This is a genomic window from Heliobacterium mobile, from assembly GCF_009720735.1.
Taxonomy (GTDB): domain Bacteria; phylum Bacillota; class Desulfitobacteriia; order Heliobacteriales; family Heliobacteriaceae; genus Heliobacterium; species Heliobacterium mobile.
This window is the reverse complement of record NZ_WNKU01000015.1, coordinates 1-57,671: the sequence shown is the minus strand read 5'-3', so window position 1 is coordinate 57,671 and position 57,671 is coordinate 1. Positions and strand designations below refer to the sequence as shown.

General features: G+C 44.4%; 70 protein-coding genes. 59 read left to right on the top strand and 11 right to left on the bottom strand.

The features are described from left to right. Positions 1–104: 104 nt before the first annotated feature. Positions 105–350, bottom strand: coding sequence for a hypothetical protein (locus GJ688_RS12815; protein ID WP_155476947.1), 246 nt, complete (start codon positions 348–350; stop codon positions 105–107). 171 nt (positions 351–521) lie between these two features. Here GJ688_RS12815 and terL point away from each other — a divergent pair, with 171 nt between their 5' ends. Beyond that, positions 522–2,195, top strand: a complete 1,674-nt coding sequence (gene terL / locus GJ688_RS12810; RefSeq protein ID WP_235910965.1) for a phage terminase large subunit — start codon at positions 522–524, stop codon at positions 2,193–2,195. Here the strand turns inward: terL and GJ688_RS12805 are convergent. Then, positions 2,190–2,798 (bottom strand): pentapeptide repeat-containing protein, encoded by a 609-nt coding sequence (locus GJ688_RS12805; RefSeq protein WP_155476945.1) that lies wholly within the window; start codon positions 2,796–2,798, stop codon positions 2,190–2,192. The genes terL and GJ688_RS12805 overlap by 6 nt on opposite strands. Positions 2,799–2,907: 109 nt before the next feature. Here GJ688_RS12805 and GJ688_RS12800 point away from each other — a divergent pair, with 109 nt between their 5' ends. From GJ688_RS12800 to GJ688_RS12665, 28 genes are all read left to right on the top strand, one after another. Then, positions 2,908–4,365, top strand: coding sequence for a phage portal protein (locus GJ688_RS12800; protein ID WP_235910964.1), 1,458 nt, complete (start codon positions 2,908–2,910; stop codon positions 4,363–4,365). Beyond that, a complete protein-coding gene (locus GJ688_RS12795; protein WP_155476944.1) occupies positions 4,362–5,252 on the top strand; it encodes a phage minor capsid protein in 891 nt (296 codons plus the stop codon). The genes GJ688_RS12800 and GJ688_RS12795 overlap by 4 nt, the downstream gene beginning before the upstream one ends. 292 nt (positions 5,253–5,544) lie before the next feature. Next, a complete protein-coding gene (locus tag GJ688_RS12790) occupies positions 5,545–6,090 on the top strand; it encodes a hypothetical protein (RefSeq protein WP_155476943.1) in 546 nt (181 codons plus the stop codon). Between the two features lie 61 nt (positions 6,091–6,151). Then, positions 6,152–7,057: a major capsid protein gene (locus tag GJ688_RS12785; RefSeq protein WP_155476942.1), complete on the top strand. Its 906-nt coding sequence runs from the start codon at positions 6,152–6,154 to the stop codon at positions 7,055–7,057. 60 nt (positions 7,058–7,117) lie between these two features. Beyond that, on the top strand, positions 7,118–7,312 hold the full coding sequence (locus GJ688_RS12780) for a hypothetical protein (protein WP_155476941.1): 195 nt from the start codon (positions 7,118–7,120) through the stop codon (positions 7,310–7,312). Between the two features lie 8 nt (positions 7,313–7,320). Further along, on the top strand, positions 7,321–7,668 hold the full coding sequence (locus GJ688_RS12775; RefSeq protein ID WP_155476940.1) for a hypothetical protein: 348 nt from the start codon (positions 7,321–7,323) through the stop codon (positions 7,666–7,668). Beyond that, positions 7,665–7,976, top strand: a complete 312-nt coding sequence (locus GJ688_RS12770; RefSeq protein WP_155476939.1) for a hypothetical protein — start codon at positions 7,665–7,667, stop codon at positions 7,974–7,976. The genes GJ688_RS12775 and GJ688_RS12770 overlap by 4 nt, the downstream gene beginning before the upstream one ends. Then, entirely contained in the window at positions 7,976–8,401 is a 426-nt protein-coding gene (locus GJ688_RS12765; protein WP_155476938.1) for a hypothetical protein, read from the top strand. The genes GJ688_RS12770 and GJ688_RS12765 overlap by 1 nt, the downstream gene beginning before the upstream one ends. Before the next feature lie 10 nt (positions 8,402–8,411). Further along, positions 8,412–8,774 carry a minor capsid protein gene (locus GJ688_RS12760; protein WP_235910966.1) on the top strand — a complete coding sequence of 121 codons (363 nt, stop codon included), beginning with the start codon at positions 8,412–8,414 and terminating at the stop codon, positions 8,772–8,774. Between the two features lie 4 nt (positions 8,775–8,778). Continuing rightward, entirely contained in the window at positions 8,779–9,198 is a 420-nt protein-coding gene (locus tag GJ688_RS12755) for a phage tail tube protein (protein ID WP_155476936.1), read from the top strand. A gap of 12 nt (positions 9,199–9,210) precedes the next feature. After that, positions 9,211–9,531, top strand: a complete 321-nt coding sequence (locus GJ688_RS12750) for a hypothetical protein (RefSeq protein WP_155476935.1) — start codon at positions 9,211–9,213, stop codon at positions 9,529–9,531. 50 nt (positions 9,532–9,581) lie between these two features. After that, positions 9,582–9,857, top strand: coding sequence for a hypothetical protein (locus GJ688_RS12745; protein WP_235910963.1), 276 nt, complete (start codon positions 9,582–9,584; stop codon positions 9,855–9,857). Then, positions 9,841–11,952 carry a tape measure protein gene (locus GJ688_RS12740; RefSeq protein WP_155476933.1) on the top strand — a complete coding sequence of 704 codons (2,112 nt, stop codon included), beginning with the start codon at positions 9,841–9,843 and terminating at the stop codon, positions 11,950–11,952. Before GJ688_RS12745 ends, GJ688_RS12740 begins: the two co-directional genes overlap by 17 nt. Further along, positions 11,952–14,555, top strand: a complete 2,604-nt coding sequence (locus GJ688_RS12735) for a hypothetical protein (protein ID WP_155476932.1) — start codon at positions 11,952–11,954, stop codon at positions 14,553–14,555. Before GJ688_RS12740 ends, GJ688_RS12735 begins: the two co-directional genes overlap by 1 nt. A 68-nt stretch (positions 14,556–14,623) precedes the next feature. After that, positions 14,624–14,971 (top strand): hypothetical protein, encoded by a 348-nt coding sequence (locus GJ688_RS12730; protein ID WP_155476931.1) that lies wholly within the window; start codon positions 14,624–14,626, stop codon positions 14,969–14,971. 65 nt (positions 14,972–15,036) lie between these two features. After that, complete coding sequence (locus GJ688_RS12725; protein ID WP_155476930.1) at positions 15,037–15,717, top strand: hypothetical protein; 681 nt, start codon at positions 15,037–15,039, stop codon at positions 15,715–15,717. A gap of 10 nt (positions 15,718–15,727) precedes the next feature. Beyond that, positions 15,728–16,351, top strand: coding sequence for a hypothetical protein (locus GJ688_RS12720; RefSeq protein WP_155476929.1), 624 nt, complete (start codon positions 15,728–15,730; stop codon positions 16,349–16,351). Between the two features lie 10 nt (positions 16,352–16,361). After that, entirely contained in the window at positions 16,362–16,745 is a 384-nt protein-coding gene (locus GJ688_RS12715; RefSeq protein WP_155476928.1) for a hypothetical protein, read from the top strand. Between the two features lie 2 nt (positions 16,746–16,747). Continuing rightward, on the top strand, positions 16,748–16,918 hold the full coding sequence (locus tag GJ688_RS12710) for a hypothetical protein (protein ID WP_155476927.1): 171 nt from the start codon (positions 16,748–16,750) through the stop codon (positions 16,916–16,918). 48 nt (positions 16,919–16,966) lie between these two features. After that, positions 16,967–17,209 carry a BhlA/UviB family holin-like peptide gene (locus GJ688_RS12705; RefSeq protein WP_155476926.1) on the top strand — a complete coding sequence of 81 codons (243 nt, stop codon included), beginning with the start codon at positions 16,967–16,969 and terminating at the stop codon, positions 17,207–17,209. A 1-nt stretch (position 17,210) separates the two neighbouring features. Further along, positions 17,211–17,846, top strand: a complete 636-nt coding sequence (locus GJ688_RS12700; RefSeq protein WP_155476925.1) for a peptidoglycan recognition protein family protein — start codon at positions 17,211–17,213, stop codon at positions 17,844–17,846. A gap of 45 nt (positions 17,847–17,891) precedes the next feature. Next, a complete protein-coding gene (locus GJ688_RS12695) occupies positions 17,892–18,125 on the top strand; it encodes a phage holin family protein (RefSeq protein WP_155476924.1) in 234 nt (77 codons plus the stop codon). A 153-nt stretch (positions 18,126–18,278) separates the two neighbouring features. After that, positions 18,279–19,244: a helix-turn-helix domain-containing protein gene (locus tag GJ688_RS12690; protein WP_155476923.1), complete on the top strand. Its 966-nt coding sequence runs from the start codon at positions 18,279–18,281 to the stop codon at positions 19,242–19,244. Further along, positions 19,241–20,014, top strand: coding sequence for an ATP-binding protein (locus GJ688_RS12685; RefSeq protein ID WP_155476922.1), 774 nt, complete (start codon positions 19,241–19,243; stop codon positions 20,012–20,014). Before GJ688_RS12690 ends, GJ688_RS12685 begins: the two co-directional genes overlap by 4 nt. Next, positions 20,014–21,273 carry a DnaB-like helicase C-terminal domain-containing protein gene (locus tag GJ688_RS12680; protein ID WP_155476921.1) on the top strand — a complete coding sequence of 420 codons (1,260 nt, stop codon included), beginning with the start codon at positions 20,014–20,016 and terminating at the stop codon, positions 21,271–21,273. Before GJ688_RS12685 ends, GJ688_RS12680 begins: the two co-directional genes overlap by 1 nt. A gap of 31 nt (positions 21,274–21,304) precedes the next feature. After that, positions 21,305–22,066 (top strand): BRO family protein, encoded by a 762-nt coding sequence (locus tag GJ688_RS12675; protein WP_170291946.1) that lies wholly within the window; start codon positions 21,305–21,307, stop codon positions 22,064–22,066. A 98-nt stretch (positions 22,067–22,164) separates the two neighbouring features. Continuing rightward, positions 22,165–22,968: an ORF6N domain-containing protein gene (locus tag GJ688_RS12670; protein WP_155476919.1), complete on the top strand. Its 804-nt coding sequence runs from the start codon at positions 22,165–22,167 to the stop codon at positions 22,966–22,968. Continuing rightward, positions 22,968–23,942, top strand: a complete 975-nt coding sequence (locus GJ688_RS12665; RefSeq protein ID WP_155476918.1) for a toprim domain-containing protein — start codon at positions 22,968–22,970, stop codon at positions 23,940–23,942. The genes GJ688_RS12670 and GJ688_RS12665 overlap by 1 nt, the downstream gene beginning before the upstream one ends. On the opposite strand, the gene GJ688_RS12660 is transcribed toward GJ688_RS12665, so the two are convergent. Both GJ688_RS12660 and GJ688_RS12655 read right to left on the bottom strand, forming a co-directional pair. Beyond that, positions 23,913–24,296: a hypothetical protein gene (locus tag GJ688_RS12660; protein ID WP_155476917.1), complete on the bottom strand. Its 384-nt coding sequence runs from the start codon at positions 24,294–24,296 to the stop codon at positions 23,913–23,915. The two genes, GJ688_RS12665 and GJ688_RS12660, sit on opposite strands and share 30 nt — an antisense overlap. Next, entirely contained in the window at positions 24,289–24,741 is a 453-nt protein-coding gene (locus GJ688_RS12655) for a helix-turn-helix domain-containing protein (RefSeq protein WP_155476916.1), read from the bottom strand. Before GJ688_RS12655 ends, GJ688_RS12660 begins: the two co-directional genes overlap by 8 nt. Before the next feature lie 407 nt (positions 24,742–25,148). Between GJ688_RS12655 and GJ688_RS12650 the strand changes: the two genes are divergently transcribed. The 9 genes from GJ688_RS12650 (at position 25,149) to GJ688_RS12610 (ending at position 33,857) form a co-directional block, all read left to right on the top strand. Further along, positions 25,149–25,760 carry a sigma-70 RNA polymerase sigma factor region 4 domain-containing protein gene (locus tag GJ688_RS12650; RefSeq protein ID WP_155476915.1) on the top strand — a complete coding sequence of 204 codons (612 nt, stop codon included), beginning with the start codon at positions 25,149–25,151 and terminating at the stop codon, positions 25,758–25,760. 76 nt (positions 25,761–25,836) lie between these two features. Next, the gene (locus GJ688_RS12645; protein WP_170291945.1) at positions 25,837–26,520 is read left to right on the top strand and encodes a hypothetical protein; all 684 of its coding nucleotides are present in this window, start codon (positions 25,837–25,839) and stop codon (positions 26,518–26,520) included. A gap of 18 nt (positions 26,521–26,538) precedes the next feature. After that, entirely contained in the window at positions 26,539–28,830 is a 2,292-nt protein-coding gene (locus tag GJ688_RS12640) for a DNA polymerase (RefSeq protein ID WP_235910962.1), read from the top strand. Then, positions 28,809–29,744: a hypothetical protein gene (locus GJ688_RS12635; RefSeq protein WP_235910961.1), complete on the top strand. Its 936-nt coding sequence runs from the start codon at positions 28,809–28,811 to the stop codon at positions 29,742–29,744. Before GJ688_RS12640 ends, GJ688_RS12635 begins: the two co-directional genes overlap by 22 nt. Next, positions 29,745–30,077, top strand: coding sequence for a PDDEXK family nuclease (locus tag GJ688_RS12630; RefSeq protein ID WP_155476914.1), 333 nt, complete (start codon positions 29,745–29,747; stop codon positions 30,075–30,077). After that, positions 30,077–30,529, top strand: a complete 453-nt coding sequence (locus GJ688_RS12625) for a 4Fe-4S single cluster domain-containing protein (RefSeq protein WP_155476913.1) — start codon at positions 30,077–30,079, stop codon at positions 30,527–30,529. Before GJ688_RS12630 ends, GJ688_RS12625 begins: the two co-directional genes overlap by 1 nt. Next, positions 30,526–32,436 (top strand): anaerobic ribonucleoside-triphosphate reductase, encoded by a 1,911-nt coding sequence (locus tag GJ688_RS12620; RefSeq protein ID WP_155476912.1) that lies wholly within the window; start codon positions 30,526–30,528, stop codon positions 32,434–32,436. Before GJ688_RS12625 ends, GJ688_RS12620 begins: the two co-directional genes overlap by 4 nt. 10 nt (positions 32,437–32,446) lie before the next feature. Continuing rightward, a complete protein-coding gene (gene dut, locus GJ688_RS12615; RefSeq protein WP_155476911.1) occupies positions 32,447–32,950 on the top strand; it encodes a dUTP diphosphatase in 504 nt (167 codons plus the stop codon). Continuing rightward, positions 32,943–33,857 (top strand): hypothetical protein, encoded by a 915-nt coding sequence (locus tag GJ688_RS12610; protein WP_155476910.1) that lies wholly within the window; start codon positions 32,943–32,945, stop codon positions 33,855–33,857. The genes dut and GJ688_RS12610 overlap by 8 nt, the downstream gene beginning before the upstream one ends. On the opposite strand, the gene GJ688_RS20300 is transcribed toward GJ688_RS12610, so the two are convergent. Beyond that, the gene (locus GJ688_RS20300; protein ID WP_170291944.1) at positions 33,858–34,100 is read right to left on the bottom strand and encodes a hypothetical protein; all 243 of its coding nucleotides are present in this window, start codon (positions 34,098–34,100) and stop codon (positions 33,858–33,860) included. A gap of 77 nt (positions 34,101–34,177) precedes the next feature. Here GJ688_RS20300 and GJ688_RS12605 point away from each other — a divergent pair, with 77 nt between their 5' ends. The 13 genes from GJ688_RS12605 to GJ688_RS12545 all read left to right on the top strand — a co-directional run bounded on the left by GJ688_RS12605 (position 34,178) and on the right by GJ688_RS12545 (position 45,045). Continuing rightward, positions 34,178–35,335, top strand: a complete 1,158-nt coding sequence (locus tag GJ688_RS12605) for a DNA-methyltransferase (protein WP_155476909.1) — start codon at positions 34,178–34,180, stop codon at positions 35,333–35,335. Then, positions 35,335–35,550: a hypothetical protein gene (locus GJ688_RS12600; protein ID WP_155476908.1), complete on the top strand. Its 216-nt coding sequence runs from the start codon at positions 35,335–35,337 to the stop codon at positions 35,548–35,550. Before GJ688_RS12605 ends, GJ688_RS12600 begins: the two co-directional genes overlap by 1 nt. Next, complete coding sequence (locus GJ688_RS12595; protein WP_155476907.1) at positions 35,550–36,086, top strand: AAA family ATPase; 537 nt, start codon at positions 35,550–35,552, stop codon at positions 36,084–36,086. Before GJ688_RS12600 ends, GJ688_RS12595 begins: the two co-directional genes overlap by 1 nt. Before the next feature lie 39 nt (positions 36,087–36,125). Then, on the top strand, positions 36,126–36,440 hold the full coding sequence (locus GJ688_RS12590) for a sigma factor-like helix-turn-helix DNA-binding protein (RefSeq protein ID WP_235910960.1): 315 nt from the start codon (positions 36,126–36,128) through the stop codon (positions 36,438–36,440). Then, positions 36,440–36,808: a hypothetical protein gene (locus GJ688_RS12585; protein WP_207708810.1), complete on the top strand. Its 369-nt coding sequence runs from the start codon at positions 36,440–36,442 to the stop codon at positions 36,806–36,808. Before GJ688_RS12590 ends, GJ688_RS12585 begins: the two co-directional genes overlap by 1 nt. Before the next feature lie 159 nt (positions 36,809–36,967). Next, positions 36,968–37,237: a hypothetical protein gene (locus GJ688_RS12580; protein WP_155476905.1), complete on the top strand. Its 270-nt coding sequence runs from the start codon at positions 36,968–36,970 to the stop codon at positions 37,235–37,237. 161 nt (positions 37,238–37,398) lie between these two features. After that, positions 37,399–37,686: a Dabb family protein gene (locus tag GJ688_RS12575; RefSeq protein WP_155476904.1), complete on the top strand. Its 288-nt coding sequence runs from the start codon at positions 37,399–37,401 to the stop codon at positions 37,684–37,686. Between the two features lie 102 nt (positions 37,687–37,788). Next, a complete protein-coding gene (locus GJ688_RS12570; RefSeq protein ID WP_155476903.1) occupies positions 37,789–37,950 on the top strand; it encodes a hypothetical protein in 162 nt (53 codons plus the stop codon). Between the two features lie 309 nt (positions 37,951–38,259). Next, positions 38,260–38,583, top strand: a complete 324-nt coding sequence (locus GJ688_RS12565; protein WP_155476902.1) for a DUF4405 domain-containing protein — start codon at positions 38,260–38,262, stop codon at positions 38,581–38,583. Between the two features lie 647 nt (positions 38,584–39,230). Beyond that, positions 39,231–40,028: a copper amine oxidase N-terminal domain-containing protein gene (locus GJ688_RS12560; protein ID WP_155476901.1), complete on the top strand. Its 798-nt coding sequence runs from the start codon at positions 39,231–39,233 to the stop codon at positions 40,026–40,028. 28 nt (positions 40,029–40,056) lie between these two features. Beyond that, positions 40,057–42,324, top strand: a complete 2,268-nt coding sequence (locus tag GJ688_RS12555) for a VWA domain-containing protein (RefSeq protein WP_155476900.1) — start codon at positions 40,057–40,059, stop codon at positions 42,322–42,324. Between the two features lie 213 nt (positions 42,325–42,537). Beyond that, positions 42,538–43,722 carry a tyrosine-type recombinase/integrase gene (locus GJ688_RS12550; RefSeq protein ID WP_155476899.1) on the top strand — a complete coding sequence of 395 codons (1,185 nt, stop codon included), beginning with the start codon at positions 42,538–42,540 and terminating at the stop codon, positions 43,720–43,722. A gap of 183 nt (positions 43,723–43,905) precedes the next feature. Next, positions 43,906–45,045 (top strand): hypothetical protein, encoded by a 1,140-nt coding sequence (locus GJ688_RS12545; RefSeq protein WP_155476898.1) that lies wholly within the window; start codon positions 43,906–43,908, stop codon positions 45,043–45,045. Between the two features lie 611 nt (positions 45,046–45,656). On the opposite strand, the gene GJ688_RS21580 is transcribed toward GJ688_RS12545, so the two are convergent. Then, positions 45,657–46,058, bottom strand: a complete 402-nt coding sequence (locus GJ688_RS21580; RefSeq protein WP_155476897.1) for a YmaF family protein — start codon at positions 46,056–46,058, stop codon at positions 45,657–45,659. Between the two features lie 4 nt (positions 46,059–46,062). Beyond that, positions 46,063–47,529, bottom strand: a complete 1,467-nt coding sequence (locus GJ688_RS12535; protein ID WP_155476896.1) for an ATP-binding protein — start codon at positions 47,527–47,529, stop codon at positions 46,063–46,065. Between the two features lie 820 nt (positions 47,530–48,349). Here GJ688_RS12535 and GJ688_RS12530 point away from each other — a divergent pair. Further along, positions 48,350–48,913, top strand: coding sequence for a CBO0543 family protein (locus GJ688_RS12530; RefSeq protein ID WP_235910959.1), 564 nt, complete (start codon positions 48,350–48,352; stop codon positions 48,911–48,913). 464 nt (positions 48,914–49,377) lie between these two features. On the opposite strand, the gene GJ688_RS12525 is transcribed toward GJ688_RS12530, so the two are convergent. The 3 genes from GJ688_RS12525 to GJ688_RS12515 all read right to left on the bottom strand — a co-directional run bounded on the left by GJ688_RS12525 (position 49,378) and on the right by GJ688_RS12515 (position 50,554). Further along, the gene (locus tag GJ688_RS12525) at positions 49,378–49,698 is read right to left on the bottom strand and encodes a spore coat protein (RefSeq protein WP_155476895.1); all 321 of its coding nucleotides are present in this window, start codon (positions 49,696–49,698) and stop codon (positions 49,378–49,380) included. A 1-nt stretch (position 49,699) separates the two neighbouring features. Beyond that, entirely contained in the window at positions 49,700–49,921 is a 222-nt protein-coding gene (locus tag GJ688_RS12520) for a hypothetical protein (RefSeq protein ID WP_155476894.1), read from the bottom strand. Between the two features lie 336 nt (positions 49,922–50,257). Then, positions 50,258–50,554 (bottom strand): zinc-ribbon domain containing protein, encoded by a 297-nt coding sequence (locus GJ688_RS12515; protein WP_155476893.1) that lies wholly within the window; start codon positions 50,552–50,554, stop codon positions 50,258–50,260. Between the two features lie 1,156 nt (positions 50,555–51,710). Between GJ688_RS12515 and GJ688_RS12505 the strand changes: the two genes are divergently transcribed. Continuing rightward, a complete protein-coding gene (locus GJ688_RS12505; RefSeq protein ID WP_328597366.1) occupies positions 51,711–53,063 on the top strand; it encodes a glycosyltransferase family 2 protein in 1,353 nt (450 codons plus the stop codon). Positions 53,064–53,399: 336 nt separating this feature from the next. Here the strand turns inward: GJ688_RS12505 and GJ688_RS12500 are convergent, their stop codons facing one another. Next, a complete protein-coding gene (locus GJ688_RS12500; RefSeq protein WP_170291942.1) occupies positions 53,400–54,287 on the bottom strand; it encodes a class I SAM-dependent methyltransferase in 888 nt (295 codons plus the stop codon). Between the two features lie 375 nt (positions 54,288–54,662). Here GJ688_RS12500 and GJ688_RS12495 point away from each other — a divergent pair, with 375 nt between their 5' ends. The 6 genes from GJ688_RS12495 to tnpA all read left to right on the top strand — a co-directional run bounded on the left by GJ688_RS12495 (position 54,663) and on the right by tnpA (position 57,607). Beyond that, positions 54,663–54,893, top strand: a complete 231-nt coding sequence (locus GJ688_RS12495; RefSeq protein ID WP_155476890.1) for a hypothetical protein — start codon at positions 54,663–54,665, stop codon at positions 54,891–54,893. Positions 54,894–55,100: 207 nt separating this feature from the next. Continuing rightward, positions 55,101–55,733: an accessory gene regulator ArgB-like protein gene (locus tag GJ688_RS12490; protein ID WP_155476889.1), complete on the top strand. Its 633-nt coding sequence runs from the start codon at positions 55,101–55,103 to the stop codon at positions 55,731–55,733. Between the two features lie 39 nt (positions 55,734–55,772). Continuing rightward, entirely contained in the window at positions 55,773–55,901 is a 129-nt protein-coding gene (locus GJ688_RS21575; protein ID WP_155476888.1) for a cyclic lactone autoinducer peptide, read from the top strand. Between the two features lie 11 nt (positions 55,902–55,912). Further along, entirely contained in the window at positions 55,913–56,368 is a 456-nt protein-coding gene (locus GJ688_RS12480) for a hypothetical protein (protein WP_155476887.1), read from the top strand. Continuing rightward, the gene (locus GJ688_RS12475) at positions 56,346–57,296 is read left to right on the top strand and encodes a sensor histidine kinase (protein ID WP_155476886.1); all 951 of its coding nucleotides are present in this window, start codon (positions 56,346–56,348) and stop codon (positions 57,294–57,296) included. Before GJ688_RS12480 ends, GJ688_RS12475 begins: the two co-directional genes overlap by 23 nt. Positions 57,297–57,487: 191 nt before the next feature. Then, positions 57,488–57,607 (top strand): IS66 family insertion sequence element accessory protein TnpA, encoded by a 120-nt coding sequence (tnpA, locus tag GJ688_RS21570; protein WP_407928955.1) that lies wholly within the window; start codon positions 57,488–57,490, stop codon positions 57,605–57,607. Positions 57,608–57,671: the final 64 nt, after the last annotated feature.

The window sequence follows — 57,671 nt, the reverse complement described above, 5'->3', positions numbered from 1 at the left end:
CACGTTGGTACGTGTGGTGAGAGATTATGTAAATGGGGTAATTATGCTTGATCCAAGTTCTGTTCGAACGTGTGGCAACGTGCAGGGCGACAGTGGCAAAAGAGCTAATTGTTGAGTTGAGATAGAACCTCTTCCATATCGTCAAGGCACAGTTGGACGAAGTTTTGGTCGGGCAGAATGTTTATTCGGCAAACTCCCTGATAAGACAGGATCTCATCCACAACGATCAAATGAGCAATCAACATTTCTTTCCAATAAGCTTTGATTTGCTGGTTATCGTTTGTAACCAGAACATAATCCAGGTTTTCCAAATGAGGGGAAAAATAAATCTCCCATTTTCCTAGTTTCATCAAATACACCTCAGTTGATATGATGGATGATAATCCCATGATATCAACAATCTGTCGATATGACGATATATTTGACAATAGCCTTCGATAAATCGAAAAAGTATTTTTCTTAACATCTCTGGAGGTGAACAAACCATAAACGTCCTTAATCGTATGGAACGCCAGTTAAGGTTGGAACTCTTAGAACGGCGAGTCCAATTGTTCGATGAGGTCCGAGCCAAGCAAGAACTAAGCCCAGCTATGCAAACCGAGTATATCGCGGACATGAAGGAACTCTACCGTCTTCGCCGGATTGATCGTGCCGAGTTTGATGTCCTGTTCTTCATGTACGAGTATTTTTCTGATGATAAAAACCCAGAGAATGAGCAGAACCTCATTCCGTCAGGTGTCCATATTGATGACGCCCCTCGATTTCACCGAGAACTCTGCGATCTCCTTCGCGTAGTATCCATCGACAACCCCATTGCACGTATCGCTTGGGCTGCACCCCGTGGTCACGCCAAATCGGCTTATTTGTCTAATGGATTTCCCATCCATGAGATCGTCTATGACAAACGGAAATACATCCTCATTATTTCTGAAACGGATTCGATGGCCAAAAAGTTCATCGAATGGATATCTCTGCAGCTCAAGTTTAACAAGAAATTGCGCGAGGACTTTGGTGAGCTCTTGTCTGATCGAAAAACCATGAATGAGCGGGATAACCAGGAAGCGTTCCTTACGCGAACAGGGGTACTGGTTGAAGCAGCATCCATGGGAAAACAACTGCGGGGAAAGCGAAATGGCTCTTATCGACCGGATCTCGTCATCCTCGACGATCTCGAATCGGCCAAGAATACTAACACGCCTGAACTGCGGGATAAGAACTTGCATTGGTTCAACTCGGTTGTTATGCCCATCGGAGACCCGGCAAAGACAGCGTTTATCTACATGGGCACGATCGTTCACGCTCGAGGATTGCTGACCACGGTGCTTCAGCGATCAGACTTCGAATCCCGCACGTACTCAGCCATCGTATCCCCACCGGAGCGGGGCGACCTATGGGAGCAGTTCGAATCTACCTGTCGGAATCCCGAAAATGAAACCCGGCTGGATGATGCGATTGCCTTTTATCAAACAAATCAAGAGGATATGGATAAAGGCGTCGAGGTCTTATGGCCGGGACGCTTTTCTTATTCCCGACTCATGATTGAAAAGGTCAACATCGGCTCCCGGGCCTTTGGTTCGGAGTACCTAAACAATCCCATCGATGAAGAGACCCAGATATTCAAGCCGTCCATGTTTACGTTCTTCGACTACCCAGAACTGCGAGATAAAATGGGCCGACCGGTGCCGTTGGACTATTTCGGAGCATGGGATATCGCGATGGGTAAGAACAATCGCTCCGACTTTAATGCCATTGTTATCATTGGACGCGATCGTAGAACCGGAATCCTGTACGTTGTCGAGACCTGGGCGAGAAAGTGTCCTGCCCATGAAGCGTTAATTGAGGTCATAAACAAAATTGGCAAGTATCGGCCACGGATTTTCGCCATCGAGACCGTACAAGCCCAGTTCGACCTGTTCCGGCAAGCTCGGGAACGGATGGCAAAGGAAGGTATCTACACGACCAAGCTGAAAGCGGTGACCAGTAAGACCAAGAAGGAAGAACGGATTGAATCGCTGGAGCCGATTGTGGAGCAGGGGATTCTCCGGTTCATGAGGCACCAGCGAATCCTGCTGGAACAGCTAGAACAGTTCCCCAACCATGACCACGACGATCTCCCTGATGCCTTACAGATGGCGGTGGAACTGTGCGGGGGTGGAAGGCGACGGACTTTCCACAAAAAACCGGAAGGTCTATAACTCTACGATAGCACCGAACGCACTTGCAACCTCGATAGCCTGCCCGATATCTAAGAGTACCCCTCGGAGGTCTATATTTCGATAATCAACACCACTTGTCTTGGCACCGCGTAAATTAGCCCCCGATAGCTTTGCCTGAGCGAATACAGCGTTTGTCATATCTGCATCACGAAAATCGGCATTGGTTAGATTACATCCAAAAAAATCAGTTTCAACGAGTCGAGTTTGACGAAAATTGATCCCCTTAAGGTTTTGGCGACTTAAATCTGTGTAAGACCAGTCTCCACCATGAATATTAATTCCGATCATTTTAGCGGATTCAAAGGAAGATCCAGTCATCTTACAGTCTCGAAAGGTTGATGTAAACAGATTTGTGCCTGTAAAACGACAGTTTGAAAAAGCGGATTGCTCGTGTGATGAACTATTTAAGCTAGATTGGGTGAAATCACACTCTACAAACGAGCACCCAATGGTTGAGATGTCGTCCATTTTCCCGTTTACAAACGAACAACGAATAAAACGGATTCCCTTTAGCTTTTTACCAATAATCTCGATATTACGTAAGTTGGCCCCAGTGTAGTCTGTGTCATTAATAATTTCCATATTTACTCTCCTACTACAACATTTTGCTAATAATTATAGCATATAGGTTGTATCTTAGCGGTTCACCTCACCATATAGAGTGAAGTCGATAAAGTGGAGGTATAAATTATTGCTGTTCGCCATCGGTAGTTACTACCCGGCACTGGCTCATCGTGATCGGATTCGGCGATATCGAGAAAACAAAAAGCTCTTTTTGGGTAAGCATTACGATGTATTCCAGCGAGTTCAGAACAAACTTACCCGCAGGCAAAACGAACTGCTCTATATCTCCACCAACCTTCCCGGCGTGATTTGTAAGAAATCCGCCGATTTTTTGTTTGGTGAGCAACCCACATTCTCTGCTGGTAAAAACGATAACTCTAACGAGCAACTGGCGATCGAACGGTTGGTCGAGGGGAACTACCTTCACATCTTGAATTACGAAAGTGCCTTATCCAACGCCTACCGAGGCGATTCATTTTATAAAATCCGCTATGGTCAAGAGTTTGGCGGGATGGTGGGGAAGGAGAGCGATCCTTTCCGAGTCATCATTGAAGCCCAAAATCCCGAGTATGTGTTCCCCGAAACGGCTCCAGGCGACGCCAATCGCATCATCGCCTATCACATCGCCTACCCGGTGCTTGTGAAGCGTGGTGATGCCGAGGATTGGTTGTTAAACGCCGAATCCCACTATCCCGGTCGCATAGTTTACGCCAAGTTCAAGTTAGACCCGATTGTGGTGACCGTGGATAACGAAATCAATGAGTGGTGCATCGATGCAGAGCTTCTTGGCGAACGAAAAGAAGTTCAGACTGGCGTGCCGTTCCCGCTGGTGGTTCACGTGCCGAATTACGCTACCGACGATGCATGGGAAGGCATCGACGACCTCAGCGAAAACAAGCCGCTGTTCGATGAAATCAACCACCGGCTCTCGCAAATTGCTTCCATCCTCGATAAGCACGCTGACCCAGCCATGGCGGTCCCGGCAGGTACTCTGGGGGAGGATGAACAAGGCAACCCCATATTCCGGGTGGGTGTCGATAAAGTCTTTGAGGTGATGGGGAAGGACGAAGTAATCCCGCAGTACATCACTTGGGATGGCCAGCTACAAGCCGCTTTTATGGAATTGGACAAGCTGGTGAAGTTGTTGCTCATCAACGCTGAGATCCCCGAGATCGCCCTGGGCTCTGGTGATGCGGGAACGAGCGGGGCATCAGGATTAGCTATCAAATGGCGGCTCAACTCGATTTTGGCGAAGGTGAACCGCAAGCGGCAGTATTATAACAAAGCCCTGAAGCGGGTGTTGTTGATCGCTCAACTCCTCGAAATTGCCTGTAAAGGGCCGCAGGGTTATGAAGTGACGGTACCCAAAGTGAAGTTCAAAGACGGTCTGCCGGATGACGAAACCGAGATGGCCAACATCATGTCCATTCGAACGGGCGGGAAGGCAACCATCTCTCAGAAATCGGCCCTAATGTGGCTTGATGATTTAACGGAAGAACAAGCTGAGGTCGAGTTGAAACGGATGCAGGACGAGGAAGACGTTGCTGATCCGTCTATCTTTCAGCAACCCGGTGACAGTGAATGAAGCCGATTCCAAAACCCGTCTACGAGCGGGATGTAAAGCGGCTTATCGGATATTACCAGAAGGCTTTCACCGAAATTGCCGGTCGGTTAAAGTCCATTCCGTCGGGTGGGTTAGAAAAATCCTATGCTGAATCACTGCTATCGCAAATCATGGTCATTCTGCGAGATTTGGATGTCTCTACGAAGACGTGGTGCGAACAGGTTATTAAACAGGCGTTCACAGAAGCACAGGCGCAAACCATCCTATCTTTGGGCGATGCGACCTCATTATCCGAGGCGGCATCGTCCATCTCTTTTTCCATGCTAGCCCGAGAGCGGACAGAGGAGTTAATTAACGACACCTACACGGACTTGCTCATGGCCACGCAAAACACGGAAAGAAAGATTAAGCAGCTTGTAAGAAACGCCGTCAGCGAGACGCTACGAGTGAAAGCGGTAGAGCAGATGGGTCGAAAGACGATGAAAAAAGCCATCGTAGGCGACCTGACCCACAAAGGACTATCAGCTAAATTGGATAGCGAAGCATGGGTCGGTATTGTAGACCGATCTGGTCGGAAATGGAATCTGTCAACGTACACCGAGATGGTGGTCCGAACAAAACTTACACAGGCACATATTGAAGGAACTCGGGTGGAGACGATGGAACGCGGCGTGGACTTGGCGGTAATATCGTCTCACAACGCTAAAGACGCCTGCCGGTCATTTGAGGGGATGGTGATTTCCCTTCATGGGTTAACACCGGGATACCTCACATATGACCAAGTTCGTGGAACCGGTAAGATATTTCACCCCAATTGTCAGCACCATGTGAGCCCAGTTCGGGATATTCAACTGCTTCCCAAGCAACTACGAGACAAGCACAAAGAAAAAATGAAGGCTTTTCGGTAAGAAATAAGCCACCCCTAACGGAGTGGCGGGGGGGCAGCTAACACTTTCGACACCGGCCAAACAGAAAATGACCGACAATGAGGCCTATGATGATCAAAGGAAACGGATACAAACGGCACATCTTACGTCGGCGTTGGTGAAATCTTCGAAATGCGAGCATAGAACCACCTCCGGGATTAGAATACCCGAATTTTTACACGACCTACGGGTGTTATGTCGTTAAACTAGCCGCCCAATCAACCCCACGTGGACGTGACCGCGATATCAAGCGTAGGGCAAGGAGGATATGATTTTGACCGAAGAAACTCAGGTTCAAGAGACGCAACAGCCAACAGCCCCTGAAGCGAAGCCGGAACCTACGCCACCAGAGCATCTTATCCCCAAAACCCGGTTCGATGAAATCAACACCAAATATAAAGACGTTCAGGCCCAACTGGAAGAACTTCTGGCTGAGAGGGACCAGCGGGCGAAACAAGCGAAAGAACAGCAGGGCAAGTTTGAAGAGCTATACAAGACCACTGCTGATGAGCTAACCAAAACCAAAGACGGTTTCAAAACTGTGAATGGCCGGGTTCAACAGCTAGAATCGGTTATTAATGGACTGTTAGAAGCTAAGTTAGAAGGCATTCCGAAGGACTTTCATGACCTCGTTCCCGGCAACCTCACACCAGAAGCAAAGCTGGAATGGTTGACGGCTGCCGAAAAGAAAGGCCTATTTGGTACCAAACAAGAACAGCCTGTCGGTCAAGCGACCAATCCAACCCAAGCCAAGACCACAGACCTTAATCAGCTTAGTTCCATCCAACTACTTAAAATGGGCTATGCTCAACGAGCGTAATCCCTCTGCGGATTGCGCCTTTTCTTTGATCAAATACAACACATAGGGAGGAATTACTTCTTTGGCACTTACAATGACTGAAGCCGCGAAGCTATCAACCGACGTATTACAAAAAGGCGTGATTCAAACGTTTGCTCGATCTTCTCCGATTCTGGAACTCTTGCCGTTCATGGAGATTTCGGGAAACTCGTACAAGTACAATCAGGAGCAGACCTTACCGGGTATCGCTTTCCGTTCGGTCAACGAAGGTTACGTTGAATCGGCCGGTGTGGTCAATCAGCTTTCCGAAGGCTTGTATATCCTTGGCGGCGACGTGGACATTGATAAATTCCTCGTTCAGACCCGAGGCAACGTCAACGACATTCGCTCCATCCATACAGACCTGAAAGCGAAAGCTCTCGCCTTGGAATTTACCAGAGCCTTCTTCAAAGGGGATGCGGCGCAACCGAGCCAATTTGATGGATTGCAAAAGCGATTGAATGGCAAACAGATTATCGACGGTGAGGATAAACCCTTCGATTCAGATAAACTGGATGAACTCATCGATGCGGTAGAGGGTGAACCCGATATTCTTCTTTGCTCCAAAGCGATGCGTCGGGAAATCAAAAAATCGCTTAAAGAATCCACTCACTATATTGAGAGCGGCGAGGACTCCTTCGGGCGTCAAGTGAGCACCTATGCGGGCATCCCCATTCGTGTCATTGAGACGGATGGGGCCGGTCAAGAGATCCTTGGTTTTAATGAGTTGGATAAGGCCGGAGCAGCATCAGATACCGGTTCCATTTATGCGATCAAGTTTGGTACCGAACAGTATGTCTCCGGTCTCCGTAACGGTGGTGTATCAGTACGTGACCTTGGAGAAATTGATAGTAAACCCGTGTTCCGTACTCGGATTGAGTTTTATTGTGGTATGGCTGTGTTTCATCCACGGGCCGCAGCACGTCTCCGGTACATCAAAAAGTCCTAATTATAGTTGACGTGGTGGAGCATTCTGCCACGTCTATACTTTTTTTGAGGAGGGGCTACCTTGGCGAAATATAGAATTAATACCCCGAATGCGATTTACAATGGTGTTACCGAGGGTGTGTTGTTTCAAAACGGCGAGGCGATTATTGAAGATGAGAGACTCAAAAATCTTTTAGCGAAAGACTACGGATATACGGTTGAGGAAATCAAGGAAGAAACCGTTGAAGATAAGAAGCCCAAAACCCCCATAAAGTAGGTGAGTAAGTGGCAGACCTAAATCGAGCCAACACCTATTTTACCAACAATGTGCTTCATAACGAGGAATGGATGACAATAGAAGATTCGATTCGGCAGCGAGCATTGAACAACGCTGAAACCCAGCTATACCGGGTATTCCGCAACTATCGTCCCGATACACGACCACTTCCCGAAGAAGCGGTGTTCGAGCAGGCTCTTTGGTTGTTGCGAATGGATGAAACAGTTCGCAAATCTGAACAAGGTGTGAAGGCTGTATCTGTTAGTGGTCTTAGCATTTCAATGGAAGGTGTTCGTCGGATTTCCCCAGAGGTCATCGCCATCCTTGGTTGCCGGATAGGGAGGTATGCCGATTGATTCCCATGAAGCAGACCGTCACCATCCGTAAGGCAGGGGATTTAGATATCTGGGGAAAGCCTTTATACGGGGAGCCGACAGTGTACCCTTGCCGAATCGACGCATCCAATAAGCGAGTACAGCAAGTAAACGGGCAGGAAGCGATCGCCACAGCGACCATCTTGATTAAATCTCTGATACCAGTGGGCCTCAGTGATCAGATCGAGTGGTCCGATGAGCTCACTCAAATGTACTGTAAGCCTCCGCTAACCATCACCGTTATCCGGAATTTTTCCGGTAAACCGCTGTTTACTCAAGTGGTGGTCTGATGAAGATTCAAGTCAAGATTCACGACCATGTTCTGAAACGCATGAAGAAAGATATCTGCAATCAGTTAAAGCAAGCGGTTCATGACTGTGTAGATAACCTCGTTCGGACTTCATCCGAAACGGCACCTCATGATAAAGGCATTTTAGAAAAGTCTTTTGCTATGGAAGCGACCTCAAACTCCGGTACAGTAACGGCAACCGTCGGTTACTGCATCAAAGAACGCGGCTTTAATTACGCCTTGGCGATGCATGAGTTGAGTTACCGCCTCGGCCCAAAGTCTCTAGCCAAACCCGGTGGGTACGGAATGAGCGGCAAGCGTTATCCTGTAGGCAATAAGTTTCTAACCCGACCGTTAGAAGGAGAAGCCCAAACATACAAACAGCATATCGAACGGGAACTTCAAAAAGTATTGAAGGGGGCGTGATGCGGTGCAAATGGCAGAACTTATTGCCGTTTTTCAGCAGACCGTCCCCTTCAAGTATTTTGCTAACTCCTTCCCGGTGGGGGCCGATAATTGTGCATCTGTCCGATTGACGGGAGGCGGAGAAACCAGCATAAAGGCTAATCTTAGCCGACCTACCATGCAGATATTGATTCGCGCCAGCGATCCGGTGACGGCCGAAGCGAAGGCGACCGAGATTTATCGGACCTTTAACGGTAAACGAAACTTCGACGTGGGAACCACCCACGTCATTTTTTGTACAGTACAGCAATCGAGTCCACTGTTTTTGGGCTTTGATGAAAACAATCGATCCATCTATTCAATAAACTTCTCACTGATCACAGAGGAGGCCTGATATTTTGGCAAAAATCGCAGGCGTAGACGTATTGCTCTATGTCCAAACGAGCGGGACGGATGCTTCCCCGACCTACACCGTTGTTGGTGGGCAAAGCGGGGCCACATTGAATCGCTCGGCCAACCTAATTGAAACCACATCCAAGGACGCCTATGGATGGGCGGAGAATGTGGCCGGGGTTTTATCTTGGTCCATCGAATGTGACGGATTTATGCTGGGTAGCGATACTGCGTTAGATCATTTGGATGAAGTATTTAATAGCCGGTCGACGCTCAAAGCGGAAATCCGACTTCCCTCGGGCAAGAAGTACACCGGAAGTTGCATCATCACCGACTTCCCCTATGAGTTCCCACAGGACGACGCGGCCACCTATAAACTCACTTTGACCGGAACCGGTGCATTGACTGTCACCACAGGAAGCTAATGGAGGTAACGAATGGCAAACAAGCAACGCGGGTTTGTCGATATTGAACTGGATCGGCCCCGAAAACTCCGATATACATTGAACGCTCTCGCAGAAATCGAAGATAAGTTGGGCGTATCCGTGACGGAACTTAGCGAAACGGGTCTTGGCATCAAGTCAATACGTACCTTTTTGTGGGCTGGCCTCATCCATGAGGATACCAACCTCAACGAAAAAGATGTTGGTTCTTGGGTGGATTTTGAGAACATTGAATATGTCCAACGAAAGATAGCCGAAGCCTTCGAAGTCGCTACCCGAAAAAACGACTCACGCGAGCCGACTGGGACCAACTAAAAGAGGTCGCCTTCGGCTCGCTTCGTTTATTGCCGGAACAGTTCTGGGCATTGACGTTAGCCGAACTTCTCGACATCGTTGAAGCCCGTTTTAGTTACGAGAAGCAACGCCAAGAAGCGGATTATCACCGGACCGCTTGGCTCGCCTGCCACATCATGAACGCATCGGGCAACCTCAAACGGCCAGTCACGCCGGATAAGTTACTCGGTAAATCACCGGACAACAAGCGAGTTGAGCGTAAAGAACAACTTAAAGCCTTGAACGACCTGAAAAACAAATTCCAATCGAAGGACAGGAGGGAGGAAAGCAATGTCCACACTCTCTAGTGTCCTTGTTAAGTTCACTGCAGACATCTCCGATTTCAACCTAAAGATCCAGTCCGCTATGGGGCAAGTTCAAAAAACCGGTAAGCAGATGCAAAAAGAAGGCTTCACGATGGGTGGAGCCTTCACGTCATTAAAAAATATGGCCCTACCGGCCCTCGGAGCAATTACCACGGCTCTCGGCGGGTTGGGTCTGGGAAAAGGACTTTCCTTTAACGCTGACATGGAGCAAGCGGCTATCTCCTTCGAGACGTTGCTCGGTTCGGCAGAGAAGGCCCAAGCGATGATCAAAGACCTTCAGCAATTCGGAGCCAGTACGCCTTTTGAATTTCCCGGCCTTCAGAAATCGGCTAAACTCATGCTGGCAATGGGTTTCAGTGCGGAAAGCGTAAGGCCCAACCTCCGGGCCATCGGAGATGCCGTGTCGGCGATCGGTGGGGGAGAAGAAGTGCTCAATGGTGTGACCATGGCTCTTGGACAGATGGCCACCAAAGGCAAAGTATCGGCAGAGGAAATGAACCAACTGGCCGAGCGAGGAATCCCAGCATGGGATCTCATGGCGGAAAAGCTAGGTATGAGCAAACAGCAACTCATGGAGTTATCCTCGCAAGGCAAGGTGATGGCCGACCAAGCTGTCCCGGCATTGATTGAAGCGATGGGAACGAAGTTCTCCGGTGCTATGCAGAAGCAAAGCCAGACCTTTACCGGGATGTTGAGCACCTTGAAAGACAATACCAACATGCTCTTGGGCCAAGTGCTTCAGCCGGTATCGGAGCGATTGAAAGCTCTGATGCCAATTGCCATTGAGTTTGTAGATAAGCTATCCACTGGCTTCAAAACCGATGGTTTGAAAGGGGCAATTGAAGCCGCTTTTCCTCCAACGGTGGCAATCATCTTGAACGGCATTATCACTGGCGTATCCACGCTGTTCTCTCTTCTTCAAAACAACTGGAGCAACATCGGTCCCATCCTCGCCGGTATCGCTACCGGATTTGCGGCCTTTTCTGCCATTCAAGGCATCGTGGCCGGGGTATCTGCTGCCATGGCAACGTTCGCAACGATCACGGCGGCATTGGCTACCCCCGTGGGGATAGCAGCAGCGGCCATCGGAGCGTTAGTGGTGACCGGAATTTATCTGTATGAAAATTGGGAAGAAATCACCCAACGACTGACAGATTGTTGGAATGGAATAAAGTCGATCGCCTCCTACATCTGGGAAGCAATATCGAGTGTAATCGATAACGTCTGCGCGGATATCGAAAACACTGTTGCATTTCTGATTGGCGGCAATTTGAGTGATATCTGGGATCAAGCCATGCAGGGGCTGGATATCAGCACCAATGGAGTAATGAACAGTATAGGAGACCGATTTGCGCAAACGATGGACTCCATATCGAACAAGGCGGAAACGGCTTGGACAGCGGTCAGACAAGTATGGGATGGGACGTTTACCCGGATTGAAACATTGACCGGAGACTCGCTGGCGTGGATGAAAGACACCTTCACTTCAGACACAGAAATCTTACGAAATATCTGGGATGCCGCTTCGAAAAATCTCAATGTACTCACGCAAGAGATGTGGAAGCTAATTCTTCAGTATTTCAAAGACGCCCCGATATTGCTGGCGGCATCCATGAAAGTCATCTACGATGTGCTCCATCAAAAGTGGGTGGACATGAAAAACGACGCCTATTCTATGGGAATAAATTTAGTACGGGGTTTCGTCGAGGGGATGCGATCGTTGGGCAGTTGGCTTTATAGCAGTGTATCGAGCCTGTTTACCGGTGCGGTCAACGCAGCGAAACGAGCCTTAGACATCCATTCACCCTCCCGGGTCATGATGCAACTGGGTGAATACACTGCCCAGGGGTTTGCCATCGGGATGGACAACCAAGAAATGAATGTACAAAAATCAGCAACCGGTTTAGCCAATAACGCAATCAGCGCCGTTTCCGGGTATCGACCCACAGTATCCACCCCTGAAATTATGGGGGTGGGTGCCGGTCACACTTTTAATATCAGCATCCAAGGCAGTAATGCCCAAGAAATCTGGGAACAGTTTGAACGCCAACTGGCCCGGCGAGGGGTGAAGTGGTAATGACCGAGCAGATTCTCATCGCCGGGGTTAACCGAATTCATAATGTCCTTCTGGAAGACCTAACGATAGAGCAGGTGCTCACCCATATGGTGGATACCTGCTCGTTTTGCATCAAAAACCAACCTCCCGGCGAAGGCGATGAAGTCATTATCGAAGTCGATGGCACCCGTTTTTTCGGTGGCATCGTGGATTCCGTGCGCCTGAAACGATCGGCGGGGACACTAAACATTTGGCAAGTGGGTTGCCAGGACTACACTTACCAGCTAAACCGCCGGTTGGTTGTAGAGACCTATGAAAACAGAACAGCGGATTGGATCGTGAAGGACATTCTCCTCAAGTACGGACAGGAGATGTTTACTTCCACAAATATTCAAGCTGGTGCTCCGACTGTAGAATACATCTGCTTCGACTACCTGCTACCTTCAGAATGTATCAAGAAATTAGCCGACTATTGCGGTTGGGAATGGTACGTCGATTATTACCGGGATGTCTGGTTTTTCGATCCCATTGCGGGAACCCAGCAGGCTCCAGTAACGATTACCTCTGAGACCGAAATTCGTAATCTTGCACACCGCTTGGATACACAGGGACTTCGAAACCGTGTCTACATTAAAGGCGGAACCATGCTTTCCGACCCATTTACCTATGAAGTGAAATCTGACGGTAACTCTCGAATTTGGACACTCCCTCATAAACCGCACAATCTTTCGCTGGCGATATCCGGTTCGCCGGTGATCGTGGGTATTGAAAACGTTACCGAGGAAGCCACGGTGGGCTACCTCATGAACTATCAAGATAAGTATGTGAAATCCTCTTCCCAAACAGCGACACCTGCAGACGGTGCCACACTGACTTTCACTTATCAGTACGACATCAATGTAATTTCTATGGTCGACGATTTTGAATCTCAAGCGGCCATCGCCTCTGTTCAAGGAGGCGACGGAGTGTATGAGCATGTCATCCACGACACCAGCTTAACCACGATTGAGGCGGCGGAAGCCGCAGGGATGGCTGACCTTCGCAATAATGCGAATCCTCGCATCCGGGGTTCCTTTGAAACAGAAATCCCCGGTTGGGTGCCCGGTCAACTGTTGGCCATTGATCTCCCGAACCGGGGAATCCAAAATGCTTTTCTGGTGCAGAAAGTTTCGATTTCACCGCTTACGCCTACGGTCTGGACATTTCAGGTCGAATATGGCGGACGCCTGATAGGGATTCCAGATTTTTTGCAAGCAATAGTCAGTGCACAGCAAACTCAAACTTCAACAGAAACCCAACTACTGAACAAGTTTATTTATGACCAAGATTTGTTCAAAGTCACCGATGAATTGGTCGTTAACCAAGTAGAGTTACCGTTTAAGACCGAAAAGAGTGTATCTGGAATCTTTGACCCCAATCGTACTGACCTCATTTATCGTGTAGATTCCACGGTAGAATTTCAGCAAGGACAGCTAGCTGGAGTAACGGCGTCAAACGGTTCATTGACGCTAACATCTCAGCAACCCGGAAACCGTGTGATTACGCTAGATTTATCTAGACTCGGAGCCGCAGACCAGACAAAAATCTCTTGGGATGCTATGGCTGGCTCCCTTGTGGATGAACCGTTCAACGCCATGAACCCCCGTTGGGTAAACCTGTACGCCAGTACACCGGGACTTACCACGTTCATTCTGAATGAACCTACGGCCACGGATGGAAGATGCCTGCGGGTATCGGGTGGGATGGGGTGGTTTTACTGGAACGGTTTAATTCCCTATCAACCAGATCGTCTGTATGTGATCAAAGCCCGATTCCGCCAAACGGTAGACCCAACGGTTGGTGGGCCGAACTGTTATCTCGGAGTAGAAGGCGTTGCGGCAGATGGGGTGACCCTGGTGAATACGGTCAGCAGTAATAATCATTCCAGCCAGTATTATTACGGAGCCAGCGGAACTGCGTTGACGGCTACCGGCGGTTGGCAAACGTTCATTGGATATATCCGAGGGTACAGTTCCACTATCAACAATACGCCAACGTCAAATCCCAACAGTCCCGGCCCCATGCAAAACAATGTCGCCTATATTCGGCCTATGTTCATCGTAAATTACGCGGACGGCAACGGGACGGCTGATATCGACTACGTGGTGCTTGAATATCCGGGTGATGTCACTGTGGAAACAAATCTGTCTCAGAACGGGGGAGCCACATGGACGGGTTGGCAACCGACAGTCAACGGCGGTAGTATTTCCGGTATCACGCAGGGATTAAATCTTAGTAACGCAAAACTGCAAGTCCGCCAATCCTTGTCTACAGATATTCAAGGACTACCTCGTCTGGACAATTTTAACCTTACTGTCGAAGGAGCGAGAGAGCCGATTTCCACTATCGGGTCTCTTTTTCATGTGTTGCCAATAGATGCAGGTCCATTACCGAGAGTGCAGATTTCAACCAGTACAGACGGAATTACATTCTCACCGTGGACAACGATTCAACCAGGAGTAACCGTAGAGGTCCCTTATCCCGGCTATGTAAAGCTAAAAAGCAGGGCCAGAATTCAGTATTTCAACTCAAAAATGCCGTACGACGAAACCGGCGTTGTATGTGATGGGGTGGTAGTATCGTAAATATTCCAGGTCTACACATCAAGGGCGAATGGTTTTTCGAGTACCAAGATGGAGTAATCGTCGGCCCTTTGAACAACTTCATTACCGAAGCAGGCTTACGTCTTATTGCAGACAGTATTCAATCCCTGCCCAGCCCTTTTTTAGTTATTGGGGATGACAATGACCCTGGCGAAACCATCACAGAAGTCCTGCGAAAGCCAGTGTCGTCCATTAGCCGTACTGGGAATCAGGTTCGCTTTCGGACACAGTTTTTACAACAGGAAGCGGTAGGGGATCACCGGAAAATCGCCGTCTTTACCGGTGCCACAGATACACCTGGCACCGGAACCATGCTCAATCTGCTGGTCAAGCCATGGTCAAAAACGGCCAATACTCTTCTTACCGTAGAGGCTCGAATTACGGTGAGTGCAAGATAAAGGGGGGATATCTTCTGCCTATTCAGGCCTTCAAAGGCGGGACTTCGATTATAGATGAAGCGACCATGAACAGTCTGGTCAGCCTACAGCCATTTACGTTGATTTATGACGGAACTCAAATCGACGGCTTTACCGGAAGCGGAATCTCTGAGATGGACTGTTCCGGCTATGATCGGGCATTTTACTTTACCGCATTAGGGGTAACAGAAATATCTCGCGTTGAATTTGAACTGGTCGGCAACGGTACAGGAGCCGATGTGGTGATAGAACTCCGTTCCGGATTGGTCAGCGATGGCAGTACGGAAGGGGAATTGCTTTATCAGATGGTTCTGCCGAAAGAGTTTCTGCCGAAAACAAAGGCTTTTGTAAGCATTCCTTTTGATGCAACAGGACTCGTCAACGGTGCTCGTTATTGGCTGTTAGTCCGAGGGGCGGGAGATGCGACGAACCATTTCCATCTGATTGGAGAGACTGCATCCAATGCCAACTACCCTTGCTATTATCGTACCGGTTCAGTGGGAAGTTGGACATTAGGGCCATCAGGACACTTCAAGGTGTTCTCCGGTGAATTGGGGGAACTCAGGCATGGAATGTATGGAGCTGGGTTCACGACCATCGAATACAACGCTGAGATACTATCCAAGGTCTATCGGTATCTCCCGCCATCGGGAACTGCCCAAGGCGGGATTCGAGATATCCTCGTTTATGACTGGAACGGAGAGTATCTGAAAAGGGGGAGGATGTAGCCTGTTTGGATTGAATGAAACCTTGCTTTCTTTCCTGCGTCGGCAGGTGGGGCTTCGAACCGATGCGTCGAGCGGTACGGGCAGCGTCCACGCCAAGGTAGGCAATTTGACAGACCTTTCGGCAAGTAATTTTTCAGCATTAACCGCAAATGTGAACAGAACCCCTTGGGCAGCGGGAAAGACCGTTTATTCGGTCAATGGTTCGAATTCGTCCACTTCAAGTGTAACCGATCAAGACCTTTTTCTGATTACAGGGCCAATTCTTATTCTCGCGGGCTATGTTGATATGGGTGCAAGCAGTCAATATGTTCGATACAAATTAAACACAGATGCCGTAACTGTTTTCAATCTAGATGGTTCGACATTAAACGGAAGTGGCGGGGTATCTACGTGGAAAGCATCGGGAGGAAATAACTTGAGTACCAGTCACAGGTATTATCCCATGTTCTTTCCCAACCCGTACCAATACTCTTATAATTCAGGAAATGCGTCGTATTTTTCAACGACCATCTCCGCCTATTCCATTTTTACATTTCCCCCTTTGTATTACTGCGAAAATCAATGCCGTTTTTCGTATACATCCAATGGCACGGCCCCAAATACCAAGTGGTCCATTTTTTATATAAGAGTTTAGGGGGGCTATTGTGTACTCTCAGGATTATATCATTGAGGACATATACGTTTATAAAGTGGAAAAGGATAGAGATTCTATATTCTCCAAATCTTTTGTAGGAATGACCGTTAAAATTGTTGTAACCGGGGCTAAGACCGATCTAAATATGGGTGAGGTTTTACCCATTCAAGTTGAATATAGGGACTGGCAAGACAACCCGCTGCCGGATATCGTGACCCCGGTCTTTGTGACGGTGAAACATTCCGGCGACGAACCCGCGACCCTAACCCTAACCCCTACCGACGGAAAGGCCGAATTCGATTTTATCAGCAATGCAAAAGGTGCATTTTCAATAAACTTTGCTTCCGTGGAACTTGGCTGTGATTCTGCGGTTTTCAATGTGGAGGTGAAATAATAATGGCGAAGCCAATACTGGCGATTCCAAAATCCAAAGGGGAAGAAAAGGCAGAACGTGTAAAAGCCAAGATCGCCGATTACTCCTCCCGCAAGGCAAAAGGGGAGAAGCCGAACCTCGATACCTTAGCGGAAAAGTTGGACTTAATTATTGATATGCTCTTCAAAGACTAAGACGCAAAAAGCGTCTTTTATTAGTTTCCGAGTGAAAGGAGGTGAACTATGGATGGGCTATTAACGGAGGCCTTATCGCAAGGCCTGTGGGCCTCATTGTTTGTCTCCTTATATCTATACCAGCTACAAGAAAGCCGTCGATTGCAGGCGGAGGCCCGAGGTCGTGAAGATCGGCTTACGGACTTTCTCAAAGACATCTCGAAGCAGTTTGAAATCTTGGCAAAGCAGTACGAACGACTCAGCGACGACGTGCAAATCATCAAATCAGAAATACGAGAAAGGGGCAACTAATATGGTAAATATCATTCAAGACATCGTACCTCAAGGAGCGAAAAATCGTCCTGGCTATCCCTTGACCCCGACATTTATCACCGTTCACAACACAGGCAACGGCAGTGCAGGAGCCGACGCTGCTGGTCATGCCGCGTTCATCAAGTCTCCCGGAGCCGGGACGACCAGTTGGCACTTCTCTGTCGATGACCATCAAATTATCCAACACATCCCGACCAACGAGAACGCTTGGCACGCTGGTGATGGAGGGAATGGTCCTGGCAACCGAACCAGTCTTGGGGTAGAGATTTGTGAAAATAGCGATGGCAATTTGGCTCAAGCGGAAGCCAACGCGATTGACCTGATTATCGACCTCATGAAACAGTACAACATCCCGCTAACGAACGTAGTTCCCCACAAACACTGGACGGGAAAAGATTGCCCTCATCTCATCCTGCCACGATGGGACGCCTTTATTGCCTCAATCGCCAAACGGCAACAGGAAAGGTTGCTTGAAGCAAAGTTGGCTACCATTCCTGATTGGGCAAGAGATTCCCTAAAGAAATTGATGAACAAAAACGTGGTAGACGATCCCACTGGGGATACCACCTTCTACCGGGTGATCGTCATTTTGGATCGCCTTGGACTAATCGCCTAACCCTGACCTCCCCTATAACAATCCATAACGAAGGGAGGTGAGCAGATGTTTGAATCCGGAATTGTTGTAGCAGTTTTGATTGCCATAGGACAGTTTGCCAAAACGTACATTGACAGCAAGTACATCCCATTGGTCACGCTTGTACTTGGCATCCTCGCTGGCATCATGTACGTCCCCGCTGATACCATCCAGACAGGTATTCTAAACGGCATTATCGTCGGTTTATCGGCCAACGGATTGTTCGATGCAACAAAAATTCTTCATGAAAAAACGGAATAAACCCTTATGCCCACTAGCTTTACGGCTGGTGGGTATTTTTTTGTCGTTATTTCCCAAGTAACAACAGATGAAAAAAAGCGACATTGATAAGTAGAGGGGGTCATTACGTTGGGCTAAACAAACTACAACACTCAACACCAAGGAAGTGATCGCATGAGCAATATTCAGGTCGGCCTTTTTCTGAAATTACATTTAGACATGATAAACAAAGGGATGCTTACTGCATTGGGGCCGAGACGGTTCACCACGCTGGTTGTATTGGCTTCCTTTATGAATGAAGAGGGTGAATGTTACCCCACTCAAGCGCAAGTGGCAAAAAAGCTAGGGGTATTACCGAGAACAGCCTTCGATTATATCCACGACTTACTTGATTTTCGCTGGAATGGTAAACCCATCGTAGAGCGACAAAAAGAATACATCCCAGGAAAAGGGATACAGGAACGATCGATTTACCGGATTCTTCCGCTATCCCAAGTAACGATGTTTAACGGAAGTGTGGAACCAATTCAGGCTAAGGACAGCACCGATTGTTCAGATGAACAAGTAAGCGATTGTCCAAACGATCAATTACCCGATTGTCCAAACGATCAACTACATGATTGTCCAAATGATCAACCATACACTTGTTCAAACGATCAACTATATACTTGTCCAAACTTGCGATGTAACAAGAAACCAATAAACAAGAACCAGTTAACAAGAACAGATACAGGGCAGCAGGCAGAGATGACCGTGGAGAAAGAGACAACGGAACCCTCTGGCCCCAAGGACGTGATTGAATCCTTCTGCCATAAATACCGTGAGCGATACAACGTGAACTATTCCGTGAACTGGGGAAGGGATGTGCCTCATGCGAAAAAGCTATTGGCTGATTTTACGGTCCCACAGATCCAAACCATCTTGGATACCGTGTTCGAGCGTTTTGATACCACATGGAAAACAGACAAGTATCCACGACCCTCCCTCGGTCAATTGGCGACGTGGCTGGGCAATAAAGCCCTTGCCCTACCCCAAGAAGAGGATAAGAGATCAGACCCTATCGTAAAAGAATTTGGAGGCCGCGACCCTTATCAGATGCTTCAGGAAGTTGCAAATATGGGAAGGAGGAAGGCTGGATGACATTAGACTCCATCTGTTTACTGGCTCACAAATGTAAGAAGGCGGGGGAACCAGAGCGATGCGACAACCACTGCTACGCCTTCCTAAAACTCCACGGTGAGAACGGGGAAGGGGGACTATGGAGCGTTACAGATATTCCAAAGGCGTACAGGCAATCAATGATGCGCACGCTTCCCTTTGAAAAGGACAACCCGTTAGCCTTTGAATTCGTGGCTAGATACTGTAGCAATATCATCGAAAACGTAAACACCGGCCAAGGATATTATTTCTACTCCATTCCCGAACCGGCAGTAAATCCAAAAGGAACAGGAACCGGAAAAACCACCGCAGCCACAGCCATTCTAAACGAGTACCTCGTGGCTCGCGTCATTCTTCATGTCACCCGGAAAAAACTGATCACTGAATTACCGGCTCTCCTTATCAACGCTTCGAAATATCAAAATGCGTTCAACGCCCAGTTCCGGGGCCATCGAACGCTTCAAGAGGAAGCCAGCCAAAAGTATTACCTGCTAAAAGACCAAATGATGACCGTAGCTCTCTTGGCCATCGATGATATCGGCATCAGAGAGGCCACAGAAGCCTTCAAAAATGAGTTCTATGAGGTCATCGATACGAGAGCCGTAGAGCAATTAGCAACCATTTATACCTCGAACGAGCCGATTGAACGGATCGGCCAACTGCTCGACGACCGAATCGCCAGCCGTATCGAAGGATCCACATTTCCAGTTTCATTCAAAGGAGAAGACAAGCGCAGGGGAGGGCGTAGGTAATGTTGGAATCGCAACTGCTCTCCAAGGTGCTTGATGAAAAGAATTTCGCTGTACTCTACCGTTATCAAATCGACATCACTGACTTCCCCACTCTCTGTGAAGCGTATGTCTTTATCCGCGAGTATGTACGGGAGAACCAGACCACGCCGGATTACCGGACAGTCGTAGCCCAGTTTGAAACCTTTGATTACCAACCCGAAGTGGCCGATACGTTCAAATACCTATGCACTCGCTTGAAGGCGCAATCAGCCAAGCGACGAGCCTTTGAACTTCTGCAAAATCAGGCCGTGAAGAAATTCAGTGAGCTGCCCGGCGATAAGTTTGTTCAATGGTTAAAAACCGAAACGGAACGGATTGAGACCACTACGCTCGTTCGCTTTGACGTTGGAACAAACTTCGCGACAAACGGCGATGAACGAAAGCAATGGTATGAGTCTGCGAAGGAACAGCGATCAAGGACGTATCTCCCTACGCCTTATCCATCATTAACGGAGGCCCTTGGCGGTGGCTTTGAGGTTAGCGATTACGTCCTACTAATGGCCTTTACGAACCGGGGAAAGTCTTGGATTGCCTCTCATATGGGCCTAACGGCTTGGGAGAACGGCTTTGGCGTCCTACATTACTCACCGGAGCTATCCAAAAAGCAACAAACCCTGCGGTTGGATACGTTAATGGGGAATTTCGATAATGTGAAGTTGCGCCGGGGTTCGCTAACGAATGAGGCTCAATATCTCAACTATCTGAGTGCTTTTAACGCAGAAACGGGATTGGCTCCCTATGTGATCAAAACCATGGAGGACCTACCGGCTGGTCTATCGCTAGAAGTCATTGAAGCCGACCTCCATGTGTATCAAAACATCAAAATGGTGATTATCGATGGATTCAACCTTATGAATCATGGAAAGGGACGAATGAGGGATTCGATGTCATTTACATCTCGACGACTTCGGCAGATATTTGGTCGATATCAGGTAGTCGGACTGGTGGTTCATCAAACACCGGGGGCCGCCGAAAAGGAGAAGCGACAGGAAGATGAGGCGGGTAGACGGCTGGTAAAACCACCACGGCTAACGGACTATTCCGAGACCGTCGCTGTCATTCAGGACGCCGCGACAGCCCTCACGTTCGACGCATCTGATGGGATAGGTATGATATCCATAGAGAAGGCACGCGAGCCCAACGTGGGGCAAGTGATCGAATTGACATGCAATTTTAATGAAGGCCGGATTCGGGAAACGGATATTACCGACCAATTCTAAAATCAATCAAAAATTAGGAGGATGTTTTGCAATGACTAACTTACAAAAGGTATTCAACTATGAAGGCAATCAAGTACGGACAGTGATGATTGATGGTCAACCATGGTTTGTGGCGAAGGACGTCTGTGAGGTACTCGGAATTAGCAAATCTCGTGATGCCATCGGTCGGCTGGATAAAGAAGATACATGTCCAGTAATACTGGACACGTCTCGAGGCCCGCGAGAACTGACCACGATTAATGAACCTGGCCTATACTCCCTAATACTAACCAGTCGCAAACCGGAAGCTAAGGAGTTCAAACATTGGGTGATCCATGAGGTGTTGCCGAGTATCCGGCAAACTGGTTCATACTCCGTTAATCAAAAAGAACATCCCACTTTTGAAGGCCGAATCCTACCTCAAAACTATATGGAAGCGTTGGATGCACTTGTCCAGACAGAAAAAATGCGTCTCGAACTTGTCGCCAAGGTTGAGGCCGATGCTCCGAAAGTAGAAGCGTTTGATACCTTTATTGAATCCCATGGATGGCAAACCATGTCGGAAGTGGCCAAGTCCATGGATGAAGGTCGCAACCTTACCTATGAGGCACTACGCAGTGAAGGCATTTTAATCAAGAGTGGGATGGATAAAAATCTACCGCTTCAAAAATATATCGAGAGCGACCATTTCTCCGTGAAAGAATATAGCTTCTTCGCCAATGGATTGTGGCATACCAAAAGTCGCACATTGGTTTCTCCGAAAGGTGTAGAGTTCATTCGGCAAATCCTTCAAAAAAGAAAGGGGGCTGCCTAAAAAGAACCGCGTTCCTAATATGGTCATGTAATCGAATTGACATGAACTTTTCATAAAGTCGTCGCCGAACAAATTACTAATTAAAGGAGAAGAAAAGAATGACGAATCTACGGGTTATTGAACATCAAGGGCAACGGGTTTTAACTACATCTCAACTAGCTGAAGCGTATGAAACTGAAACAATAAAAATTAATCAGAACTTTTCGCGCAATAAACTCAGATATAAAGAAGGTAAGCACTACTTCATTCTGAAGGGCGCGGACTTAAAACAGTTTAAGAACGAGTTCGATTTAAACGAAGTCGTTGGGACCAGAGCTAGCTCCCTATACCTTTGGACCGAAAAAGGAGCCTTTATGCACGCCAAGTCCATCGAAACCGACCGAGCTTGGGAGGCATATGAGATGTTAGTTGACGAGTATTACTGTCTGAAGGAGAAAGCTTCATCGAAAATACGAGTGGAAGATGTTCTTTCCATGACGGTAGACCGCCTTATATTAAATGAAAAAACGGTTAGTCATGCTCTATCTATCGCGACAGAAACAAGAACGGAACTTGAACAACTAAAGGAAGAATTTCAATTGTTCAAAAAAAGCCGTTGGAATTCAGGGACACCGAAATTCATATCGGATAGTGAATACTTTGCTGACCAGGAACTACGGGAGGCCTTATCTAAGAAAATATACTTGTTCTCGCAAAAGTCCGGTATCCCAGTTAAAAAGGTGTGGTGTGTGGACTTTGATAGGGAGTTTTACAGACAATACAAGATTAATCCGAGTGAAGGAAAGGAATTTGGGTTGACTCGACCAAAGTATCTCAGTTCAATTGGTTATTTATCCGTTGCCATCGAGGTCGTGGATGAAATGATAGCTGCCCTTGGTATGTCCGAACCACAGGCGGCGTAATGGTCACAATTCGGGGCCACGAAATAGACGTGGACATCACCAGAGAACTTCAATTGTATGACTGGCAACGGCCACGGTTGAGGGGGGATAAGTTCCTCGCCTGTTCCCCCTTTCGTTCCGAACGCCATCCCTCTTTTGCGGTCCATCTTCATACTGGAGTTTGGATTGATAGCGGAAGTGATGATGAGGAATGGAAAAAGGGCGGATTCTCGAAGCTCCTGTCCTGGTTGCGGAATGAAACGATTTTTGAAACGGAAAGTTACCTGCTAGAAGAGTATGGTATTCATGTAAAGGACATTGATTCCGTTCAGTTATCCTTTCGTCTTCCCGTAGAGGAATCCCAGTTGCCCCCCTTATCCATGGAACGATTAATAGAATACCGATATCGTCACCCATACCTTTTAGAACAACGAGGTATTCAGGAGCGGTATCAACGAGCCTTTCAGATTGGCTATGACCGAAAGAATAGGGCCATTACGTTTCCTTGGTTTGACCGGGAGGGGGCGTTAGCGACCATTAAGTTCCGCAGCGTGACCCACAAATGGTTCTGGTATGTATCGGATGGGCAACCCGTGAAAAATCACGTCTATGGGATGAATCTCATCTACCAGAGAGGAGCATCTCGGGCATATATCGTCGAGAGCGAAATCGACGCGATCACCCTATGGCAGATAGGACAACCAGCTATCGCACTCGGAGGAGCCCATCTGTCGCCGCGCCAGCGAGAACTGATTCTCCAATCGCCCATTCAAGAGCTTATAATTGCTACCGATAACGACCGTGCCGGGAAAAGGATTGCCGAAAGTATTATCCGGCAGTTGGGGGGATATGTCTGCCTTAAAACACTCCGACTGCCGGACGATGTAAAAGACGTCAATGAGTTATCAAGGGATAATCTAAAGAGGATAGCTCATTCTGTAAGAGAGATTGATTGGCTTAGTTGGTTATATAGCGGACATCAAAAACCGAATTAACCGATCAAAAATGTAGAATGCATACAGTAGAGAAATGGTTGCGATTGCCAAGGCAGACCCCATTATCCACGCTGATCGTCTCCGGTTTCTGGGGACACTGACTTCCTTTGGGTTTAGCTTAAACTGGATAAACCGAAAAATAAGCTCAAATACTTCCCCAGCAGTTTCTGGATTCGTAAACATGACTTCCTTCCCGTTACCTACCGGCATCTTGCTTAATGTATTTTCGCTTTGCTCTCGATTTAACCGAATTTGGAGGAAAAACCAACAACCGATGGCCCATGTAATGATGGCTATGGCCAAACCCAATGCTTTGATCGCCAAGACAATTTCAATTGTAGTTGGTTTAATCATCATCGCTACCTCTTCTATGATCATAAGGCTCCTCGCCGATTTCCCGAAGATAGGTAAGATATACATTAAAAAACTCGTCATACATGGCCTGCTTTTTATCTTCGGGAATTCGTGGATCCCTAGAAATTGTTGCGAGTGTTTTTTGTATTCCTGGATTTTTCTCTAATACCGTTGTCGCCGTAGCAGAAACTTTACCAAAACGGTTAAATAAATCTTCGGTGTCAAGTTTGTAAAAATCAGCCAATTCCATAATTAATTTGTCACTTGGCATTTTAAATCCCCGCTCCAACCCAGACAAATACGCAGCAGATACGCCGATTTTTTCACTAAGCTGAGTTAATGTAATTCCTTTTTTTTCCCGAATATCTCGGAGATATTCACCGGCATCTGCCTGTCGATGTAGTTGATCAGCCTGTTCACGGGCAGTTTGTTTCCTTTCGGCCATGGTTTATCCTCTCTGATGTATCCCATTTAGGCCCAAAATTACATTTCCCACAACAAAGAGACTCTATGTGCAATTTGGATTCCAGCGTTTTACATCTATTCGCCCTGTACGAATAGTGGTATCGTAAGGGTGTCGCTATTTTAACCAACTAGTTCAACGAAAATGCCGACAACGTAAAGTTAAAAATGGGATCAAAAAAACGGTTGCCGAGGTTTCACTGGATTCGTTCCATGTCCCTCGCCACCGTTTTTATTTTCCCCTTGATCACCAAACTTGCCCACGGATTTAATTGGTAATCATTGATTTGGCGTTTCGATGTCACAAACGGTGAAAAAAAGCGACATTGATAATTAGAGGGGTAATACATCCTCTCGAACACTAAACAGGAATGAGAAAGGACGCTGAAATTGATTTACCAGGAATTAGACCAAAAAGCCAACCAATTAGCCACGAAGGTTGCAAAGGAGGGTGATGAAGAAGCACTTAACGAACTCTTCGAGTTAATGAAATCCATTGTGACGAAAGAAGCCCGTAAACGAAACATTAGTACTAAAGGCTTCTTAGAGTATGAGGAACTTGTGAGCCTCTTCAATGAAACGGTTTGGGAAGCGGCGCTTCAGTACAATGGGGACTCGAATTTTACCACGTTCTTCCGATTTAAGTTAAACCGAAAATCAATAAAACTCTACAGACATTACAACGGCAAGAAACAAATAAGTCCCGAATTGAAGTTATCCTTAGATTATGTAGATAGTGAGACCGGAGATTTACTAAGCGAAATGCTTAAAGATACAGAGATATTTGAAGAACAAGTGATGACAAAAAAAATGCTCGATGAGTTCTGCAAAACTCACGAGCATGATGGTTGGATAATTCGAATGTTAGAATACGGATTTAAACCTGACGAAATCTCAAAAATGCTTGGCGCACCATCGTATGATGGGAAATCCCGTCAGGCGATGAGCCGACTAAAGAAAAAACTAATCAAATTCCTTGCTCAAGAAGAGCAAGTTGCCTAAACAATGTTCAGTTGCAATTATAACCGAATTTGTCCGTCGATAGTAATAACAATGTTTAACTAGGGAGGAATTGTTTGTGTCTATTGTCACTGCAAGAGGTAAAGCGGCAAAAGAATCCATGACGAAGAAATCTTTTAATATCGACTTTAAGAAAGTCTATATCCGGTTAAAAGACGGTGATTCTGTTCGGGTTCGATTGCTGTCTCCTGAAGATTATGTGGAATACCTGGCACACGGTTCCTACCAACACGGCATATACACGCAACCTTGTATTGAACCGGCAGATCACAAATGTGCTCATTGCGATGCATCCAAAACAGGGCTAGAAGAATACCAGGGACTCAGAGCTCGCAAACGGTACCTTTTTGCGATGGCCGATATCGATGAAGGGAGCATTCGTGTGTTCGACGGCACTCGTGGACAATCGCAAAACATCATTGAGTCCATTGAACAGTATAAGGAAGACTTACACGACTTGGCTTTTGTCTTCAAACGAACCGGCACGAAAGTGGATACCAGTTTTACGCTCAATCCCATCATTAAATTGAAACCAGAGGATCGTGAGAAATTCCGGCGTTTTGATGAGATGACTGTGGAAGAAGACTTCTACGATACGGTGCTCCAGCCTCGAACCCGGAAACAGCAGATCGATGAGTTAGAGAAGGCTGGGTTTCCGGTGGACAAGTATTTTAGCGACGAGGTTACGGAAGATGGGGTAAAACCCATCGAAGCGGATGATACACCGGAAAACGTATTTTAAGTCAAAGGAGCAAATCTGTTGAAAACAATAAGAGGTGATGAGGCCGAACTGAACATGGGATTACCAAAGCCCATTGAAGCGGATGCTTCGGATCGAATTCGTGAGGCTCAGTTACGAAAGGAGATGGCGAAGCGAGAGCCCACTTGGGAAGAAGTGTGGTTCTCCGGATGGATCAGCCATACAGGAACTACGAAGAAAGCAATTTTCCAAACGAACCTTTCGAACCTTGACAAGGAACGCCTAAAGTCGATCAAGTCTGCCATTGATGCCGATGAAATCGGCGTTGGCGTAGAAAGCCTTAAGAAGTTTACCAAGGCCCATGCCATGCGGTTATGGCGCGACTTGCAAGACCAGCGAAAGGAATCGGTCCTTAAAGACATGGTCGCCAAGACACCAGAAAACTATCGGCTGGTGCAAACGGAATCGCAGTTGGAGCAGTTGATCGTCGATTTGAAAGAAGAACCTATTATAGCATTCGATACGGAAACAACGGGTTTGGACGTGTACAACGATACAATCGTTGGCATGTCCCTAACCCTGCCCCGAGCGGATTATCACGTCTATATCCCGGTAGCCCACAAAACCGGGAAGCAGTTGAAACGCTCGGTAGTATTGAAGGCACTTTCCGCGATGCTCACCAATTCGAATATTGGTAAGGTGCTTCACAACGCGAAGTATGATATGCACATGTTGCTTCGCCACGGAGTTCGGATGCGAGGATTGGCCCACGACACACGGGTGGCAATGGCTCTGCTGAATGAAAACGAACCGTCCTATGCCCTGAAGAATCTAGCCACCAAATACGGAAAACATTTTGGATTTGAAGATACCAGCCACACATTTGAAGACCTCTTTGGGAAAACCTGCTTTGATGAAGTCCCGCTGGATGTGGCCCTTGTCTATGCCGCCAAGGACACGCACCTCACGTGGAGGCTCTATGAATGGCAGCGGCAGCACCTTCAGCGACTAGGTAAGCTGGATCAACTATATCAGGAACTGGAGAATCCGCTAATCGAGGTCTGTGTCGATATGGAACAGTGCGGGTTCCTTATTGACCAGAACTACGCCCGGCAGTACGGCGAGGAACTGCGAAGTGAGATTTATCAATTAGAACAATCCCTGACCGACCACTTCGGCAATATCAACTGCAACTCACCCATCCAGTTGTCCCGGAAGCTGTACGATGAACTGAAGTTGCCTGAGGTCAATGCCCGGTCCACCGATGTGAAAACGCTAAAAGCCTTAAAGGACAAGCATCCCGGAATTGAGTACCTGTTGAAGTACCGGGAACTCACAAAACTCCTAAGTACCTATGTTGAAGCGTTGCCGGAACGAATTAAGTCCGATGGGCGGATTCATGGCTCTTTTAATCAGGTGGCCACCGTGACTGGCCGGTTCTCTAGCAACGAACCGAACCTGCAAAACCTGCCGACCAATGCAAGGAAGCTGATAATCGCTCCACCGGGTAAGCTGCTCATTGGTAGTGACTTTTCCCAAATCGAACCACGGGTGCTGGCGCATATCAGCGGCGACAAGCATCTTCAAGAGCCATATTTGAACGGTCAGGATTTGTACTCTACACTGGCCAGCCGGGTATTCAAGAAGCCCATCGAGGAGTGCGGCGATGGGTCAAAGTACCGGAAGATGATGAAGGTTGGGCTCTTGGCTTGTATGTATGGAACAAGTATGTTCACGCTCGCAAGTCAGTTAACCATTACAGTCGAAGAGGCCCATGAATTTATCGGTGATTTCTATAAGACCTACCCACAAGTCCATTCCTTCATTAAAGATACTCATGAGTTGGTCAAGGAAAATGAGTATGTGGAGACTCTGTATGGACGAAAACGAAGATTTCCCGGTCATCGCCAGAAAGCGAAGGTCTACGATTCTTTGGTAAAACAAATCTGTGAGATTCTCGGAGTGGAAGAACTGCCGCTGAATGTATGGCGCAACAAAGATATCCCTCGTAACCTCAAACGGAAATTCTATGAAGTCAAAGGCGATGTGGAATCAGCCCGACGGCAGAGCGTGAATGCCATCATTCAGGGAACGGCCGCTGATGTAATGAAGCGGGCGATGCTCAACCTGTATCAATATTGTAGTCGCCGGGGCTGGGCTCTTTGCGGCACGGTTCACGATGAAGCATTGATGATGGTGGATGATACCGTTACCGAGTGTGATGTGAAGGAAATAGAGGCGTGTATGACATCGGCGGCTTCACTGGATGTACCGTTAAAAGTCGATACCGAAATTATGCAACGATGGGGCGAAGGGGTAAAGAAAGGGGAGTGGTTTGCATCGGCAGCTTAATTAATCGGGTTGGAGCAAAGGAACTCCGGCAGGAAGTTTTATCTGACGCCAACGATCGCGGCCAAGAGTTAACCAAAGCGATCCTTAGACACTTCGATGCAATTCATTCCATTGAGGAACCGAACGATAACGAGATCGAAAAGTATCTGCTCATGGATGAGTTGGATGGTTTGAACAGCGATACGAGCAAGTTAGGGTTCAAAAAAGGAGTTATTACTTTCTCGCCTTCTTCGGCCTACAAATGTGAACGGGAACTTTATTTCAAGGTTAAGAAGGTGGAAGCCTCTTTTGTTGACCGCTTTCCCTATCAACGACGATGGTCCCGTAACGGCTCGGCGGTTCACCGGGCCATGCAGCGAGATTTACTGTATGCCGAGAACTATCTGGATGCACCGAAGTTTACGGTGGTGCGGACGAAAACGACCAACCGACCAGCATGGGAAAAGAACATTCGGCAGGTTCGGCAGTATGATTACAACGGCCAACGATTTCAGCTATACGGCATGATGGATGGTGTCCTTCAATATCAACCGGATGGCAGCAAGATTGGGCTGGAGTTTAAGACCAAGTCCACCACTCTTGGAGTTATCGGCGAGTACAAGATGAAGGATGCTCAAGCGGATCACAAAGAGCAGTGCGTAGCTTACTCACTATTATTCGGCCTCGACGAGTTTCTCATTGTCTATGAATCACTAGCGAAAGACAGCTGGACTAAAGGAGCCCAAGCCAAACCGGACATGCGAGCCTTTTATATGAAGGTAACCGATAAAGATCGTAATCGACTGCTGGATAAGTTCGCAGATGTGGCCGGTATGTGCTACGCCAATGAACTGCCTCGGGCCATGGTGGAGAAATGTTTCTTCTGCCTATATAAACCGCATTGCCATCAGGTAAAGGAACAGGTGGCAGCGTAAATGGGGCGCACGAATTATCAGCGGGGATATGAGATTGAGCGAAAAATTGTTCATGAGTTGACCGACCGAGGGTTCCTAGTTGTTCGATCAGCCGGTTCTCATTCCAAGGTGGATGTGCTCGGTATCAGCCGAAGACGTATCTTGGCCGTACAGTCCAAACGAACCAAGCGGTTCTCTATGGCGGCATATCGAAAAGAGATTACCGATATCCAAGCAACCATTAAAGAGCACAACATTGATGAAGTAATTGACTTTGAGTTCTGGGTGTGGGTGGACAGGCAGGGATTTCGTAAATGGAAGGTCACTGTTGATAGCGTATCGGAGGTGGCGTGATGGCCACAGTTCGGATTGCTGGATTCAACGACCTGAATACATCCGATGCCGACGGTATCGCCTTCAGCATCTTTTTTCAAGGATGCCGACGGAGGTGTCTTGGTTGCCACAATCCTGAACTGCAGTCTTTTGACGGTGGGGAAGAGACTGATACCGACGAGATTATTCAACGAATCCGAGCGAACCAACGATTCTATGATGCAGTGGTCTTTGTTGGCGGAGAGCCGATGGATCAGCCTGATGCGTTGAAGGTATTGTTGGCGGCAGTCAAATCCATCGGATTGAGCACATGGCTGTACACCGGATATAACATCTTCTCGATTTCCGACGACATTATCGACCTATGCGATGTCATCATCGCCGGAGAATACCGTCAGGACTTACACACTGGCGGATTCCCGGCCAGTTCCAACCAAGTTGTACTTGACCAACGGAAGGAGAAGGTAGCTTGAAGATATCGCTTACTTTTGAACCGGGATTCGATACGCTCTATCAGAAGTTCGCCGAAGATCCCGTGGGACTGAAGATGTTGGAACTGGAAGGAATCAGCCCGAACAAGGTCGATGTCGGACAGATGTCCCATGATTACTTCACTAAACGACTGGCCGATGCCAGCGTCGATCAGAACGCTAACTCCAATGAGGAGCTGTCTGCCAACAACTATCAGGCGGAGGTCACCAAAGGTATCTTGAAGTTGGAAGGGTACTATCTGCTGTGGCGGTACAGCAAAAAACGCTTCGGTCTTAATCGGGCGAACAAGCTGATATCTGCCATATGGCGGGGTGAATTGTATTTTCACGATAGCTCTGGGCAAGGGATTCAGATTCCGTACTGCTTCGCTTTTTCCACGGCAAACTTGATGATTGAGGGTCGGCCCTATGGGCAATTGCGAAGTCTGCCGCCCAAACGGTCGGACAGCTTCATGGCCCAAGTGACCGAAGTCGTGATGGACCTGAGTCAAGAGTTTGCCGGTGCAGTGGCTCCCGGTGATCTTATCCTCAACCTTGCATGGTATCTAAAACAGGAAGGACGCAATCCGGAAAACGCTGAGGACCAAGATTACATCGTCAACCTCTGGCAGAAGTTTGTTCACGTGGCCAATAACAAGTTTCGCACCAGCGGGCAGTCACCGTTTTCTAACGTATCCATCTTTGACCGGGAAAACCTCACGAAACTCTTCTCCGAATACCGCTACCCTGATGGCTCGGAAGTGGACGTAGAGTACGTGATGCAAATCCAGAAAATCATCGCTGAGTTCTTTGCCAAGGGAGATCCCGCGACCGGCTTGCCGTACCGCTTCCCGGTTATGACGGCTAACTTGTGTGTGGATGAGAACCGGCAGCCGCTAGATGAAGACTTCCTCGAATTTATCAGTCGGATTAACGTCAAGCTCGGTGTGCTGAATATCTACGCCAACGAGGGCTCCAAGATTGCAATGTGCTGCCGTTATGTAAACGATACCGAACGCATGAGCTACCGGGCCGACAGTTTTGGTAACGGCGGTCTCAATATTGGCTCTCACCGGGTAGTCACTATCAACTTCCCAAGACTAGCGTTAGATGCCCGTGATGAAAAGCACTTCTTCACGCTGTTGGAACGGCGAGCGCAGATGGCGAAGGATTTGCTGTTGGTTCATCGGGAAGAGATTCTGCGCAGAAGAGTAGAAAAGGGATTTCTCAAATTCTTTAAGCCGCTTGGCTGGTTTTCGCTGGACATGCTGTTCTCAACAATCGGTATCCACGGCCAGTACGAGATGTGCGAGTTTATGGGGATGCCGATGGAAAGTGAAGAAGGGCAATCGTTTACCGAAAAGGTACTGAAGCGGACGGAGGAATACGCCCAAATCTTCAGCCGAGGAACAGGTCATTCATTCAACACTGAGGAAATCCCGGCGGAAAGTACAGCTGTTACGTTGGCGAAAAAGGACCGGCTGTTATATCGAAAACTACAGCCTTTTGAATTGTACTCGAACCAGTACGTTCCCTTGATTGCTGAAATGGGAACCACCGATCGCATTCACTTAACTGGTCGTTTCATGAAGCACGTTAGTGGCGGAGGCATTTTGCATCTCAACGTTCAGGAACAGATTACCGACCCTATTATAATGAAGAAACTCATCCTGATTTCCTTGTCAGAGGGAGTGGAACACTTCGCTATCAACTATGGATTCGGGGTTTGCGCGAACGGACACACCTCAGTCATCGGAACAGATAAGACCTGCCCCATCTGCGGACAGCCCATAGTGGACTATATGACGCGGGTGATTGGGTACTTCACGAAGGTATCTTCCTGGGGCGATGTTCGGAAGAATTACGAGTATCCAAAGCGGCAATTTAATGAACTGCAGCAAGCAGGGTAGGAGGGACCAGATGAATATCGAGATTATTCGCCTTCATCAGGATGCCATCTTTCCGAAAAGACAAACTGAATTCTCCAGTGGTTTCGACCTTCATGCTCTTGGCGTCTTTCCCATCGACGAGCTTTATCTTAGGGAAAAAAAGTTAGGCTATCGAGAGTTTTGGGTATATCCAAATGAACGAGTCTTTGTAAGAACGGGTATAGCAATACAACTACCGGATGGCATTGAAGCTCAGGTACGCCCTCGCAGTGGATTGGCCTTACACGAAGGGATCACTGTGCTAAATTCACCGGGAACTATCGACGCGGATTACCTTGGAGAAATCGGAGTTATTTTAATCAATCTCGGATACGATCCGTTTCGCATCCTTGAAGGAGATAGAATTGCCCAACTGGTTTTTCAGCCTGTGTTATTCAATGTTGAATTTACTGATCATGAATCACTGCCAAAAACTCAACGTGGCTCTGGCGGATTTGGACATACCGGTACAGAAGGGAGCAAAGCAATTGCCTAGATTTACTATCGATCTTAATCCAATCTGCTGGAATGAACGTATTCATTTAGAACCGGAACGGATTAACGACATCCGTAACCTAGAACTTTTCATCAACGAAAACTTCGTCAACGAAGGATTCACACCGATCCAGCATGGCCGAGTGATCGCCTTGCGAGTCACCGACAAAGGCAGGAAGTCCAGTGCTTTCGCATCGGCCCTGTATCTTGGTAAGTATGACGATATGGGTAATACCAACCGATTCCTCGACGGTATGGTCAAAGCTGGTCATTCCTATGAGCCTATCCGTGGTGAGACAGTAACCTTCCTTTATATTGGCGTGAGCAAGACGGCCTATGATCATCTCATCACCTACACCATCCGCAACCGTAGGATCGCCGGAGGATTCCGAGCGAACAAACCTTGGGGATTAGTAGTGCCCTATGAAGCGAAAGACCCTTGGCTGTACCACCGAATCATTGAGGAACAGTTGACCCGGTGTGACCAGCTTCGGAAAGAGCACCCGGAAGAATCTCTGCAAGCCATCCGATCGTTATATCCCATGGGAGTGATGATGCCACCATTTATGTTGGATTTTTCCGAGGAAGCTCTGGTGAAGAACGTGTTCAAGCAGCGTATCTGGGAACGGGGTGCTCAAGGGGAAACTCGAGACATCGTTAATTCCATGTTCGAGGCTGTCCGCACACTGGACCCCGAGAAGTGGGACACATTGAAGGAATACCACGGCCCCCATATCGAGGGGCATAACCGAGCGATGCGAAAGCTACGGGAAAAGCGGCCCACCCTTCGACAACTGGTATCAAAAAATAAAAACGCCCAGGCTGATGTACTTGACCTGGACGTGTATGAGTTGCTGATGGAAACAGTAGGGAAGTTACCAAAAACGATGTGGGATAAAGCCAGTTAATTAAGATTCATCTCGTAACCACTTTACAACAACTTTCACATCTTCCATGAATAAGGTAGAGGTTACCACGATTACTGCGCCAAGTAATACAAATCCCGCGAGAATGCAATCTTGGGTGGATAGGTTCAATCCAAATCCATAACTAATAAGTTTTGTTAGTAAACCTCCGATGGCAACGTAGATACTCGCAACAACAAGAGAAATAGGAAACATCAGATAGTAAGCTTTCTTTTTGGGGTTCAACTATTATCCACTCCAAGCGGATTCCTTTTACTCCTATTTTTCCTCGAAGAAAATTTTTTAATCGGAGGGATTGTTCGTTGATAACCAATACCAAAAATAGTGTACTCAAAGGTGATTGCATTAAAGTCCTTAAATCCTTACCCGACAACTCCATCGACTCCTGCGTAACAGACCCACCTTACGGTCTCTCCAAAGAGCCAAACATCCGTGAAGTCCTATCCAGGTGGATGGCTGGTGAGGATTACACTCACCAGGCCAAAGGCTTCATGGGCAAGTCCTGGGACTCATTCGTCCCGGGACCCTCCATCTGGCGAGAAGTGTTTCGCGTACTCAAACCCGGCGGCCACATCTTGTGCTTCTCGGGAACTCGCACCCAAGACCTCATGACCGTCGCCCTCCGTATGGCCGGGTTTGAAATCAGAGATGTAATCGAATGGCTGTATACCAGCGGATTTCCGAAAAGTATGGACGTCAGTAAAGCCTTTGACAAACGAGCAGGGGTTGAACGACATATCATCGGCGAACGGGAAGTACCGGATAAGCGCAACGGCCACGGCAGGGCGTATGGCTCGTCGCTGTTTGCCGGGGAGCAGACGGGAAAGATCGTTCATCACATTACTGAACCAGCGACCGACCTCGCTAAGAAATGGGATGGATGGAAGAGTTCAATTAAACCCGCACATGAGCCAATAATCATGGCTCGGAAGCCGCTTGATGGTAACACAATCGAGAACGTAGAACGCTACGGCACGGGTGCAGTTAACATCCAAGAATGCCGAGTTCCATCGGACCAATCCGAAGAAGGCCGCTTCCCGGCCAACTGCGTAACGACCGATGATGACGAGTGGTACAGCCAATTCTTCAACATCACGCCCAAAGAAATCTCGAAAAAGTCCAGTAAAAAAGACCGCAACAGCGACTGGCAAGGTAATGTCATTGACCTCGAAGAACGGCGTACCTATCCCGGCACAGGGCGTGGCGTAATCAATAGCAAGTACACCATGGATGGCCGTGAGCGTAAGCCAGTGAAAAGCCGAAACCATCACCCAACCGTAAAGCCGGTCGATCTCATGGCATGGTTGATAAAACTGGTTACTCCGCCTGGAGGCATTGTCCTGGACCCATTCGGAGGAAGCGGCAGCACAGCGGTCGCAGCCAGAAAGAATGGATTTAACTTCATATTAATTGAACGCGAAGAAGACTACGCAGAAGTGGCAAGAGCGAGGGCGTGTTAATGGGGAACATGATTGATTACCGAAAGGCTCTGGTGTTGGCAGAAGGGGAAGCACGGTTGTTCGTCACCTTTATGAATAATGTAGTAGCACAACGAAAGAAGCACAATTTTTCACAACAGGACATCGAGTATTATCAACGGTTGGCGAAAAGACTTAACCTTCTCAAACGATGGGAAGCCGTCGATAAACAACATTCTGAAAGGAAGATTGCATAATGAAAATTGCTTTAACAGGGAAAATGCGTTGCGGTAAAGATGCTGTAGCAGATTATCTGGTGAATCATTATGGGTTCAAGCAGTTTGCCTTCGGTGATGCCATTCGTAACCTCTGTAAAGAACTGTTTCCCAACGCCAACGAAGACGGTAAGCCCCGTGCTCTTTATCAAGATGTCGGACAAGCTTTGCGTGATGTTGACCCCGACGTTTGGGTGAACTATGTATTACGGCAAATCGAAAGAGAAACTGGCCCGGATGATGATATTGTGATTACTGACCTTCGCCAATGGAACGAATATTTCTCATTACTTGAAGCTGGTTTTGATATAGTAAAAATCAATTCCTCAGCGACCACACGTATTCAACGCATGAAGCGACTGGGTGAGCAGATTGATCTGGCTCAGTTTAATCATGAAACCGAAAAGGCCGTTGATGAATTTGATGCTGACTTTGAGATAACTAACGAGGGTACGCTGAAAGAATTGCACTGCTTAATCGACAATGCTTTACTTCATATCAAAGAGGAGGCGGCCTAACTGGGGAAAGTCATTGATTTCTCCGCAAAGGAACGGCGATTGGATGAGGCCTATCCATTAGATAGCGAACGAGGAATCTATGCTTTGCTCACCCAACTGCACCATGTTGGGGAATCCCGGTTCCTCCGTGGTGATTACGACGCTAGTTTGCTATTGCTAGACTTAGCACAATCAATGGCAGAAGCAAACTTGACGCATCGCCAAAAGCAGGCGTTGAAGCTGGTGTTCATCCAAGACTTCATTCAAAAGGACGCAGCCCACTGGATGAACATCTCTCAACAGGCTGTCAGTGAACATGTTCGATCGGCTATTCAACGGATCGCTCTGGTTAATGAAGAGAAAGAGGTGGCGTGATGGTGTTCGCAGCAGAAGCCAATTATAAAGAGTCTTTCGCAAAAGCAGTAGCCCACCTGACTACTCAAGACATGCCGGTTCAATGGCGTATCAAGGCAGTGGATGATCTGATCGAGGCGTATGTAAAACAGGTGGGGGAAGTGCCCAACGAGCGTCAACTAGAACGGCTAACCAATTATATCTTACGAGATTCCAAAAACCAGCCGGATAAAGTAAGTAAAACCGAGTATCCAGAACTCAATGAAGCTCAATGGAAAGTTCGCTCAAATAGAGAAGTACCGTTGGAGCAAGTCGGCAATTTTTCCGTTGAAACGAAGCGGACAGGGATTAAGTTTAAGCATCGTGATAAGTGTAGAAGAATCGCATGATTACACTCTGTTAAATCAGGGAACGGATATCTTAAAGATATTCGAGGGTGTTCCTCAGAAATAGGTGAATCAATGGGTCTTAAAGCATGGTTGCTGCTTTTATTGAACATCTCACTAATCTTAGCGGGACAGACCCTTATACGATTGGAGTTAGACCGAATGGGCGGTTTTGAGTTTGCAAACTTACTCAAAGCCGCCACGTCTCCCGGTATTCTTGGTGGCGTGGTGTTACTTACTCTCGCCTTGCCGGTATGGTTCAAGTTGCTAACGATGGTCCCATTCAGCACAGCATTCCCGGCACAAGGGCTAATTCATTTCCTTGGAATTATCGTTGGTTGGCTGGTGTTTTCGGAGTATGTGCCCACGGTTAGATGGGTGGGTGGATTGTTCTTGATGATCGGTGCTTACCTTGTTTCTTTGAAGGGATAAAGTCGAGTGGGAGGAAGGAGAGGATCGCCTAACGGTGGTCCTCACATGAATCTATCTTTATTGAGGGAAGATACTTCTAGTAATGGCTCGTTTCGCATTTTTGAGTTCCAAACCAACTGGTATACTTTAGACGAGTCCATAAAAGAATGGGAGGAAAATAAATGATAGTTCATAACCTGCTGTTAAAGCTCCAGGATAGAAGTAGCGAAAGTATCGAAAATACGAGAAAACTACTGTTAAGCATGGGCGGAAGGATTGAGGTTATTCGCGACTTAAAAGTTTTTGTAGACATTCGTCATGCTGAGTCTTCGTATGATATTTCCCTTATTGCAAAATTTGATTCTATGGACGACTTCCAGACATACTTACCTCATCCGGTACATGTCGAGATTGGTAATCAACTTAAAAGCAAATTATCAGCCGCGGCTAACGTTTGTTACGAAGAGTAGACTTTTTGAAGTCATTTTCCATTGGAATTAAATTAACTTTACTTAGTAACGCTTCCTAGATAAGCTGTACCTGCCTCGCAACAAAGCAGGGAGGATTACAGAATGACAGAGTTTTATCAAACCGGCCTGGGCAGGAAGTTCTACGAACGGGATCTTCCGAAGATCGCTGAATCCCTGGCCACCATCGCCGAACAGCTGTCCCGATTGAATCAGAACATCGAGAAGCTCAACGAGAGCATGGCTAAGCCCGAAAAAGCTGAATAACGCCAACGCAGTCCCCCGGCAACGGGGGCTGTATCGCTCTTTGATAACTAAAAAATACCATGCCAAATAAGCGACGGTCGTGAGATTAAAGAACCCTCGCTTGATAAGTGGTCAGACGTAGACTCTGGTATGGATGTGCAGACTTCGCTGTTGGTCGTTGGGGCAAACTGCCCTTCTAGTATTGTCGCTTAAGTCTCCTTAAGAGCCAAGTTCACATGATGTTCACAGACCTTTCAGATCTCTTTCAGTTATTCTCTGTAATCTATAAACACAGAGTAAAACTAAACATCATCTGGGAGGTTATCAAAAATGAGTTCCGTAACCAATCAAACCCTTGTGAATCTGAATGGTAACAGTAAGGCAGCTTGCCGGTCCTCGGTCGGCAAAATAAAAGGCATAGTTTCAGTTTCGCTAGCATTTCTTGGATTGATTGTAACTGTAACCGGGCTGGGCCTCATGGTCGCTCCTCACGGACCCGCAGCTTCTCAAGGTTGGACGTTCCTTGGAATGAACGTTCCCATTATGAAAGATCTGCACATCTGGCTAGGATTCGGGATGGTCGCGTTTATTATCGGACATCTCACCCTCAATCTGAAAACTCTATTCGCTGAGATTAAACTCTTTTTCCGGTAAAACTTTGATACCCAGCCCCGTCAGTTTCGTTTCTGGCGGGGTTTTCTATTTTATTTGATGCCAGCTAATATTCGATAAACCACTCCTTATAATCTGGCCCATCATGCACTGGACCAAAATGAGATTATATGAAGCAAATGCTTGTCGTTGATTCGACGGTAAAGAATCACTGCGGAATTTAATTTTTAATTTTTATTGGAGCCGGTTATTACTCGATACCCATTCCTCCTTGCTGCTGGCCCATCATGCACTGGGCCATTATTGAGATATATGAATCGAATGCGTGTCGTGTTGATTTCAACGGTGAAAAATCATTTGCGGAATTAAATTTTTAATTTTTGTTAGGGGCCAGTTATTGCTCGATATTCATTCCTCCTTGATGGGCGGTTGCCGCAGTGACAGTATTGCTCTGGAGGAGGGAGAAGTCAACAAGAAGAGGTCCAATCTGTCGGAACTGAAAACAACCAGAAGCAATTAACTAAAAGATTTTATCTACATATTATATGATTTTTCGACAATTAGTTTTATATTTCTTCAAAGGAAAAATTATACCATGTGACTAATAAAAATAAGCAAAAGGATGGTGAATAAGCGAAGTAATGTCTTTTCATTATTTTCTGATTTAACAAGTACAGGGGGATTTAATTTTGAGAAACTTTCGTGTTATTATGATCCACTTAGTATTCTTTTTAATAGTGTTTACGTCTAAACCTGTTTTTGCGGCAGACATAAACGTAGAGGTAAATGGAGCGAAAGTAGATTTTCCCGATGCCAAGCCCTTTATTAATGAGGATAGTCGAACAATGGTCCCTATTCGTTTTATAACTGAAAAACTCGGAAGCAAAGTTCAATGGAATCAAGATACGCATACAATAAATATCCAGTATTATAATGACCAAATAAAATTAAGTATCGGTAGTAATCGTGCTTACATAAACGGAAAAACCATTGAGTTCGATACGAGAGCGGTAATTAAAGATGACCGTACCTTCGTGCCTTTACGTTTCGTAGCCGAAGCACATAATGCTAACGTAAATTGGATTCCTGATAGACGTACTGTTACAGTTCAAACAAAAGCAAGAATGAATGGCGATTTTAGAATCAACGTACCCGCCATGCCAAGCTTTGAAGAGGAAAAAGTAAAAATAAATAATGAAGTAACAGAACTAAAAGAAGCATTTAAGTCAAAAAACATTGAGCAAATTGTAACTCATTTTACACCTGACAAACGTGATTTCCTAAATTCGGAGTTTGGAAAAATGAAAAATATCCTTCCGGAGTTCGCGGATGCATTAAATAATTGGGAATTGACCTTATTATCCACTGAATATGGGTGGAGTAGTTTTCATCCCAGAACGGCCCAAGTTACTGTTTATAGAAATGGGAAAGAATATCATCTCGAAGTCGTTAAACTAGATAATAAATGGTATTTTGTTAATTTCTAAATCGTCGTATGTTGTGGAGTGAAAAGATTTGAAAAAACCAATTATTTTAGCAATAGGGCTGTCATTACTGGTTATTCCATCAACGGCGTATGGTTGGGGTAATGTATCAACGCATCCTGAAATTAACGCAAAGTCATATGAGTCTTTTATAAATAACTCAAATATTCCATTTACCAATAAAAAACAATACAAAGGCATTGGATATCCAGACGATATTCAAACAGGAGAAATATCTGAATATGGTCCTTTAGGACGATTTGAACGGTTGAAAGGAGAAATACCCCTAGAAGAAACACAAGAATTCTGGATTCGAGAGGGAGGATTTTCCGCAGATGAACCTGAAGCTTTAATGGGGATTCGTCATTTTTATGATCCTACTTTCAACAACGAAAGTCTTGGGTTTTTAACAGATCTAGATATAAAAGACGGGGATCCAAGTGGATATTCTCGTGGTGTGGGAACAAACGCTAAACAGTGGGCACTTAAAAAAAATATTAAGTCCTTACTAGAAACAAACCCGTACTCATGGGAATATGCACTAGAGTATTACAAAGCTGGTATGGAAACTGATAATTTAGTTGAAAAAAATTTGTATTTTGGAAAGGCATTTAGAGCCCTGGGACAAACAATGCACCTAATGGCTGACATGACTCAACCGGCCCATGTCCGAAATGATGGGCATAAGCAAGGAGAACCAATTGAAGACAATGTAACCGATACTTTAGTGAGTAACATTGCAAGCGAGCCACTACCGAATGAAGTAAATCAACTATTAAAGAATATTTCTAGCCCGAGTGAGTTATTTGATGTGGTTTCTAAATATACGAATAACAATTTTTACTCTAACGATACGATCTATAATAATGGTTCCGGTACAAAAGAGGACCCAATTATTTATCCGAGAAATAACAAGAAGAATTACCCATCGCCATATTTTAAGCAACTTACGTTGGATAATGACAACATTACGTACTACAAATATTTCGATAATAAAAAAGTGAGAATGGTTGAACTCTGGATGAAAGACGATATTGCGAGGGAAGAACAAATTGATGAGATAATCCCCACGTATAAAGTCCCCCCAGAGTTCGCTACAGATTATGCATCTGTACTTATACCCTTAGCCATTAAGTCCAACATGATATTACTTAACGAATTCTTTCCCAAGATGTATATTAACTTAGTACCGTCTAAAGAAAATGAAACTATAAGTGCGGAAATAATACATAACGCAGATAATTCTGGATGGAGAAAAGTAGGTCAAATAAAATATTCTGGAAAAGGTCAAATTAAAATTGATAATGATGTTAGAGAGGTAGAATTTATTAAAGGAAAAATGGCCCCTATTTCTCTAAGTAATATGAATTGGAACTCAATTAGCTTAACTGTTGATGCTGGTGGTAGATTCTATAGTAAGACTATTGCTAATACCGAATCGGGTTATAAACTTGCCGATCCTGTAAAACTTACAAGTCTAGAGGAATATCTTAGTAAACCAAGCCTCCGAAGACCATTTGATCTGATATTTGTTATAGACAGTTCGGGAAGTATGGGGCCGGGTAGTGGTGATGAGTATAACGGAGACTTAAATAATAACCGAATTTTAGCGACTAAAAATATTATCAAATCATTAAAGTATAACGATAGATCCGCAATAATTGATTTTGACACATCAGCGAAATTACTCCAGGATTTAACTTCAGATAAAGAAGCTTTAATTAAATCTGCTGACCGCATTGATTCAAGCGGAGGAACAGATGTTGAAACCGGATTAAAAGAGGCAATCAATCTTGCGAATACAATTCCGTTTAGCGACGACCGTAATCCACCGTTAGTTATTTTGTTAACAGACGGGAAAGATAATGAGAACCACATCGATAGTTATGAGCGTATAACCGATTTTGCAAAAAGAAATAACATTTATGTATATACAGTAAGTCTTGGAAAAACTCCAAACACTGGATTACTCAACAAGATCGCAAACGAAACCGGGGGGGAATATTTTACTTCAAGCACATCGGAAGAAATTGAACATATATTCGACTTAATATGTTTAAACCGAAGTATTAAGATAGTTTCAGACGATAATAAAAATAATATTCCGGATTGGATTGAAAGAGAAGTGAGAATAAATGGATATAAATATCAAAAGGAACAAAATGGGGTTTTGTTAGAAAAAAGCGAATCCCCAACGGACGATCTCTTAAATGATTGCGATGAAAAATATGGTAAAAATAATTGGGATATATTTATAAATTCTAACAATGGTATTGTAGTAAAACAAAAGAACTTATGAGAAAAATTACATTCCATCTAATGAGAGAAGGAGTTATTTCATAATATCAGCTTACGGGAGGATCGCTAAAGAGTAGTCCTCGTAATATTTTATCCGTAATCAAATCTCTCAGCAAAAAAACTATACTTTACTGTACAGCCATTTAGAGATAACCTACACCTGCCTCCTAGAAATCAGTCGATCTTGAACGTCGAAAGGAGCAGGTGTTTCTTTATGACTTCCCAACGCAACAAACCTGGACAGGGTAGCGTGTACCAGCGAAAAGATGGCTACTTTGTAGCCCAGGTCCACATCGGCGTAGACGACAACGGCAAAGCGAAGTACGCTCGCAGAACTTTCAAAACTGAGGGCGAAGCCCTACAGTGGCGTGATCAAGCTCTTGTAGAGTACCGTCAAGGAATCTTCGTAATTCCCACCACGGTGACCTTCGCGGAATGGCTGGACATCTGGCTCGAACAATATGTAAAGCCCAACGTGCGTCCTAAAACTTGGGAGTCCTACGAGTACATCACCCGGCTTCATTTGAAGCCGAAGTTGGGTAACGTGAAGGTTCAAGCTTTGCAGACAACGCAGCTTCAACGGCTATTGAATGAAAAGAGACAATCGGGCCTAGCAACAAGAACGGTCGAACTGATTCTCACTACCGCAAAGACGGCCCTCAAACAGGCAATCCATGATGAACTGATCAACAAGAACATAGCTGACCACGTCCGCAAACCTAAACCATCACCCAAGCCAATCAGTGTCTTTACCATTGATCAAATGAAGGAATTCATGTTTGTTGCCGAGGAGGATAGGCTTTGGATCGCCTTCAAACTGCTGCTCGGAACGGGGATGAGGGTAGGGGAGTTGTTGGCCCTAAAGTGGGGCGATATCAATTTGGAACGCGGTCACATCGACGTCACTAAGGGAACAGTGCTGGTCAAAAACGAACATGGCCCCAACAAGACCCACCAGATCATCCAGGAGCCTAAAACGAAAAACGGTTACCGGAGGATTCCGATAACCGAAGATCTGGTAAGGCAGTTGAAACGATGGCAAGTGCTCCAGTACATCGAGCGAATGGGTGAGGGCGAGGAATATGAAGACGATGGGCTGGTCGTAACAACGAAGAAAGGCCGGATGGTTAGCCAACGGAATTTGGCCACGAAATTCCATCGGCTGTTAGACAAAGCAGAAATCCCAAAGACCAATCTGCACTCGCTGAGGCATACGTACGCCACCCGGTTGCTTGAAGCCGGTGTTCATCCGAAGGTGGTTCAAGAACTGCTAGGACATGGCAGCATTAGAATTACGCTGGATACTTATAGTCACGTGCTCCCCGACGTCAAGAAACAGGCAATTGTTAAAATTGAGGGTATGTTAAGCCCGAGGAAGATGGGGAATATGGTCGGATAAGAAAATTTCTAAACTGAATAGAAAATTAAGATGTGAGATTAGAGGAGGCCCGTAGATTTCATTCGGCGAGGGAATACATTTAATTACCACAGGGACATAATTCGACAATTTTCTCAGCGGCTATTTATTATAATGGAATTAAATAAAAATTATCGATAAATCAGAAAAGTGAGGAGTATCGATATGCCGCATACCTCGCCGATAATGAAAACTGCACTAGAACTTTTTTGCCATGCAGTTGAACATTATGTTGAAGGAAAAGCTAGAGACTATCGTATTGCTGTATTGCATAGTGCCCATGCCATGGAGTTATCTACCAAGGCTGCCTTAGTAAAACATAACAAGTCTATATATAACGATAAAGGAAAAACAATTACTGTTCATGATGGCTTAAAGTTATTAAAAACTTTATGGGGAACCGATAATCTTCCGTATATGTCTAGAGTTGAGTTGTTAATTGACGAACGTAATGGTATACAACATCGATACGGAACTATAGATACTGTTACAATGGATTATCATTTAGAGGCTGCTTTTAATTTTATTGATGAAATATTACAAAAGGAATTTTCTGCAGATATTCATCGATTTATTAGGGAAAATGTTGAAAAGGACGTATGGATAAAGTGTAGATTTGTAAAGACTGAAGCTTTGCAAAACTTGGAAAGAGCGAAAGCTACAGTTGAATCAAACCCTACATTGGCATTATTAGATTCTATGAATATTTTAGAAGATACTCTATCAAATATTAACAAGAACGTCCTTTCAATTGCACCTATTGAACTAATTTTAATTAATTTCATGAAGGATGTTATTAAAGATCAAAATAAGAGAAACAAAATAATCGGCGAGATATCAGAGGTTTTTAATATCAGAAACCGAGTTGTACATTCTGAATATACACCAAACCGTGAAGAACTACACACAATAATAAACACAATACAAGAGTGTTTAAATCAACTTAACAAACCAGATAATAGAATGATAATAGAATCTGCTCTATTAGAATCCTTAAAAGAAAGAAATTCACTATTTGAAGGTTCTCTTAGAACGGCAAAGCTTTATGATGTTACATTTGAAATGATTAAGAATGTGGTTGATAACTTTTTTAATAATGAGATTTATGAATTTACTACAATTGAGCTTATAAAAACGATTAATAAAGGAAAATATATTGTGGGAAATCCGATTAACGCTACAATCGGAAGAATACTTGGTGAAGGAAAAGACATTCTGTTTATTCAACCTATCGGGAGAAAAAATGTGTTAGATGATGAGTCAAACCAAACTACCACTCAAACTTGGAAAATTATAAAAGAATAAACTTTCGAAAACTACTAAAGCGTCTGGCCCCCTAACTGCCAAGACGCTTATTTCTTTTGCCGCTTCGGCAATGGGGAGTGGCGTGGCCCGCACCGGGCCTCGTTAAACAACCATAACCCGCACCACAAAATCATCTCAACGAAAACGCAAAAAACCGCCGTCAGCACACTGCCTCCGTCGGTTTCCCCTGCGTACCGGGCCATTTCAACCCCATGGCTTCACCAGAGATGCCCCTCCGTAACTACCTCGGTAACCACATTTTGGTTCTCTCTTCCACCTGGTGATCCTGCTAACCCGCATATGTAGTGGAGCCGGCGACAGGACTTGAACCCGCAACCTACTGATTACAAGTCAGTTGCTCTGTTGGAAGACGGTCTTTCTTTGGGTAAGATTATAGACAATTTTTGAAAGTTTGAACAGAGAGTAAGTTTTGGGATATGAGGTCGGCGTTGGTTGGTAGAAGAAGGGATTAGTTTAAGGGGATATAGCGTTAAAAGGTCACCAGTTAAGGCGAGCTTTTTTGGTGTCAACGATTTCGTTTATGGGGCAGCGTTAGGGGGAACTACAGTGGGACTACAGAAAAAGCCCGCCGATGAAGGCGAGCTAAAAATTTACCTGCATAAATCTCTGGCTAATCTGGTTCGGGCTTGATAAGAATGTGAGTGACCTAGATTAAAAGTTGTACTTCCGATCATTCTGTGATAATGTCTACGGCCTTGAACATAGACCGCTGGTCCAGTTACACCACCATAAAAATGAATGTGGTTAACGCTTACCGAAGTACTACCAAAATAGCGGTGCCTGTGCCCTCGAATATTGGGTTGACATGACGTGGTACCACACATACGGTGTCGATGGCCTCTAGCTCGTCTGGTGAGAAACGAATATCTGTGGTTATGAATTTTAACCCCCTCCTTCCAGAGTAATAACTCCGATACACCATATTCTGGAAGTTGGTCTGAGGTGATAGTTGCTGGAACTATGTGTTCGCGAGGAAGCGATAACAGAGACATCTCATCATGCCGTACAATTCGGTTGGGGGAAGTGAACAATAAAGGTTGTCCCCTTATCACTTGATTCAATTTCCATTTTTGCTCCGTGTCGCTGAACTATACTGTTACAGATAGCTAATCCTAGTCCCGTTCCCGATTCTTTCGTTGTAAAGAATGGTAGTCCTATTGAACTCAATATTTCTTGTGGGATTCCAGGACCATAGTCTTTTACTATAAGTCGAAAATAACCTTTGTCAACTTCTGTTATTATCTCGACGCAAGAATTAATTGGGCTCGCTTCTAAAGCATTCTTTACGAGGTTCAGGATTAATTGTTTAATGTCCTTCTCGGAACACATAATGTCTATTGTTATATGGGAGGGATGGAACAATATCTGTTTATTTTCATTAAAAGCACTAGCCTGCATAAGTGGATACAATTCTGCGATAATATTATTTAAGTTGCTTGCTTTCATTTCTAACTGTTTAGTTTTCGATAATGATAAAAATTCTTTAATAATTTCATTAGCTCTATCTAACTCGGAAATCATTAAATCAAAATACTCACGTTCATCGGAATACTTTTCTTTCATTTGAAGTATTTGAAGAAAGCCTCGTACAGTCATCATCGGATTACGTATTTCATGACCAATGCCTCCAGCCATTTGACCGATAAGGTTTAAACGATCTAAACGGGCGATTTCTCTATCCATTTTTATCTTTTCTGTAACATCTATAAAGGAAACCAAGATTGAGGGTTCATTATTAAATAATATTTCTTCTGTCGAGACAAGTGCTTGTCGTATATCACCCAACTTTGTCTTATAAGTACAAGACCTAGAAGTTAGTTGTTTTTTACTATCACCGAATATTTCATCATGAGTTTCCCAATCCACAACTAATCCGAGTTCGATAGGACTATTTCCAATGGCTTCTTCTCTTATTACATTGACGTGATTACACCAACTTTTATTTACTTCTAGAAGTCGTCCGTCTTTTTGAGAACGAATAGCCATCATGATAGGGCTATACTGAAAAACTTTAGTGAACCTTTCCTCCGAAGAACGTAGTTCCTTTGTAATATTCTTCTGTTCAGTGATATCTCTTCCGACGGTTAGCCTAAATTGATTTGTGTTATCTGAAGTACCTGTCCATGAAAACCATCTATACTCACCGTTTTTACATAAATAGCGGTTTTCAAGGTTTTCAAAGGAAGAGCCTGAAGTAAGGAGTTTGCCTGCTTCTAGGGTTTTTAGTCTATCATTTGGATGAATTATATTTTCAAGGACGTATTGATTTGTCCAATTCATAATTTCATCTTGTGAATATCCAAGTATTCGGGATAGGGATTGGTTGGGCATGACAAGTCCATCAATAGAATAAACAATAAAAACATCTAACGAGTACTGAAAGAACTTTTCAAGGGCTAGATTTTTTCTTTTTTGTTTTTCAAGCTCGTTCTTTAGCTTTTTATTTTCTTCTTCCAGACTCATCAGAATCACCCGTTCATGTGGTTAATAATAACATTTTACATTGGGGTCTGAAAAAATAATGTCGGTTTATGTCGTAACGAATAGTTTTTGTTTTATTAGATTTTATCTTTTCACTTATCTAGCAATTTTTTTCTTAAAAACCCCCAGAACCCAGATAAAGCTACAGTAATCGCCCACTTCCGTTTGACCCCCGCTTTGGTATAATGGTATGGTTGTTTGCGTTGAAGGGCGTAGGTGGCGATGTGGAGGGCGGTCTTACAATTGGGTGTAGGAAGTAATTAGGTGAAAAAGCCGTATTCTCGTATCAACCAGCTTAATCTTCGAATAGGATAACAATTACTATGCTAATCTATCACTTCAACCACTATCTCGCACGTCTGGAGGTCCAGTGGTGGTAGGTAGTTTTTAACAAACATGAAAGGTTACAATAATCGATGAAGCTACTGGGATGGATCATTAACTCCTAGGAGTGTTTTCATTGTCTATTTTATTTTAGATAAAGAAAAAACCTAAGGTTTCACTTAAACCGACTTCGGGTGATTGCCCTAGATGTGGCAGTCATATTTATCGCGTCGAGGAGCTTTTTGATGTAAGTCTATGGTGTAAAAACTGTTGTTGGAGACAACGAGATTATAGTCTCAAAGAGTCTTCTCTGAACTGATTTATGAGTGAATTGCTCCTTGCCATCATCACACTTCAATTAAACTAAGAATATTATAATATTGTCATTGCATCTCTAAGTCCCATAGCGAATCATCCCGCCCCACTTTTGTGGGGTGTTTTTTTATCCTTCATCCGGGCTAGTGGGGAAGGGCGGTTATTGTTAGTTCTGAAAATAGTGTCAAATGAGGTACTTGAGGGCATAATAAAAGTAATTCCGATTATATTAGGAGGCAGAATGATGCCCTTAGATAGATTAATCGAAATAACTTCAATAATCGTAACAGTCGGTCTCGTAGTCTGGTTGGTTCCAAAGAATAAGATAAAAGACGCTACTGTAATTTTTTTATTTAAGCAGACGGTAACATGGATTTTAGGCCTTATAGTTGTTGAATGGAATCTTATCGAATATCCCACTCGTTTTTTACCTAATGCAACAAAATCCAGTTTAACTTTTGAATATTTAGTATATCCCGGTATATGCGTCTTGTTCAACTTGTTCTATCCAGAAAAAACTAGCTCTCTTAGACAATTAACTCATTACGCGGTATACACCTCGGGCATATCCGGATTTGAAGTAATACTCGAAAAATATACTAACACAATAATTTATATTCAATGGGCATGGTACTGGACTTGGATAACAATATTTTTAACGTTTTTAACGTCTCGTTTCTTCTATCGATGGTTTAGAGGTGATTTCTCTAATACAAAAATAGCTTAAATAATCGCCTGAAAATAACATTACCCACAACGCCCCCTACAACACCCCTCGTTCAATTCGACCCCATTCTAGTATGAACGGTATAGTCGGTCGTTTTCAAAGGACACAGGGCATTCTGTGGAGGCGGGTTTGAAGGGTGGAGGAAATAATTAGGTTAAATAGCCGTATTTTAGGTATTGGACGGTTCGAACCCAGTCTAATACCGTTAAACCGCCCGTCCTCACCTTACCGATAAGCCCGTTAATTGGCTAGTGGGGAGGGGCGGTTTTTTTGATGACTTGTAGAGATTGTTTTTCAAAGGTACAAAACAGCTAACCCGGACCTAAATACAGGACCGGGTCGCCAATCAGGAGGCTTACTCGTTGCGTTGATTAAAACATCCGGTTGGTTGGTTATTTGAACAACGCAACGAGCTTAGGATACCCTGTTAACTATAAGAAATACTCATACAACCGTTTTTGCGACTAAATATTAGCTCTGTTTTCAACGACAGATTCAGATTGCTGGTAAGTGTGTACGAGTTGTTCTTCGGGAATTTCATATGGCTTATACCATTCCCGCTTCACAGCCAACTCGGTTAGTGCAGTATGTCCCATTACAGCTTTACTTAGATTATCGGCAAACAACGCCCTAATCTCCGGAGTAGCGGATTCAAGTGTAGCTGTTAGATAGCCTTGGGCAACAGCTTTCTTACCCGCCAACATTTGATTTGCTATAGCCTGATCACCCATCTGGATACCGCTTTGGTTGCCTTCGCCCATTAATGAACTAAATAATGACGGCATTTCAGTTGTTCACCTCACCGACTTCAATAATGTTATTCTCATTTATAAACTGTTGAAACGACTTGATTGTTCCCTCAGTTTGAAGAATACCTGCCTCGTTTAATCTTCTTAACTCATCATCTTGAATCATCATCTGTAATGCTCTTGATTGGACCAAAGCATTGGTTTCCATTTGAAGCATCTCTCTAAGGGATAAGATTTCGCTCTCCGTTAATTTCCTCAAAAAGCTAATCCTCCTCGTTAATATTCCAAGCAAGGTTATCATGCCCTTATAGGGAAAGACTTAGAATTGGAAAAAGTTACAGGGATATTGATTTGAATTTAAGTTACAATGATTGGGTTTTTACCGAATAAAATAAATTAAGCAGTCGCCCATCTACATGGACTCTTCTATTTACGCCCTTACATAGGGGAGTCCGTTGCTGGTGGGCGATTGTGGTAGCGTATCTTTTTGAGGGATACTCGGGATAGTAAAAACTCAATCGCCCGTAGTCACTGTATCTCTTCCTCCTCAACAAAGGTATTAGTGAAGGCGGGCGATTTTTTGTCTATTTGGATTTTAATTAAAGTTTACAGCTTTTTTCGAACCGTAACAGTTACAACAATATATAGGTTTATGTCCTAGGGGTTTAAACGGAACTGTCGTTTGCGAACCGCACTCGGCACAAACAGATGGATATCTCGTTTGAGAAATCAATGCTTGCTTACCGATACGAGCCTTTCGTGATTCCCGGCATGCTCCACAGCGACCCGGACTATTCGTATACCCTTTAACTGAAAAGTCCTCTTGTTCAGAGGTTGAGAAGGTAAACTCAGAGCCGCATTCTTTACAGATTAACAGTTTGTCTTCAAACATAAAAACGTACCTCCTCATACATCGTGACATAGCTATGAGGTATTGTACTCTAAAGGTCGGTACTTTATTATCCATCGGTGGTAGAAATTGAACCAAAGATTAAACCTATTTCTGCAAAAATAAGTGCTCGTAGTGGATACGCTAATCTCAGGAGGTGACGGTAGTGCCCAATAATTACGAACCAACTCCTATACCCGGTAAAGTAGCAGAAGCCTTTAATACGTCTCTAATAAACGAGAAGAATATTGAATTTACGAGAAAAGTTCCAGCGGCCTCGCCGGTTGAGGGTGATAAGAGACTATTCGACTAGCGAGATCAAGCAGTCTGGCCAACGGCCTGCTGTTTTTCATTTTATCGGCTGCGTACTATCTACCCAACATCGCTTTTTGGCCGTAAAACCCTACTAAAAATCACCTAAAATTCCCCACATACCACAACACCCGCTGTAATGGCCTACGTCTGATTTGACCCCCGTTGTGATATGAATGGTATGGTTGGTTGCGTTGGAGAGCGTAGGGGGGGGATGTGGAGGGTCGGTTTTGTTGGGTGGAGGGAATTAATTAAGTAAATCAATCGTTTTCTGTAGCAAACTCTCTTTCCGCTTGATATTAATGACGTTATATCGCCTATCCTACGGCTTTCCTTTTCTCCCCTTTTGGGAGGGCTGGCCAGGATGGGCATTTTTTATGCCTTACGCACAGTTACCTAAAATACGAAGAATAATCGAATAACTATATAGCTACCTCGAATCCAAAAATACATACCCAAGTAGGTGAACCCCTTGCTTAGCAAAAAAACTACAGAGCTAACGAAACTAAACCGTGAAGAGTTGGTGGATGTTCTAAACAGGATTCCAGATGATGTTTTAGAGTTGCTCTATCTCGAAGCTATACTTAGAGACAAGCAAGGACACAGAAATCTTAAAAAGCTAATTATGGTTATTTATTCCGTAAAAAGGCGTAGAAGACATCAAATATGCTAGATCTGATTATGCAGCCCGAACACTTGGGGCTGCTTTTTTAATGGAATCTTAGTGAGTAGTACACAATTTTCTAAATTTTAATACCTTAGGGGTAAGATTACAACGAATTTAGTATTTAGTACGGCTAAGACCATTAACAATTAGTCGAATTACTATATAGGAATAGAGAGGTGAGTGCTTGTCATTAACACGAATATAAAAGAATTGTTACAATTTAGCATAAATCCTTTCCCTCGTTACATTCAAATATCTACGAAGTTCGTTTTTGGTCATGTCATCGCAATTCTTTGGACGTTATTATCTATCTATATTTCTATACCGTGGGTAATAGATTTATCAAAGAATGTTACATTACCCATCGCAATATTTGTTATTTCAGGAATTGCTTTTGTTCCAGGTTATCTTAACACGTTCATGGTGGTAAGTTTGTTACTCGATAAACAACCGAAGTGTAAGAACGAATATCCAATTACTGATGTTACGATATTAATCGCGGCACGGAATGAAGCAGAAAACATTAAAAGTACACTGAGCTACATTGCAAGACAAGATTATACGGGGAAAATAAAAGTCATTCTTATTGATAATAACTCCGTCGATGAAACCCGAGAAAAAGCAATCGAGGCGAGTGAAGAGTTGAATTTGGATCTTCTCGTTCTACACGAGGGTAGACCAGGTAAGTTCAACGCTCTTAACTGCGGTTTAAAAGAAGTTAAAACTGAAGTTATGATGACATTAGATGCCGACACACTGTTGCATGAATCTGCGGTACGCTATTTAGTCGCTCGAATAGAAAGTTCCCCCAAAGAAGTATGTGCGGTAGCTGGTTCTGTTCTCGTTCGAAATAGCCGGAAAAATCTACTTGCTAAGGTTCAAGAGTGGGACTATTTTCTAGGTATTGCCTCGATTAAACGCATGCAGGGACTATATCAAGGTACATTAGTTGCCCAGGGTGCCTATAGCCTCTATAAAACGAACTGTCTGAAAGAGGTTGGTGGTTGGCCCAACGCTATTGGAGAAGATATTGTTTTAACCTGGAATCTTCTGAAAAAAGGTTGGAAAGTATATTTTGAGCCTCTTGCAGTTGCATTTACAGAAGTTCCTATCAATCTGAAACATTTTGCACGTCAACGCTCCCGTTGGGCTCGTGGAATGATAGAAGCCCTAAAAAAAACAAAACCATGGCACCAACCGCGAATGTTCACTAAGTATCTTACAGGCGTGAATTTAGTTATGCCATTTACAGATTTCGTTTTTACGTTTGTTTGGATACCCGGATTGGTACTCGCTTTTTATGGATACTACTGGATTGTAGGTCCGACAACTCTATTTGTTATCCCCCTAACACTTCTTTCTTATCAAATTCTTTATATTTACCAGAGGTTAATATTTAGGAAATTGAACTTACGTATTAGAAAAAATAAACTTGGTTATGTTATATTTATTTTGTTTTATCAAATGCTGATGTCACCGATTTCTGTTATAGGGTATATTCAAGAATTAACTCAACTAGAAAGAGTCTGGTAATAGATTTTAACGTTCGAGCGGTCCTTTCTATAAATGAATAAAAGTCACTGCTTAATCTTATCTTGGACGCATCATAGACGCTTCGAAATCTTCATCAGGCATTAAACCTTTGAAAGAGATCTTACTAGTAACGGAGAGGTCGCTTTTTTAGTTTATACTATTCGTGTTAAGATAATGCAGGGAGAAACGAGAAGGGGCGGTTTTAGTGGTTATTGATAAGTTTTAGAATCGTCAAATCTTAACCTGTTTTGTTATATTTATTATTTTTACACAACTAGCCCACCTCGAAAAAAATATTCTAGATAATACAAATATAATCGAAGAAAAGGCTTCAGTTTACACCCGAGCTAGCAGAACAACGTAACTGTCAAACTTGCGATACAGTTTTTTCTTCGGTATTGGAACCAATGCCATTAACAGTTGCGATAGCCATGCTGCGGTGGTTTCCCGCTGTAGCCGATGGGCTTCCTTAACCATTGAACGTATTTCAGCAACCTCCCAACCAAGAGTGGCGAAAAAGGCAGGTCCTTCTTCCGGTTCAAAATGAAATCTTGAGACGTCATCAACCTTCGATTGGAAAATCAGTCTGGACAAAGCTGGTGTCATTAGGTCCATAAGCCACCAAGCAAAATTGGTTTGTTGGTGTAGACTTTCGGCCAAGGTCCTCACATTTTCTTCAGATAAAGATGTTAGTAGGCTTTCACTGAGAACGAGTACTTTTTTGTTCCCTAAGCCAACTTCAGAAAAAAGACTTTTTGCTGCAGAGTCATTCGATAAATCCGTTCTTACCGTATAAAGTTCACAGACAGGTTTTACCCCGGCTAGTTTTTCTTCTTTATACACGAGAATATCTGGTAGGTCAACTTCTATCCAACGGAAGATAGCTGGTAGATTCAGTCGGTAGGGACGTGTATCTAATCCTGCTCCTAAGTTAAGTACAGTGTCTACCTCATATTCCTTGATCAAACGAAGAATTATTTCATCAAGAATACACGTCCGAACTGATACGGATAATGAACCGTGTTTATCGTAGGGCGAACTTTTAGCAAGATACTCTCCGCGACCACCGGCTAGGAGTTCAGCATAGGGATCACAGAAAAGGGCATCATGTCGCCGACTTTCTTTTCCTCGGAAATAAGCCATCAAATAAGCAGTTTCAGAAGCATTCTCGATGGAGAAGTCTTTATTAGTTGTATTTTGAACGCCAAAATTATGTTTCGTCATTACCATAACTTTTCCTTATTATTATTTTAGACTAGTTAGATTTTTTTAGTATCTAACATACAGAGAGAATTTATTCTTTGACTAGAAGCGTTAACAAGGATATCGGATCCCTCATAAGATAACTCGGGGTGTAACGATGCTTAGCATTATCAACGATTCCGTTCGTTTTCCCAAGGCGTTAGCTACCGTAAGAACAATTACAAAACTTATAATACAAGTCCTTACCGTGTACCAAACTTCCGTGGCCATTTAGGGTATAGACTATGAATGACCTCCTAGCGATCTCGCCGTTATTGGCGGGGTCGTTTGTATTTAATGAGGGATCCCGTAAAGATTTTTGAATACAGGGCACTATAGACTTCAGAGGTGATGCAAATGGAAGGTGAAATCGGTTTAAACCGTGATCCAGTCGCAATCGTTAAACACTTCGCCAATGATCGAAAAAAGACAGTAAATGAGCTAACGCAATTTATTGCTCAGGCTAACGCATCAGGCTTATCCGTTCCCGATGAGGTCATAATTCTCCTTGACGAAAAAAGGTTAGAGTTAGAAGACTTGACTGAAACCCTGGCCGACGTCCAGATGATGGATAACCAACTTCAATAAACGCAGCGACTTTCGCCACCACTGGCGAGGTCGTTTTTTTTGCGTTTACATAGAAGATGAGTTTTTCGTGGGATAAGTGGTAAATTTCAACTATCACAGACATTAATGTAAAAAAATTAGTATCAAATTACAAGTTTCGACATTATTCTTATTCTTTGGGTTTTATAATATTAACTGTGACACTTCTGCATATACGGAGGAGAAACCATGGATAAATATTTCCAAGATATCTCAAGATATTTGTCAAAATCGGTAAATGGAACACAAGAAACATATGAAACTTATCTTTATGCATTACGATTTTGGTGTACATCGTTAATTACTTTCTTTATTATTAGCACCGTTACATTGTTGCTCGGTGTCTTTGAACTTGCTTTAATTTCCTCTGTTTGTTCAGCGCTTGTTAGAATTACTGCTGGCGGAGCACACCACAAAAAAATAGAAACTTGCGTTATAATGTCATCACTAGTGCAAATACTATTGGCTTACATTGTCGGCAATTACTTATCAAATATTGACCCTTGGGTCGTTTGGATAGTTACATTGATATCTACCGGTTTTATAATTTTTTTGTATGCTCCAACTGAAGCAGTAACTAGACCAATAAGCCAAACCGATAAAGTAAAATTCAAAAAAATATCTTTTATATCATTCCTTTTTGTAATTATGTTATTAGCTTTTGCTATTGTCTTAGAATACAATTCAATTGCTGTTGCAGGATGTATAGGCCTTATTTGGCAATGTTATACTATGACAAAGATAGCTTTCAGAATAAACTCTTTAATTGATAGAATTATTGATAACGTTATATTACTAAAGAACAGCACCCCCTGCACATAAATGTTCCCAAAATCTTGTTGATAAAGGGGGTGGATATGAGTGAAGTGGAGAATCCTTCAGATATTAGGAACGGTTTTAGTATTTTTGGCGAGTATAGGAAGTGCTTCTGCCTGTAATACCTTTGGATATATGCCAGAGACACCTAATTGCTTAAAAAAAATAGAATAAGGTGAACAGATATGCGCAGTTTGTGGGTGCTGTTTCTCTATCTGATTTTTGAACCAGGCATCCTACTATTTACCGGGTTAAGTGTACTTAATAAAGACATTATTAATTGGAAAAGATTTGCTTCATTTTCTATCATAACGGGAATTGCTGAGTGGATGATAAGAAATTATATAATAATAAACTACGGTTTTGGTTATCATGTATTACCTATCTTATTAGTACACATAATACTTGGGATTACATTGTTGAATATGGAACGTATAACTGTTATAAACTCAATTTTAATTGGCTTTACATTATTAATTGGAATAGAAAGTATTATAGTCCCATTGTTAGCGAAAACTTTTGGCAGTCTTACTATAATACTTTCACAACCTGTATTACATATATCCGGGGGTTGGATAATCGGTTGTTGTTTAATTACAATCGGTTTGGGGGTTAAAAATGTTATTAGAAAATACACATAGTGAGGTTAAGGAAAAAGACTCGTCTGAAAAGGTCCTGCAAATTGTTATATTGCTTGTTGCTTTAATTACTTTAATTTGTTCAATTATACTTTATTACAGTCTATTTACAAATGGAGGCCTAACTTTAGGTGAAAACACCAATGTTCTATATATAAAAGACTATGGAATCTCAATTATATTAGTGTTCTTGATTTTGGTGCTTTCGCTATTGATTAGATTAAAAGATATATATATAATTTTGTCGCAAAATATCGAGCTCAAAAGAATTGTTGAAGGATCTAAATTGCTTCTAGAACATCATCACTCGGTGCAACATGAGTTCTTAAATCATTTACAAGTTATTTTCGGGTATATTCAAATAAATCATCCAGAACTTGCTTTAGACTATATTAACAATTACAACATTCGCCTACGTCAAGGGCTAAAAATTGATAACATTGCCCGTTTAGAGGTGGCGGCAATTATCTTAAATAAGATGACTACAGTATTGGGAGAGGGAACGTGTTTCAAGCTTGATATAAAAGATAACTTAGACAGATTACCTCTTAATACACATGAGGCTGTCAGCTTGATAGGTAACTTAATTCAAAACGCTTTAGAAGCAGTAAATAAAAAAGATGAAGAAGAAAAACTTGTTGAAATCATAGTTGACTCAGATGATGATGCTTTATTTATTAAAGTAAGCAATAATGGTGCCGAAATTCCCCCAATTATTAAAGAAAGATTGTTTGAAACAGGATTTACGACAAAAAATGAAAAAGGACATGGAATTGGATTATCTATAATCAAATCAATTGTTGAAAAATATAATGGGAAAATAGTTGTTGAAAGCAATAATGTGACTACATCGTTCACAGTTTACATACCGATACCACAAACCGTGAGAAAACGATTGTACCCCACCACCCACAGCCCACCTATTGAATAGACAGGCAGTTTAGCCCATCGTGGTTGGACTGCTTTATTTTTTTCAAGGACGGTGGCTCAATGACAGTAAACATCGGTGAAATATCAGTTAACCGCATCGTAAGCGCTCAATAAACCGGCGCATGGTCACGCTGAACCAAACATGCGACAATACCTCCATGAGACAGAACAGTCGAATGGAGGTTATTTACTTTGACGAGGCGCGAAAAACAAGCGCTTGTGGCCGAATGCAGAGCCAGCGGGTTGACCGCCAAGGCCTGGTGCGAGGAGAAAGGTATTGACTATCGTCAGTATGTGATCCCCCTGTGTTAGGCTAGTTGACGCAGGACCTAAAGGATTATAATTATAAAAAGCCTTTAGGGAGGACGTACACATG

Coding starts and splice junctions, on each gene's coding strand:
- GJ688_RS12815 (WP_155476947.1), bottom strand. CDS start 350: ATGAAACTAGGAAAATGGGAGATTTATTTTTCCCCTCATTTGGAAAAC.
- GJ688_RS12805 (WP_155476945.1), bottom strand. CDS start 2,798: ATGGAAATTATTAATGACACAGACTACACTGGGGCCAACTTACGTAAT.
- GJ688_RS12795 (WP_155476944.1), top strand. CDS start 4,362: ATGAAGCCGATTCCAAAACCCGTCTACGAGCGGGATGTAAAGCGGCTT.
- GJ688_RS12765 (WP_155476938.1), top strand. CDS start 7,976: ATGAAGATTCAAGTCAAGATTCACGACCATGTTCTGAAACGCATGAAG.
- GJ688_RS12760 (WP_235910966.1), top strand. CDS start 8,412: ATGGCAGAACTTATTGCCGTTTTTCAGCAGACCGTCCCCTTCAAGTAT.
- GJ688_RS12750 (WP_155476935.1), top strand. CDS start 9,211: ATGGCAAACAAGCAACGCGGGTTTGTCGATATTGAACTGGATCGGCCC.
- GJ688_RS12740 (WP_155476933.1), top strand. CDS start 9,841: ATGTCCACACTCTCTAGTGTCCTTGTTAAGTTCACTGCAGACATCTCC.
- GJ688_RS12735 (WP_155476932.1), top strand. CDS start 11,952: ATGACCGAGCAGATTCTCATCGCCGGGGTTAACCGAATTCATAATGTC.
- GJ688_RS12725 (WP_155476930.1), top strand. CDS start 15,037: ATGAACAGTCTGGTCAGCCTACAGCCATTTACGTTGATTTATGACGGA.
- GJ688_RS12710 (WP_155476927.1), top strand. CDS start 16,748: ATGGCGAAGCCAATACTGGCGATTCCAAAATCCAAAGGGGAAGAAAAG.
- GJ688_RS12705 (WP_155476926.1), top strand. CDS start 16,967: ATGGATGGGCTATTAACGGAGGCCTTATCGCAAGGCCTGTGGGCCTCA.
- GJ688_RS12700 (WP_155476925.1), top strand. CDS start 17,211: ATGGTAAATATCATTCAAGACATCGTACCTCAAGGAGCGAAAAATCGT.
- GJ688_RS12695 (WP_155476924.1), top strand. CDS start 17,892: ATGTTTGAATCCGGAATTGTTGTAGCAGTTTTGATTGCCATAGGACAG.
- GJ688_RS12690 (WP_155476923.1), top strand. CDS start 18,279: ATGAGCAATATTCAGGTCGGCCTTTTTCTGAAATTACATTTAGACATG.
- GJ688_RS12685 (WP_155476922.1), top strand. CDS start 19,241: ATGACATTAGACTCCATCTGTTTACTGGCTCACAAATGTAAGAAGGCG.
- GJ688_RS12680 (WP_155476921.1), top strand. CDS start 20,014: ATGTTGGAATCGCAACTGCTCTCCAAGGTGCTTGATGAAAAGAATTTC.
- GJ688_RS12675 (WP_170291946.1), top strand. CDS start 21,305: ATGACTAACTTACAAAAGGTATTCAACTATGAAGGCAATCAAGTACGG.
- GJ688_RS12670 (WP_155476919.1), top strand. CDS start 22,165: ATGACGAATCTACGGGTTATTGAACATCAAGGGCAACGGGTTTTAACT.
- GJ688_RS12665 (WP_155476918.1), top strand. CDS start 22,968: ATGGTCACAATTCGGGGCCACGAAATAGACGTGGACATCACCAGAGAA.
- GJ688_RS12660 (WP_155476917.1), bottom strand. CDS start 24,296: ATGATTAAACCAACTACAATTGAAATTGTCTTGGCGATCAAAGCATTG.
- GJ688_RS12655 (WP_155476916.1), bottom strand. CDS start 24,741: ATGGCCGAAAGGAAACAAACTGCCCGTGAACAGGCTGATCAACTACAT.
- GJ688_RS12630 (WP_155476914.1), top strand. CDS start 29,745: ATGGGGCGCACGAATTATCAGCGGGGATATGAGATTGAGCGAAAAATT.
- GJ688_RS12625 (WP_155476913.1), top strand. CDS start 30,077: ATGGCCACAGTTCGGATTGCTGGATTCAACGACCTGAATACATCCGAT.
- dut (WP_155476911.1), top strand. CDS start 32,447: ATGAATATCGAGATTATTCGCCTTCATCAGGATGCCATCTTTCCGAAA.
- GJ688_RS12600 (WP_155476908.1), top strand. CDS start 35,335: ATGGGGAACATGATTGATTACCGAAAGGCTCTGGTGTTGGCAGAAGGG.
- GJ688_RS12595 (WP_155476907.1), top strand. CDS start 35,550: ATGAAAATTGCTTTAACAGGGAAAATGCGTTGCGGTAAAGATGCTGTA.
- GJ688_RS12585 (WP_207708810.1), top strand. CDS start 36,440: ATGGTGTTCGCAGCAGAAGCCAATTATAAAGAGTCTTTCGCAAAAGCA.
- GJ688_RS12580 (WP_155476905.1), top strand. CDS start 36,968: ATGGGCGGTTTTGAGTTTGCAAACTTACTCAAAGCCGCCACGTCTCCC.
- GJ688_RS12575 (WP_155476904.1), top strand. CDS start 37,399: ATGATAGTTCATAACCTGCTGTTAAAGCTCCAGGATAGAAGTAGCGAA.
- GJ688_RS12570 (WP_155476903.1), top strand. CDS start 37,789: ATGACAGAGTTTTATCAAACCGGCCTGGGCAGGAAGTTCTACGAACGG.
- GJ688_RS12565 (WP_155476902.1), top strand. CDS start 38,260: ATGAGTTCCGTAACCAATCAAACCCTTGTGAATCTGAATGGTAACAGT.
- GJ688_RS12550 (WP_155476899.1), top strand. CDS start 42,538: ATGACTTCCCAACGCAACAAACCTGGACAGGGTAGCGTGTACCAGCGA.
- GJ688_RS12545 (WP_155476898.1), top strand. CDS start 43,906: ATGCCGCATACCTCGCCGATAATGAAAACTGCACTAGAACTTTTTTGC.
- GJ688_RS21580 (WP_155476897.1), bottom strand. CDS start 46,058: ATGTCTCTGTTATCGCTTCCTCGCGAACACATAGTTCCAGCAACTATC.
- GJ688_RS12535 (WP_155476896.1), bottom strand. CDS start 47,529: ATGAGTCTGGAAGAAGAAAATAAAAAGCTAAAGAACGAGCTTGAAAAA.
- GJ688_RS12525 (WP_155476895.1), bottom strand. CDS start 49,698: ATGCCGTCATTATTTAGTTCATTAATGGGCGAAGGCAACCAAAGCGGT.
- GJ688_RS12515 (WP_155476893.1), bottom strand. CDS start 50,554: ATGTTTGAAGACAAACTGTTAATCTGTAAAGAATGCGGCTCTGAGTTT.
- GJ688_RS12500 (WP_170291942.1), bottom strand. CDS start 54,287: ATGACGAAACATAATTTTGGCGTTCAAAATACAACTAATAAAGACTTC.
- GJ688_RS12495 (WP_155476890.1), top strand. CDS start 54,663: ATGGAAGGTGAAATCGGTTTAAACCGTGATCCAGTCGCAATCGTTAAA.
- GJ688_RS12490 (WP_155476889.1), top strand. CDS start 55,101: ATGGATAAATATTTCCAAGATATCTCAAGATATTTGTCAAAATCGGTA.
- GJ688_RS12480 (WP_155476887.1), top strand. CDS start 55,913: ATGCGCAGTTTGTGGGTGCTGTTTCTCTATCTGATTTTTGAACCAGGC.
- GJ688_RS12475 (WP_155476886.1), top strand. CDS start 56,346: ATGTTATTAGAAAATACACATAGTGAGGTTAAGGAAAAAGACTCGTCT.